Annotated in this window: 63 protein-coding genes (2 of these 63 only partly in view); 1 reads left to right on the top strand and 62 read right to left on the bottom strand. The window is 38.3% G+C overall.

The features are described 5' to 3' along the window. From flhF to M2M59_RS04845, 59 genes are all read right to left on the bottom strand, one after another. Nucleotides 1–611, bottom strand: the 5' portion of a protein-coding gene (flhF, locus tag M2M59_RS05135) for a flagellar biosynthesis GTPase FlhF (protein WP_249775687.1). Its footprint begins 499 nt before the window's first position; the window shows 611 of its 1,110 coding nt (coding positions 1–611); it begins with the start codon at nucleotides 609–611; its stop codon lies off the left edge, out of view. Beyond that, complete coding sequence (flhA, locus tag M2M59_RS05130; protein ID WP_147194129.1) at nucleotides 608–2,641, bottom strand: flagellar biosynthesis protein FlhA; 2,034 nt, start codon at nucleotides 2,639–2,641, stop codon at nucleotides 608–610. Before flhA ends, flhF begins: the two co-directional genes overlap by 4 nt. A gap of 20 nt (nucleotides 2,642–2,661) precedes the next feature. Continuing rightward, entirely contained in the window at nucleotides 2,662–3,747 is a 1,086-nt protein-coding gene (gene flhB, locus M2M59_RS05125) for a flagellar biosynthesis protein FlhB (RefSeq protein ID WP_249775686.1), read from the bottom strand. A 1-nt stretch (nucleotide 3,748) separates the two neighbouring features. Further along, nucleotides 3,749–4,525, bottom strand: coding sequence for a flagellar biosynthetic protein FliR (gene fliR / locus M2M59_RS05120; protein ID WP_249775685.1), 777 nt, complete (start codon nucleotides 4,523–4,525; stop codon nucleotides 3,749–3,751). A 4-nt stretch (nucleotides 4,526–4,529) separates the two neighbouring features. Continuing rightward, the gene (gene fliQ / locus M2M59_RS05115; protein WP_147194133.1) at nucleotides 4,530–4,799 is read right to left on the bottom strand and encodes a flagellar biosynthesis protein FliQ; all 270 of its coding nucleotides are present in this window, start codon (nucleotides 4,797–4,799) and stop codon (nucleotides 4,530–4,532) included. 13 nt (nucleotides 4,800–4,812) lie between these two features. Then, nucleotides 4,813–5,481, bottom strand: coding sequence for a flagellar type III secretion system pore protein FliP (gene fliP / locus M2M59_RS05110; RefSeq protein WP_147194135.1), 669 nt, complete (start codon nucleotides 5,479–5,481; stop codon nucleotides 4,813–4,815). Continuing rightward, nucleotides 5,474–6,112, bottom strand: coding sequence for a flagellar biosynthetic protein FliO (locus M2M59_RS05105; protein WP_184117507.1), 639 nt, complete (start codon nucleotides 6,110–6,112; stop codon nucleotides 5,474–5,476). Before M2M59_RS05105 ends, fliP begins: the two co-directional genes overlap by 8 nt. Before the next feature lie 40 nt (nucleotides 6,113–6,152). Further along, nucleotides 6,153–6,515 carry a response regulator gene (locus M2M59_RS05100; protein ID WP_066785630.1) on the bottom strand — a complete coding sequence of 121 codons (363 nt, stop codon included), beginning with the start codon at nucleotides 6,513–6,515 and terminating at the stop codon, nucleotides 6,153–6,155. Nucleotides 6,516–6,535: 20 nt separating this feature from the next. Next, on the bottom strand, nucleotides 6,536–7,756 hold the full coding sequence (gene fliY, locus M2M59_RS05095; RefSeq protein ID WP_249775684.1) for a flagellar motor switch phosphatase FliY: 1,221 nt from the start codon (nucleotides 7,754–7,756) through the stop codon (nucleotides 6,536–6,538). Beyond that, entirely contained in the window at nucleotides 7,749–8,744 is a 996-nt protein-coding gene (fliM, locus tag M2M59_RS05090; RefSeq protein ID WP_066785624.1) for a flagellar motor switch protein FliM, read from the bottom strand. The genes fliY and fliM overlap by 8 nt, the downstream gene beginning before the upstream one ends. A 70-nt stretch (nucleotides 8,745–8,814) precedes the next feature. Beyond that, nucleotides 8,815–9,243, bottom strand: coding sequence for a flagellar basal body-associated protein FliL (fliL, locus tag M2M59_RS05085; RefSeq protein WP_066785621.1), 429 nt, complete (start codon nucleotides 9,241–9,243; stop codon nucleotides 8,815–8,817). After that, a complete protein-coding gene (locus M2M59_RS05080; protein ID WP_066785618.1) occupies nucleotides 9,230–9,454 on the bottom strand; it encodes a flagellar FlbD family protein in 225 nt (74 codons plus the stop codon). Before M2M59_RS05080 ends, fliL begins: the two co-directional genes overlap by 14 nt. Nucleotides 9,455–9,522: 68 nt before the next feature. Continuing rightward, on the bottom strand, nucleotides 9,523–10,305 hold the full coding sequence (flgG, locus tag M2M59_RS05075; RefSeq protein ID WP_066785615.1) for a flagellar basal body rod protein FlgG: 783 nt from the start codon (nucleotides 10,303–10,305) through the stop codon (nucleotides 9,523–9,525). 76 nt (nucleotides 10,306–10,381) lie between these two features. Further along, complete coding sequence (locus M2M59_RS05070) at nucleotides 10,382–10,765, bottom strand: TIGR02530 family flagellar biosynthesis protein (RefSeq protein ID WP_066785613.1); 384 nt, start codon at nucleotides 10,763–10,765, stop codon at nucleotides 10,382–10,384. A gap of 12 nt (nucleotides 10,766–10,777) precedes the next feature. Further along, nucleotides 10,778–11,461 (bottom strand): flagellar hook assembly protein FlgD, encoded by a 684-nt coding sequence (gene flgD, locus M2M59_RS05065; RefSeq protein ID WP_371923808.1) that lies wholly within the window; start codon nucleotides 11,459–11,461, stop codon nucleotides 10,778–10,780. A gap of 3 nt (nucleotides 11,462–11,464) precedes the next feature. Then, nucleotides 11,465–12,778 carry a flagellar hook-length control protein FliK gene (locus M2M59_RS05060; RefSeq protein ID WP_249775683.1) on the bottom strand — a complete coding sequence of 438 codons (1,314 nt, stop codon included), beginning with the start codon at nucleotides 12,776–12,778 and terminating at the stop codon, nucleotides 11,465–11,467. A 44-nt stretch (nucleotides 12,779–12,822) separates the two neighbouring features. Then, on the bottom strand, nucleotides 12,823–13,437 hold the full coding sequence (locus M2M59_RS05055) for a MotE family protein (RefSeq protein WP_147194148.1): 615 nt from the start codon (nucleotides 13,435–13,437) through the stop codon (nucleotides 12,823–12,825). Nucleotides 13,438–13,441: 4 nt separating this feature from the next. After that, a complete protein-coding gene (gene fliJ / locus M2M59_RS05050; protein ID WP_066785603.1) occupies nucleotides 13,442–13,891 on the bottom strand; it encodes a flagellar export protein FliJ in 450 nt (149 codons plus the stop codon). After that, entirely contained in the window at nucleotides 13,892–15,217 is a 1,326-nt protein-coding gene (gene fliI, locus M2M59_RS05045) for a flagellar protein export ATPase FliI (protein ID WP_147194150.1), read from the bottom strand. 3 nt (nucleotides 15,218–15,220) lie between these two features. Continuing rightward, on the bottom strand, nucleotides 15,221–15,997 hold the full coding sequence (fliH, locus tag M2M59_RS05040) for a flagellar assembly protein FliH (RefSeq protein WP_249775682.1): 777 nt from the start codon (nucleotides 15,995–15,997) through the stop codon (nucleotides 15,221–15,223). Continuing rightward, nucleotides 15,981–16,994 carry a flagellar motor switch protein FliG gene (fliG, locus tag M2M59_RS05035; RefSeq protein WP_066785597.1) on the bottom strand — a complete coding sequence of 338 codons (1,014 nt, stop codon included), beginning with the start codon at nucleotides 16,992–16,994 and terminating at the stop codon, nucleotides 15,981–15,983. The genes fliH and fliG overlap by 17 nt, the downstream gene beginning before the upstream one ends. Nucleotides 16,995–17,009: 15 nt before the next feature. Continuing rightward, the gene (fliF, locus tag M2M59_RS05030) at nucleotides 17,010–18,608 is read right to left on the bottom strand and encodes a flagellar basal-body MS-ring/collar protein FliF (RefSeq protein WP_249775681.1); all 1,599 of its coding nucleotides are present in this window, start codon (nucleotides 18,606–18,608) and stop codon (nucleotides 17,010–17,012) included. Between the two features lie 57 nt (nucleotides 18,609–18,665). Next, nucleotides 18,666–18,971 carry a flagellar hook-basal body complex protein FliE gene (gene fliE / locus M2M59_RS05025; protein ID WP_147194156.1) on the bottom strand — a complete coding sequence of 102 codons (306 nt, stop codon included), beginning with the start codon at nucleotides 18,969–18,971 and terminating at the stop codon, nucleotides 18,666–18,668. A gap of 23 nt (nucleotides 18,972–18,994) precedes the next feature. Beyond that, nucleotides 18,995–19,450: a flagellar basal body rod protein FlgC gene (flgC, locus tag M2M59_RS05020; RefSeq protein ID WP_249775680.1), complete on the bottom strand. Its 456-nt coding sequence runs from the start codon at nucleotides 19,448–19,450 to the stop codon at nucleotides 18,995–18,997. A 2-nt stretch (nucleotides 19,451–19,452) separates the two neighbouring features. Then, nucleotides 19,453–19,845, bottom strand: coding sequence for a flagellar basal body rod protein FlgB (gene flgB, locus M2M59_RS05015; protein ID WP_147194160.1), 393 nt, complete (start codon nucleotides 19,843–19,845; stop codon nucleotides 19,453–19,455). 595 nt (nucleotides 19,846–20,440) lie between these two features. Continuing rightward, on the bottom strand, nucleotides 20,441–21,220 hold the full coding sequence (gene codY, locus M2M59_RS05010) for a GTP-sensing pleiotropic transcriptional regulator CodY (protein ID WP_147194162.1): 780 nt from the start codon (nucleotides 21,218–21,220) through the stop codon (nucleotides 20,441–20,443). A gap of 84 nt (nucleotides 21,221–21,304) precedes the next feature. Next, nucleotides 21,305–22,696: an ATP-dependent protease ATPase subunit HslU gene (gene hslU / locus M2M59_RS05005; RefSeq protein WP_249775679.1), complete on the bottom strand. Its 1,392-nt coding sequence runs from the start codon at nucleotides 22,694–22,696 to the stop codon at nucleotides 21,305–21,307. Next, entirely contained in the window at nucleotides 22,693–23,241 is a 549-nt protein-coding gene (gene hslV, locus M2M59_RS05000; RefSeq protein ID WP_066785582.1) for an ATP-dependent protease subunit HslV, read from the bottom strand. Before hslV ends, hslU begins: the two co-directional genes overlap by 4 nt. 18 nt (nucleotides 23,242–23,259) lie before the next feature. Next, nucleotides 23,260–24,159 carry a tyrosine recombinase XerC gene (gene xerC, locus M2M59_RS04995; RefSeq protein ID WP_066785580.1) on the bottom strand — a complete coding sequence of 300 codons (900 nt, stop codon included), beginning with the start codon at nucleotides 24,157–24,159 and terminating at the stop codon, nucleotides 23,260–23,262. Between the two features lie 256 nt (nucleotides 24,160–24,415). Beyond that, nucleotides 24,416–25,726 carry an FADH(2)-oxidizing methylenetetrahydrofolate--tRNA-(uracil(54)-C(5))-methyltransferase TrmFO gene (gene trmFO, locus M2M59_RS04990; RefSeq protein ID WP_147194167.1) on the bottom strand — a complete coding sequence of 437 codons (1,311 nt, stop codon included), beginning with the start codon at nucleotides 25,724–25,726 and terminating at the stop codon, nucleotides 24,416–24,418. A gap of 30 nt (nucleotides 25,727–25,756) precedes the next feature. After that, nucleotides 25,757–27,832: a type I DNA topoisomerase gene (gene topA, locus M2M59_RS04985; protein ID WP_147194169.1), complete on the bottom strand. Its 2,076-nt coding sequence runs from the start codon at nucleotides 27,830–27,832 to the stop codon at nucleotides 25,757–25,759. A gap of 91 nt (nucleotides 27,833–27,923) precedes the next feature. Next, nucleotides 27,924–28,820, bottom strand: coding sequence for a DNA-processing protein DprA (gene dprA, locus M2M59_RS04980; RefSeq protein ID WP_147194171.1), 897 nt, complete (start codon nucleotides 28,818–28,820; stop codon nucleotides 27,924–27,926). Between the two features lie 68 nt (nucleotides 28,821–28,888). Next, nucleotides 28,889–29,791, bottom strand: a complete 903-nt coding sequence (gene sucD, locus M2M59_RS04975; RefSeq protein WP_066785379.1) for a succinate--CoA ligase subunit alpha — start codon at nucleotides 29,789–29,791, stop codon at nucleotides 28,889–28,891. 16 nt (nucleotides 29,792–29,807) lie between these two features. Beyond that, a complete protein-coding gene (sucC, locus tag M2M59_RS04970; protein ID WP_066785376.1) occupies nucleotides 29,808–30,968 on the bottom strand; it encodes an ADP-forming succinate--CoA ligase subunit beta in 1,161 nt (386 codons plus the stop codon). Between the two features lie 165 nt (nucleotides 30,969–31,133). After that, complete coding sequence (locus M2M59_RS04965; protein WP_249775678.1) at nucleotides 31,134–31,430, bottom strand: EscU/YscU/HrcU family type III secretion system export apparatus switch protein; 297 nt, start codon at nucleotides 31,428–31,430, stop codon at nucleotides 31,134–31,136. Further along, nucleotides 31,427–33,352, bottom strand: coding sequence for a hypothetical protein (locus M2M59_RS04960; protein WP_249775677.1), 1,926 nt, complete (start codon nucleotides 33,350–33,352; stop codon nucleotides 31,427–31,429). Before M2M59_RS04960 ends, M2M59_RS04965 begins: the two co-directional genes overlap by 4 nt. Nucleotides 33,353–33,358: 6 nt before the next feature. Beyond that, nucleotides 33,359–34,132 carry a ribonuclease HII gene (locus M2M59_RS04955; protein ID WP_249775676.1) on the bottom strand — a complete coding sequence of 258 codons (774 nt, stop codon included), beginning with the start codon at nucleotides 34,130–34,132 and terminating at the stop codon, nucleotides 33,359–33,361. Between the two features lie 88 nt (nucleotides 34,133–34,220). Further along, complete coding sequence (gene ylqF, locus M2M59_RS04950) at nucleotides 34,221–35,084, bottom strand: ribosome biogenesis GTPase YlqF (RefSeq protein ID WP_066785368.1); 864 nt, start codon at nucleotides 35,082–35,084, stop codon at nucleotides 34,221–34,223. Nucleotides 35,085–35,096: 12 nt separating this feature from the next. Continuing rightward, entirely contained in the window at nucleotides 35,097–35,666 is a 570-nt protein-coding gene (gene lepB, locus M2M59_RS04945) for a signal peptidase I (RefSeq protein ID WP_066785366.1), read from the bottom strand. A gap of 146 nt (nucleotides 35,667–35,812) precedes the next feature. After that, a complete protein-coding gene (gene rplS, locus M2M59_RS04940) occupies nucleotides 35,813–36,157 on the bottom strand; it encodes a 50S ribosomal protein L19 (RefSeq protein ID WP_066785363.1) in 345 nt (114 codons plus the stop codon). Nucleotides 36,158–36,291: 134 nt separating this feature from the next. Then, a complete protein-coding gene (trmD, locus tag M2M59_RS04935) occupies nucleotides 36,292–37,026 on the bottom strand; it encodes a tRNA (guanosine(37)-N1)-methyltransferase TrmD (protein ID WP_249775976.1) in 735 nt (244 codons plus the stop codon). Then, nucleotides 37,026–37,547: a ribosome maturation factor RimM gene (rimM, locus tag M2M59_RS04930; RefSeq protein WP_066785360.1), complete on the bottom strand. Its 522-nt coding sequence runs from the start codon at nucleotides 37,545–37,547 to the stop codon at nucleotides 37,026–37,028. The genes trmD and rimM overlap by 1 nt, the downstream gene beginning before the upstream one ends. 342 nt (nucleotides 37,548–37,889) lie before the next feature. Continuing rightward, nucleotides 37,890–38,123: a KH domain-containing protein gene (locus M2M59_RS04925; protein ID WP_066785358.1), complete on the bottom strand. Its 234-nt coding sequence runs from the start codon at nucleotides 38,121–38,123 to the stop codon at nucleotides 37,890–37,892. 14 nt (nucleotides 38,124–38,137) lie between these two features. Then, nucleotides 38,138–38,410 carry a 30S ribosomal protein S16 gene (rpsP, locus tag M2M59_RS04920; protein WP_147194176.1) on the bottom strand — a complete coding sequence of 91 codons (273 nt, stop codon included), beginning with the start codon at nucleotides 38,408–38,410 and terminating at the stop codon, nucleotides 38,138–38,140. A 106-nt stretch (nucleotides 38,411–38,516) separates the two neighbouring features. Further along, on the bottom strand, nucleotides 38,517–39,872 hold the full coding sequence (gene ffh, locus M2M59_RS04915; protein ID WP_249775675.1) for a signal recognition particle protein: 1,356 nt from the start codon (nucleotides 39,870–39,872) through the stop codon (nucleotides 38,517–38,519). 12 nt (nucleotides 39,873–39,884) lie between these two features. After that, the gene (locus M2M59_RS04910) at nucleotides 39,885–40,220 is read right to left on the bottom strand and encodes a putative DNA-binding protein (RefSeq protein WP_249775674.1); all 336 of its coding nucleotides are present in this window, start codon (nucleotides 40,218–40,220) and stop codon (nucleotides 39,885–39,887) included. 151 nt (nucleotides 40,221–40,371) lie between these two features. After that, entirely contained in the window at nucleotides 40,372–41,637 is a 1,266-nt protein-coding gene (gene ftsY / locus M2M59_RS04905; RefSeq protein WP_249775673.1) for a signal recognition particle-docking protein FtsY, read from the bottom strand. Nucleotides 41,638–41,655: 18 nt separating this feature from the next. Next, the gene (smc, locus tag M2M59_RS04900) at nucleotides 41,656–45,219 is read right to left on the bottom strand and encodes a chromosome segregation protein SMC (protein WP_249775672.1); all 3,564 of its coding nucleotides are present in this window, start codon (nucleotides 45,217–45,219) and stop codon (nucleotides 41,656–41,658) included. Nucleotides 45,220–45,221: 2 nt separating this feature from the next. Further along, the gene (gene rnc, locus M2M59_RS04895; RefSeq protein ID WP_249775671.1) at nucleotides 45,222–45,983 is read right to left on the bottom strand and encodes a ribonuclease III; all 762 of its coding nucleotides are present in this window, start codon (nucleotides 45,981–45,983) and stop codon (nucleotides 45,222–45,224) included. A gap of 281 nt (nucleotides 45,984–46,264) precedes the next feature. Beyond that, nucleotides 46,265–46,510: an acyl carrier protein gene (locus tag M2M59_RS04890; protein ID WP_304621408.1), complete on the bottom strand. Its 246-nt coding sequence runs from the start codon at nucleotides 46,508–46,510 to the stop codon at nucleotides 46,265–46,267. Between the two features lie 48 nt (nucleotides 46,511–46,558). Beyond that, the gene (fabG, locus tag M2M59_RS04885; RefSeq protein ID WP_249775670.1) at nucleotides 46,559–47,305 is read right to left on the bottom strand and encodes a 3-oxoacyl-[acyl-carrier-protein] reductase; all 747 of its coding nucleotides are present in this window, start codon (nucleotides 47,303–47,305) and stop codon (nucleotides 46,559–46,561) included. A 2-nt stretch (nucleotides 47,306–47,307) separates the two neighbouring features. Then, entirely contained in the window at nucleotides 47,308–48,246 is a 939-nt protein-coding gene (gene fabD, locus M2M59_RS04880; protein WP_147194189.1) for an ACP S-malonyltransferase, read from the bottom strand. 25 nt (nucleotides 48,247–48,271) lie between these two features. Beyond that, nucleotides 48,272–49,258, bottom strand: coding sequence for a phosphate acyltransferase PlsX (plsX, locus tag M2M59_RS04875; RefSeq protein WP_249775669.1), 987 nt, complete (start codon nucleotides 49,256–49,258; stop codon nucleotides 48,272–48,274). After that, nucleotides 49,255–49,830, bottom strand: a complete 576-nt coding sequence (gene fapR, locus M2M59_RS04870; RefSeq protein WP_150283881.1) for a transcription factor FapR — start codon at nucleotides 49,828–49,830, stop codon at nucleotides 49,255–49,257. Before fapR ends, plsX begins: the two co-directional genes overlap by 4 nt. Nucleotides 49,831–49,933: 103 nt before the next feature. Continuing rightward, entirely contained in the window at nucleotides 49,934–51,979 is a 2,046-nt protein-coding gene (gene recG, locus M2M59_RS04865) for an ATP-dependent DNA helicase RecG (protein ID WP_147194195.1), read from the bottom strand. Beyond that, nucleotides 51,972–52,868, bottom strand: coding sequence for an L-serine ammonia-lyase, iron-sulfur-dependent, subunit alpha (gene sdaAA, locus M2M59_RS04860; protein WP_147194197.1), 897 nt, complete (start codon nucleotides 52,866–52,868; stop codon nucleotides 51,972–51,974). Before sdaAA ends, recG begins: the two co-directional genes overlap by 8 nt. Before the next feature lie 12 nt (nucleotides 52,869–52,880). Further along, nucleotides 52,881–53,543 (bottom strand): L-serine ammonia-lyase, iron-sulfur-dependent subunit beta, encoded by a 663-nt coding sequence (gene sdaAB / locus M2M59_RS04855; RefSeq protein ID WP_066785328.1) that lies wholly within the window; start codon nucleotides 53,541–53,543, stop codon nucleotides 52,881–52,883. A gap of 258 nt (nucleotides 53,544–53,801) precedes the next feature. After that, a complete protein-coding gene (locus M2M59_RS04850) occupies nucleotides 53,802–55,466 on the bottom strand; it encodes a DAK2 domain-containing protein (protein ID WP_249775668.1) in 1,665 nt (554 codons plus the stop codon). 19 nt (nucleotides 55,467–55,485) lie between these two features. Further along, a complete protein-coding gene (locus M2M59_RS04845; protein ID WP_066785323.1) occupies nucleotides 55,486–55,848 on the bottom strand; it encodes an Asp23/Gls24 family envelope stress response protein in 363 nt (120 codons plus the stop codon). Between the two features lie 346 nt (nucleotides 55,849–56,194). Here M2M59_RS04845 and rpmB point away from each other — a divergent pair, with 346 nt between their 5' ends. Further along, nucleotides 56,195–56,383 carry a 50S ribosomal protein L28 gene (gene rpmB, locus M2M59_RS04840; RefSeq protein ID WP_066785320.1) on the top strand — a complete coding sequence of 63 codons (189 nt, stop codon included), beginning with the start codon at nucleotides 56,195–56,197 and terminating at the stop codon, nucleotides 56,381–56,383. 30 nt (nucleotides 56,384–56,413) lie between these two features. Here rpmB and spoVM read toward each other — a convergent pair whose 3' ends face one another. The 3 genes in view from spoVM to rpe are tightly spaced (at most 4 nt apart) and all read right to left on the bottom strand, a layout consistent with a single transcriptional unit that may run on beyond the window. Further along, complete coding sequence (spoVM, locus tag M2M59_RS04835) at nucleotides 56,414–56,560, bottom strand: stage V sporulation protein SpoVM (RefSeq protein WP_223823519.1); 147 nt, start codon at nucleotides 56,558–56,560, stop codon at nucleotides 56,414–56,416. Nucleotides 56,561–56,564: 4 nt separating this feature from the next. Next, nucleotides 56,565–57,227 (bottom strand): thiamine diphosphokinase, encoded by a 663-nt coding sequence (locus tag M2M59_RS04830; RefSeq protein ID WP_147194201.1) that lies wholly within the window; start codon nucleotides 57,225–57,227, stop codon nucleotides 56,565–56,567. After that, nucleotides 57,224–57,671 carry the 3' portion of a ribulose-phosphate 3-epimerase gene (rpe, locus tag M2M59_RS04825; protein ID WP_249775667.1) on the bottom strand. Its footprint extends 218 nt past the window's final position, so only the last 448 of its 666 coding nucleotides appear in the window; its start codon lies beyond the right edge, outside the window; its stop codon occupies nucleotides 57,224–57,226. The genes M2M59_RS04830 and rpe overlap by 4 nt, the downstream gene beginning before the upstream one ends.

Genomic DNA, 57,671 nt, shown 5'->3' with positions numbered 1-57,671 from the left:
TTCTGCAAAACAGCAAGTGCTGCCATTTTCGCAATGGTTGTCGTTTTGCCGACGCCAGTCGGACCTAAAACATTGATATATTTTTTGTTATACGAAAGTCCTCCAAATGGGAGCCCTTGTAATAATTTAATAAGCTCTTCTTTAGCTAGCTCTTTATAGTCCTCTTTCGCTAATTTCTCGTTTCCATTTTTCTTCACTTGAAAGAGCTCATCACCTACTGCTGTGATGAGCTCAGGATTTAGCTCTTGCTGTTCTAGTCGTTGAATGATTTCCTCATATTCATCAGGATATTGGTAACTGACCGATTGTCTTTGTATTGTTTTAACTAATGATTTTAAATCTGCCAACTCTTTATTAATTTTCTCTGAGTGTTCATTAGGAAGTACTGCATCTTTCGGCGAATCGTCTATAGCAGGAATAGAAACGCTTGTAGTCTTTCTTACTGGTTCCTTACCCGCGATGACTTCTATACTCTTTTTTTTAAACATTCCTAAGAAGCCCTTTGAATAGACAACTTTCGAACTTACAATGATTGCATCATCACCTAAGTCTTGCTCCACTTTTTTCATTGCAAGAGCCATCGTTGATGCCGTATATTTCTTCATTTTCATTCTACATTCACCACCCCAACGCTTTGAATCTCAATCGATGCTTCTAATTCGTTATATGATAGGATTGGAATTTGTGGAAAATATCTTTCTGTTAGCTGCCTTACATACATGCGTACAGCAGGCGAACAAAGGATAAGAGGTGATTGCTCAAACAAGGCAATACGTTCCACTTCTTTTGCAATGGACTCTAAAATAGCTTGAGAGTCATTTGGATCCATTGCCAGATAATTCCCATGGTCTGTTTGTTGGATACTATCTGCAATCATTTTTTCTACTTTAGCTGAAACAGTCAACACTTTCAGCTCTTGCTCGCCATTTGAATACTGCGTCGTAATCTGTCGTGCTAATGACTGCCTTACATACTCTGTTAATACATCCACATCAGATGTTAACTTGGAGTAGTCAGCCAATGTTTCAAATATAATAGGCAAATTCCGTATAGATACATTTTCCGCCAAAAGCTTCGCTAATACCTTTTGGATCTCGCCAATAGACAGCGGACTTGGCGTTGTTTCTTCAACCAAAATTGGTGCTGTCTCTTGTAAATGGTCTATCAATTGTTTAGTCTCTTGTCTGCCTAATAATTGAGCTGCATTTGCTCGAATCACTTCAGTTAAATGCGTAGAGACAACGCTAGGCGGGTCAACAACTGTATAACCAAGCATCTCAGCCTCTTCCTTCACTTGTTCTGTAATCCATTTAGCTGGTAACCCAAATGACGGTTCTACTGTATCAATTCCTTCAATCGAATCATCATCGCCTGGGCTCATTGCTAGATAATGATCAAGAAGCAACTCTCCATGTGCCATCTCACTGCCTTTTATCTTAATTCGATATTCATTAGGCTGAAGCTGAATATTATCGCGAATTCGGACTACTGGAATGACAATCCCTAATTCAAGGGCCAATTGCCTTCGAATCATAACAACACGATCTAGTAAATCTCCACCTTGCGTTGCATCAACAAGAGGAATCAAGCCATAACCAAACTCAAACTCAATGGGATCAACATTTAATAGATTAACAACATTTTCAGGGCTTTTTAAATTGTCTGTCGTTTCTACTTCTTCGATTTGTTCTAATTCTTCAATATCTTCTTTATGTGCATTTTTCAGTCGATAGGCGATAAATGCAAGGATAGCAGCCACAGGAACGGTATAGATAAATTTAATCGGCGTTACTAGGCCTAAAGTAAAAATAGTACCAGCTGCTATATAAATCAATGTAGGATTTGTAAAGAGCTGTCCAGTAATATCTGTACTTAGATTACCCTCTGATGCTGCTCGAGTAACAACGATACCAGTCGCAGTTGAAATCAATAATGCTGGCACTTGCGAAACTAGACCATCACCAACCGTTAAAGTCGTAAATAAATGGACTGCATCCGAAAATTCCATATCCATTTGTACAATACCGATTACTAATCCGATAATTAAATTGATCATTACAATGATGATTGCTGCAATGGCATCACCTTTTACAAATTTAGTGGCACCATCCATTGATCCATAGAAGTCAGCTTCATTACTCACTTTTTCACGGCGTTCTCTCGCTTCCGTTTCAGAAATTAAACCTGCGTTCAAATCCGCATCAATGGCCATTTGTTTACCAGGCATTGCATCCAATGTAAAACGTGCTGCTACTTCTGATACACGCTCTGAACCTTTTGTAATAACAATAAACTGAATAATAACTAAAATAACAAATACCACTAATCCTACCAGAACATTGCCACGGACAACGAATGTTCCGAAAGTTTCTACCACATTCCCTGCATCTCCACCAGTTAGAATAGCACGTGTAGTGGAAACGTTCAGTCCTAATCGGAATAACGTTAACAATAATAAGAGCGAAGGGAAGATAGAAAATTCTAATGCTTCCTTCATGTTCATAGCTGTTAACAGAACAAGTAATGCAAGTGTTATATTCACAATGATTAAAAAACTTAATAACCATGGCGGCAAAGGGATGATGAGCATCGCTACAATCATAATAACCGCTGCTAATACCGCAATATCGCGAAATTTCATATTATCTCTCCCTCTGGCCCTTAAATTTTTTGCTTAATTCGATATACATACGCTAACACCTCAGCTACGGCCTTAAAAAACTCATCTGGAATATGCTTTCCGATTTCTACTTGATCGTACATTGCACGTGCGAGCGGGCGATTTTCTACCATCACAACATTATTTTCTTTTGCGATTAACTTAATTTTTTGGGCGATCAAATCTGTTCCTTTAGCAATGACTTGCGGGGCATCCATTGTTTGGTCATCATATTTTAATGCGATAGCATAATGTGTCGGGTTAGTAATCACCACATCGGCATGCGGTACTTCTTGCATCATCCTCCTCATAGCCATTTCGCGCTGTCTTTGCTTAATTTTGGACTTAATAAGCGGATCACCTTCTGAATTTTTATATTCATCCTTAATGTCCTGCTTAGACATTTTTAGGTTTTTTTCATAGTCAAATTTCTGATAAAGATAATCAAGTATAGCTATAATTAATAAAACAACAGAAGCAGCAATCCCCATTAGTACAGTCAGTTTTGCTATTGTTCTTAAGGTTGCTCCTGGAGATTTAAAAGAAAGACTTAATACTTCATCAATATTCATCCAGAGAATGGCTGTTGTTACTGAACCAATCAAAGAAATTTTTAAAATAGATTTTAGTAATTCAATTATTGATCTCACGGAAATAATTCTTTTTAAACCTTTAATAGGATCTAACTTTGTTAAGTCAAATTTTAATGGCTCTGTCGTAAAGAGTAGGCCAAATTGCAAAAAGTTTCCTACTACGCCTGCTACAACAGCAATGGCCATAATCGGCAATAAAACATATGCCATTTCGACTACTACATCTTTATAAATCTGTACGGCAACCTCTATTGATAAAGAATCCATAAGCATGTATTTAGAAAAGGTTTGTTTAAAAAAAGAAAGGATTCTATCGCGCATGGATCCAGCACCAACGAGTAGAAATAGAAAAACAGATAGCAGGACAATAGCGCTGGTAACATCTTGGCTCTTTAGGACTTGTCCTTTCTTTCTGGCATCTTGTCTTTTTTTAGGTGTTGCTCTTTCCGTTTTTTCACCTGCAAAAAATTGCAAGTCTAATTGAAGCCATTCCATTCTATCCACCACCTAATAACGCCATAAATTCCCGCATTGCGATAAGCATCATATTAAATAGCCTTTGCATAACCATAACCATTACGCTCATCGTGACAATTAATACAATAAAACTTACCCCTATTTTAATTGGAAAACCAACCACAAATATATTTAATTGTGGAACAGTCCTCGCTGTTATACCTAAGGCAATATCTACAAGGAATAGAGTAGCTACAATTGGAATGGACATTTGAAAAGCAATCCCAAATGCACTTGCGAATGTTTTCATAATAAACACCGGCGTATTATTTCCTCCGAAATCGGGCCACACACTATCCATCGGTATATATTGATAACTATAATAAATTCCGTCTAATATTAAGTGATGTCCATTTGTGCCGATAAGAACTAGGAGTGCAAGTGTATTAAAAAATTGTCCCATCAGAGGTGTTTGTGCACCTGTTTGAGGATCAATGACATTCGCGATTGCAAAACCCATTTGAAAATCGATAAAACCGCCTGCAATTTGAATTGCCGTCATTATTATATAAGCCATTAGACCTATAGAAAGGCCGACAACAGCTTCTTTTAAAATCAGCAATACATAGTCTCCATTAATCTCGAAAGGCTTAATGTCCATGGTGTAATACATCATCCATGAAAGTACTAATGCAATAGCAATTTTTACTTTTGCAGGAATTGTGCGATAAGAATAAAAAGGCACAATCATAAAAAAAGAAGATATCCGAACAAGTATGAGCAATAATACGCTTATTTTAGGTAATAGTTCTTCCATCAAATCACCCTATAAAGCGGCCGAGATTTGCAATAATGTCTTTCGTAAAGGATGTCATTTTTGTAAGCATCCAAGGGCCAAAAAAAATAATGGCCACTAATACAGCGACAATTTTCGGCACAAAAGCTAGCGTTTGTTCTTGTATTTGGGTTGTAGCTTGAAAAATACTAACCAAAAGCCCTGTCACAAGTGCTACAAGCAAAAGTGGTCCAGAGACGAGCAATATGATTTTAATTGATTCTTCTGCTACTTTAATCACCATTTCAGCCGACATATATACTCATCCCCTAAAAACTTTCTAAAAGCGATTTTACTACCAGGTACCAACCATCTACCAAAACGAATAACAATATCTTAAATGGCAATGAAATCATAACTGGCGGTAACATCATCATCCCCATGGACATTAATATACTTGCAACAATCATATCAATAACTAAAAACGGAATGAAAATCATAAAACCCATTTGAAAGGCTGTTTTTAATTCGCTGATGGTGTAAGCAGGCACCATTGTTGTAAGCGGAATATCCTCAATCGTTTTTGGACGTTCTTTCGCACCAGAATACTTTAAGAATAGGTCTAAATCTTTCTGCCTCGTATGCTTGCTCATAAACTCTTTAAATGGTTTGCTAGCTTTCGAGTATGCTTCATCTAATGTAATCTTTTCATCAAATAATGGTTGCAATGCATGTTTATTAACATCTTGAAATGTAGGAGCCATAATGAAAAAAGTTAAAAATAGCGCTAAACCAACAATCACCTGATTTGGTGGCATTTGTTGTGTGGCTAGAGCTGTACGCACAAACGATAAAATAATGACAATCCTAGTAAAGCAGGTCATTAAAATTAAAATGCTTGGTGCTAAAGATAAAACTGTCAGCGTAAGCAATAGCTTCACAGAAGATGAAACATTGGAAGGATCACTATCGGAGAAATAATGGATAAAATCATTCATTTTTTCTACTCTCCTTTTGTTTCCATTCTTCTAGTTGTTGATTGCGATGCTCTTTCATTTCTTGCAACTGTTCTTCTAATTCTCCTTTGAAGTCCAGATTTGCAAGATCCTTTTGATCGTTATTTTTCCGTCCCTTTTTTTTGTTTAAAAGTTCAAGTATATATGGCATTTGTGAGGAACGTTCCTGCCGTTCATTGTATAGTTCTAGGAGACGTTCTTTCTCATTTTGGTCCGTCACTTCTTTCAGCATATTAACATTTTCGCCAACGCCTACAATAAAGAGCGCTTGTCCAACTTTTAAGAGCTGAACAGATTTTTGCTGCCCTAATGAAATGCCACCTAAATTTTGCATAAGTTGATTTTGTTGATATTTACTATTTCGACTGTTCACAAGCTTTAGCACCCCGTAAAGGAGGACTACTACAAAGCCAAGAGCTAGCATCATTTTAATATAATCCCATGCCGACAAACCGACAGCTGTCCCGGAATCATCATCCGAGACAGGCGCCAAAGTATCATCCTTACATGTATCCCGGTTTTTCAAACAATCATCAACTGAATCATGCGATGCTGCATGAACAATAGATACATGTGGCGTAATAAGGTTTGTAATTAAAAATAATGCCGTCAAACATAACATTATTTTTAGAAGTAACTTAGAGCGCATTTACTTAACCTAACGCTTTTTGGATAGCTTCTATTACACGATCTGCTTGGAAAGGCTTAACGATAAAGTCTTTTGCACCCGCTTGAATTGCATCGATTACCATAGCTTGTTGTCCCATAGCTGAACACATGATAATAATAGCACTAGGATCTTTTTGTTTAATTTCTTTCAATGCAGCAATGCCGTCCATTTCAGGCATTGTAATATCCATTGTGACTAAATCGGGTTTTAACTCGGCATACTTTTCGACAGCTTGTGCTCCATCTCCAGCTTCTCCGACAACCTCAAATCCATTCTTCGTTAGGATATCCTTGATCATCATTCGCATAAATGCTGCGTCATCTACAATTAAAATACGTTTTGACATTCTTATTCCCCCGTTTACTTCTATTTCAGATTATTGAGCCGGTCTGCTTTGCTTAAGATATCTGTAATACGCACACCGAAATTCTCGTCAATTACAACTACTTCTCCTTTTGCAATTAGACGACTATTGACTAGGATATCAACTGGTTCACCAGCTAATTTATCCAGCTCTATAATGGAACCGCTAGCTAGTTCTAAAATTTCCTTTACAGAACGTTTCGTACGACCTAATTCAACAGTAACTTGCAATGGTATGTCAAGCAACATATCTAAATTTCTAGCTTCTGATTGTTTCAAATTCGTATTTTCAAAGCTAGCAAATTGTGCTTGCTGTACGTTTGCAGGTTGTCTCTGTTCTCGCGTTTGTATCATATACGGCTCTTCTTGTGTCTGCTGATGATTCATCGGCGGTTGTGTATTTTGTTGTACTGGTCGTTCTTCTTGCTGTGTATTAACTGGTGCAGCAGGAATTTCCTCTTGCTGATGCTGCATCGTTGTTTCGGGAAGTTCTGTCGCCGTTACAGCCGATTCTTCCTGTTCAGGATTCATTAATTGATGGACAAGAGATTTACTAAACTCTAAAGGCAGTAACTGCATAATATTTGAATCTATTAAATTGCCAATTTTTAATCTAAATGAGACTTTTACGAGCAATTCATCTGTTGGAATATTTTCTGTCCCCTCATTGTTAGAGATATTCATGAGGTCAATCATCGGCGGTGAAATATCTACTTTTTTATTAAAGATAGTAGACATTGACGTAGCAGCAGAACCCATCATTTGGTTCATTGCTTCTTGCACTGCACTCAAATGAATCTCTCCTAGATCTTCGGCGGGTGCTTGCCCGTCCCCTCCTAACATCAAATCAGCAATAATTGCTGCATCTGATTGTTTAATGACTAATAAATTCATTCCTATTAAACCAGTAGTATATTCGACCTGAATAGCTACATACGGGTGAGGGAATTCCGCTTCAAGATTCGTGCGGTTAATCATCGTAATAGATGGTGTTGTAATTTCAACTTTCTGGCCCAATAATGATGAAAGGGCAGTAGCTGAGCTACCAAATGAGATGTTTCCAATTTCGCCAAGCGCATCTTGTGACATTGGATCTAAATAGTCTGTCACATTATACGTTTCGGTCGCTGAAGCATCATTATCGACGTTATCATCGTTATTATTAATTGACTCACCTCTCAGTAGGGCTTCAATTTCTTCTTGCGACAACATATCATCACTCATCGTCGTCTCCTCCTTTCAAAGAATCAATAATTTGGACAGCCATTCTTTTCTTAATGGTACCAGGCTGTATTGTAAATTTAGGGATTCCTCCAACACTTAAAGTTAACGGATCGCTAATTTTTTGATCTAACTGCAACACATCACCATATTGAAGTGTGAGAAAATCTTCAATGCTAATATCAGTATCACCTAGCTGAGCTACCACTTCTAATTCAGATTGTTTCACCCTCTTTTCAATAATCGCGGTTTGTTCTGGTGAAACATCTGCTTTATTAGATTGCATCCAGTAGCGGACAGATAGGTTTGGAACAATGGGCTCCAAGACAACATGTGGTATACAAATATTAATCATGCCACTTGTTTCACCTATTATAGAGTTAAAAGAAATGACGACCACCGTTTCATTCGGTGATATCATTTGTAAAAATTGCGGATTAACTTCCAATTCATTTAATATGGGGTCAATGTCTGCTATATTGGCCCATGCTTCTCTTAAATTATCAAAAGAACGCTCAAAAAGGTTTGTCATAATTTTCGTTTCAATCTCAGTGAGGTTATCTACATTACTATGGCTTGAGCCGCTTCCTCCCATTAATCGATCCAACATAGAATATGCGATATTTGGATTGATCTCCATTAAGATATTACCGTCTAACGGAGGTACCTCAAATACATTAATCAACGTCATATTCGGAATGGACCTGATAAATTCTTCGAATGGGATTTGGTCTACGGATGCAACGGTAATTTGTACATATGTTCTAAGCTGAGCAGAAAAGAAAGTGGTAAGCAAACGAGCAAAATTTTCATGTATACGAGTTAAACTGCGAATTTGATCTTTCGAAAAACGAAGTGCACGTTTAAAATCATATACTTTTACCTTTTTCGCTTCCTCTTCCTTCTTAATATCATCTGCCGACATCTCTCCTGTAGACAAAGCTGATAGCAGTGCATCAATTTCAGATTGCGATAACACATCTCCTGCCATTCGATCACCTCCAAACAAATTAAATAAAACTTTTTAAAGTCTATTTCCGGCAAAGTAAATCAAAAAATTTTTATTGAATAATATAAGAAGTTATATATACTTGCTGAACTTCTCCTTCTTGCATTAATTCATTAATTTTTGTTTTTAAAGTACTTTCCAATAATTCTTTGCCTTTCTTACCTTCCAAATCTTCTCTGGACATTTCAGAAAGCTCATCAATAAGGATGCTTTTCACTTGAAAATCACGTTTTGTTAATTCTGCTGCTGCATCTTTATTTGATGTTTGTATTTTTAAAGCAATTTTAACATAATTATCTTCTTTAATATTGGTAGTAATTTCTTCAATATCTACCGATGATGCTACGACATCATCAATACTTTCCACTTTAGGCTCTGCCCCTTTATTTAATTGTGTCACAACGACTACAGCGACAACACCTAACAATGTAATGGAAACAAGGATAATCAACATGATTGTTAGTAGTTTATTCTTCTTCATCTTTCTCACCTCTTAGATGCGGGTTTGATAAAAGTTGAACCGAGCGGTAAAACGCGATTATTTTGCGTTGTACTTCTTCTTTTGATTCTAATACCACATATTTTCGCCCAGTTGTTAACGTGATGGTTGTATCAGGAAACTCTTCGACCGATTCTATGTATAAAGCATTCAATGAAAATGCTTTTTTATTAAGCTTTGTTAAAGAAATCATAGGATATAAGGGCCGGGTGAATAGAGCCGGCCCAGCCCCCTCCTCATTTTAAAATTGTTCTAACTATATTATCGTTTTAAATTCACTAGTTCTTGTAGGATTTCATCAGACGTAGTGATAATACGGGAATTTGCTTGGAAACCACGTTGAGCTACAATCATTTCCGTAAACTCTTCAGATAAATCTACATTGGACATTTCAAGGAAACTAGATTCAACAGTACCTCTTCCTTCTTCGTTCGGATTACCGATTTGAGCTTCACCAGAGTTATTAGACGCTTGGAAGTAGTTACCGCCTACTTTTGTTAATCCAGCAGGGTTCGCAAATCGAGCAATCTGAATTTGACCAGCTTGTACCAGCGTATTATTTTCCATATAAGAGACCGTTCCATCTTTACCTATTGTTATCTGTGTTGCCGTTGTAGGTATTGATACTTCCCCTCCTACTTCCACTTTTTTCCCATCCCCTGTTACTAATGTTCCGTTGCTATCTAAATAAAAGTTACCTGCTCTTGTATAATATTCATTTTCTCCATCTTTCACGACAAAGTAGCCATCGCCTGCAATCGCGACATCTAATGTCCGACCTGTTGTCTGCATAGAGCCTGCATCATGGATTGTATCGATGGTAGCGATTTGAGAGCCAAGTCCTACTTGTTTTGGATTCACACCACCTAAATTATCTCCAGGTGCTGTGGCTCCTTGAGTAGTTTGTGAGATTAAGTCTTTAAAAACAACTCGCCCTTTTTTAAAGCCGTACGTGTTTACATTAGCAATGTTATTGCCGATTACATCTAATTTAGTTTGAAAGTTTTTAAGACCGCTAATTCCTGAATACATAGATCGTAACATAATATGTTTTCTCCCTTCATAGTTGCGTATTGCCTCTGTCATTCGGCAATACATAGGCATCCATTCCTGGTCCTGCCTAGCTTAGCACTATTGCTCCGTTAATATTAGTAAATAATTGATTTTCTGCTTCTTGTAAGTCCATGGCTGTAATGACGGTTGCATTTTTCGCGCTGACGATTAGTGCAGCGTTATTCAGTAAAACAAGTGATTCATTGACTCCCTTGGCTTTAGCTTCCTGTACTTTAGTTGAAATTTTGGCCCACTGCTTTTCATCAATATGAATATTGCGTTCATTGAGCCTATTCGATGCATGCTTACTAATTTTCAGCTGACCATTTGTCTGCTCTGCCAAAAGATCCCCAAAAGATTGGATTGATGTTTGCTTTGTTGTTTGAACATTTCTCGGCGGCAAACCTTTTTGCAACGGATATGGTTGAGGGATAAAGTTGATTTTCGTCATATTTACTCCTCCCTAGGCAGAGATAGAGGTAAACTGATCTTCTTTTATCTCTTTTCCATCAGATAAAACAAAAATGACAGCCCCATTAATTGATTTCTTCACAGATTGTATTTGGCCAGTTTTATCTGTATCACCATTTTCATCTTTATAAGTTACATTTTTTCCTATTAGCATACTAGCTTCAACAAGGGAACTTGAGTAGTTTGGAACAGAACCCGTTGATGAATCACCTACTACTTCAGAAATATTAGCAGGAGTTAATTTTTTACCGTCTGCTAGAGTTAAGAACACAGAATCACCATCATAGGTTATTTTACTGACAACGCCCGTACCCGAATTGATGATAGGCTTGCCATCCTCATCCGTTTTTGACGTTATTTCATGCCAATTAACACTTTTGCCAATAAAACTGTTGTATTGCATAAGCTGCGATTGTTGAGCGATGGTTGACAAAGAATCAATCGATTTGGCGACATTTTGCATCTGTTCTAATGAAGAAAATTGAGCCATTTGCGAGATGAATTCTTTATCATCCATTGGACTTGTCGGGTCTTGATTTTGCAACTGCGTCACAAGAAGCTGCAAAAAAGCATCTTTGTCTAATGAACTATTACCCGTTTGCTTCGTTGAATTTTTTTTATTGGATAAATAGTAATTCGTGTTAACAGACTGATTATTCACCTTAGCATCTTCCAATATTTAAACCTCCATTTCCATTAAGAAATCCTCAAAGCTTGATCTCTCTTCTTTTTCTTCTGGTTGCTGCTGATCGTCATTTGTTTGCTGTTTAAAGGATTGTTGCTGGAATTGTTGTTGGCCCTTTTCATTTCTTGCTGGCTCACTCAAAGCTTGCGCTACATCAATTCGATCTAATTGGATATGCTGATTGACTAGCCCTTGCTTTAATTGCTGTATTTGGCTTTCAAGCATGTCCTTACCAATAGCAGTAGATGCTAGAAAACGAGCTGTCAGTAACCCATCTTTTTGAGAGAGTTCTACCCGAATGGATCCTAAGTTTTCGGGATATAGCTTAATTAACAGTTTGGTACCAGCCATATTTTTTGAAATTTGCATTCGTTCGATTATTGATTGGAATTCCTTCACAAATGTTTCAGCTTGCCCTGCTTTATTATCGGGTAAAGCTATTGAAATTGTATGGTTAGAAGTAATTTCTTTTGTTAACGGCTGTACAGTACTTGCTTGATTATTTGCTGCCGCTTCTAAGTTCGTTTTTATATTCATATCTTGCGTGTTTTGCAATTTAGGCAACGTAAGCTTCGAAGTTTTACTTTGTTCAGCTTGTTGGCCTGCTTTTTCAGCAATAACATTTAGTATTTCTTTTGCTTGATATGTTAAATATTCTTGCTTTACCGTCATATCTGTTTTCTGTGAAACCAATACTACTACTTTCAAAACTTGGAGTAACTCTGATGTTTGCGCCTTTGGCAATTCAGTAGCCTTTCCTCCATTAATAGAAGAAACAATTTTTTGGATAAAAGAATAGGCATTCTGATCAAGTGAAGCTAAGAAGTCCCAAATGTCCTGTGCTTTTGCATCATCTTCTGTTAATTGTTTGATTGTCTTTTGGAACTCTTCTTTTTGAATTCCTAGTGAAGAAAGTATTTTATCTAACGTTAATGGTCCGTTTGTTAGTTCATCTACCTTTACATTTAAGAGCTGACCAAGTTCTTCTAACGTGTTTGTTTGCAAAATTGGCATCAATTCATCTGGTTTTACTTCATTACTTTCAACTTGAGCCTGTGTTTTTGAAAGCTTTAGGCTTGCGCCTAACAATCCTTCTAGACCTTGTTGCAAATTTACACGAAAAGTATTTTTTTCTTCATCTTCTTTAGGTATCTCAACAACATTTGACTCTGTTTTACTTGCAGTCTTTTCTGTCGCTGTGGTCAGTTCATTTAAAAAGCCGGAATTCCTCTCCGCTTGTTGTTGTGGTTTGGTTCCTTCATTTTCTACTTTCACTGGTTGAATTAAATCTAATCGGTCAATATTCAATGTGTTCACCTCCTCTCATCGAAAACATGCGGAACATGCTCGTGCTAATTTTTGGATAAAAGCGAAGTATAGTGAGCAGCCTTATCAGCTGGCATTTTTTCTAAAATGGCTGCGAGTGTATCCGGCTTAAGATTTGTTAAGATTTTTAATGCATCTTTATCTTTCATATTTGTTATAACAGGTGCAGCTGATTTTGGCGCCATTTTTTCGTATGTTGTAACAATATCGCCAAATTCCTTTGTTGTTTCATTTTTATTGTTTTCCGCCTTCTTTAATTGCACTTCTAGACGATGCTTTTCAATCGACATTTTAGAAGTTGTACTATTAGCATCTTCTATTTCACCTTGCATCTTCGCTATTTCAGCTTCTTTTTCTTGGAGCTGTGCTTTTAAATCGGCTATTTGCTTTTCATTTTGTGAATTTCTTTTCGTTAAATTCTCTTCTTTGTCTTGTGAAGAAGAAATAGTCATATTTTTTGCTTTTTCAAACACATTAACTCCGCTAACTTCCGCCACAATCAGGAGCACAGCAGACACAAATAGCAGTGGAATAATGACCCAAAAAAATAACTTTTGGAAAAAACCAGGATTTTTTTCTTCTATTGTTTGTTCATTGCTTTGTTGAGATACACTTCTTTTTTTGGGCTTTTGCTTTGCCATATATTCACCTGATTTCTTTGTTGTAATAAGCTATTGAAGATAGCTCGTCCAACTGAATTAACTCTAGACGATCTTGTTCTTTCATATAACTGCGATAATCTTTTTCTTTCATTTTTTCATATTTTCGATATTCTAAAGATGTTTCTAATAATTTATCTTTATGCCATTCCATTTTTGAACGGGCAAGTACAACTTTCTGTTGGGTCTCAGCAATTGAACGTTCGATACTTTCCAAAAACTTTGTATGATGGCGCATTTCATTAATACTTGCGCCACTTAAAAGTTTTTTTTCATGGTACTCTATTAAATCCTCTTTCTTCTTTAAAAGTGTATATAATTTTGTAGCTATATCTTCAAATGACTTCTGCGCATCTTTAAAGGCAATTTCTGTTTGGTTTTTTTCTTGCTGTTTTACTGTCATTACTTTATCAAAACGATATTGATAAGCTTGCATCTACCTTGCACCGCCATTCGATAGTTTCACTAATTCTCCTACACTGTCTTCCATGCTGATTTTATCCATAAACCCTTGTTTTAAATAAGAGGTAATCAGAGGCTCATTGTAAATCGCTTCGTCGATTTCTCTAGAAGTACCTTTTTTATAAGCGCCAATATTGATTAAGTCTTCTGATTTATCATAAGTAAAATAAAGTTCTCTGATATGTTCTGCAGCTTTTACATGTTCTTTATCTGCAATATGATTCATTAAGCGACTTACACTTTTCAACACATTAATTGCTGGGTATTGTCCTTTATTTGCCAAAGCCCTGTCCAAAACAATGTGACCGTCTAAAATCCCTCGCACCGTATCGGCAATTGGCTCATTCATATCATCACCATCAACTAGCACGGTATAAAACGCTGTAATAGAGCCAAATTCATTAGTTCCTGTCCGTTCAAGCAATTTAGGTAGAATAGCAAAGACAGACGGCGTGTAACCTTTTTGTGCAGGTGGTTCACCTGTAGCTAGTCCTATTTCCCGCTGTGCCATCGCCACTCGTGTAACAGAGTCCATCATGAGCATGACGCTCATCCCCTTATTACGAAAATATTCTGCAATAGCTGTTGCGGTAAATGCGCCTTTGATACGCATCAACGCTGGCTGATCTGATGTTGCAGCAATTACAATTGACCGCTTTAGTCCTTCCGGTCCTAAATCTCGCTCAATAAACTCCCTTACTTCACGACCTCGTTCTCCAATTAATGCAATAACGTTTAGATCCGCTTTTGTATTTCTTGCAATCATACCGAGCAATGTGGACTTACCTACACCAGAACCAGCAAATATGCCCACTCTCTGTCCTTTTCCAACTGTTAGCATCCCATCAATTGCTTTTACGCCTACTTCCAATGTTTCATTGATAGGTGGCCTAGTTAAAGGATTAGGGGGATCTTCTTCCGTTGGAACTGACGACAGCCCCTTCGGCAATTTTGCCCCATCTATTGGACGACCCATGGAATCTAACACCTTGCCAATCAATTCTGGCCCTACTTTTATTTCAAGTGGTGCATTTGTTCCTTCAACTAAACAGCCTATCGAAATTTCACGAAGTGACGTGTATGGCATTAATACTACAATTTCATCTTTAAACCCGACTACTTCAGCAAGAATTTCTTGATGTCCATGTTTCACAGTATTTACATGAATTTTACATACATCACCTATAGAACTTTCAGGTCCTTGTGATTCAATCATTAAGCCAACAACACGTGTAACCCTTCCAAACTTTTTAAAGGTTTGAATTCCAGATATATGTTTCATTAAATCTGCTGCTTTCATGAATCAATCCACACTTTCTAAGATTTCTACAAGTTTAAGTCTCAGCTCGTTTAATTGTTGATCAATGCCTACCATAATTCTTCCGTGATTTGTTTCAATATAAGAATCTGTATTAGCAAGATCCTCATCAACAAATACCATGACAGGAACCCCTACAGGAAACATGGCTTTTAGCTCGTCTATATGTGCAGATACCAATTCGTAATATGCTAAAGATGTATAGATTTTAATTTCTTTCATCTCTCTCGCTTCTTTTAAGCCTCTGCGTACTATATCCATATAACGTTCTTCATTTTCCTCTAGTACAGTTCCTAAAATCTTTTCTGCAGCATTAATTGCGATATTCAAGATAACAGCTTCCTGTTCTTGTAAATATTGCTGTGCATGTGATTTTGCTTGGAGTACAGTATCATTCGCCAATTGAATAGCTTCACTCATATTAGATTCAGCTTTCAAACGGCCTTCTTCAATACCTTGCTGAAAGCCCTCTTCATATGCTTGTTGCTGCAATTCCATCTTTTCTTGTTCCCAGTTTGCTTTTGCATCTTCTATCTCTTGTTGTGCAACTAATCGAAACTGCTCAAACATCTCTCTTTCTCGCTCAATTTCTTGGCGTGCGTTATCCAGGAGACGTTCTCTTTCTTCAAATAGACTTTCAGGAGTAACTTCTATATTCTCTGTGCTTTGATGTGTAAACAAGTCTTTAATTTCAATTGTGCGGAACATTTCTTTAGAGCTTTCAGGATTGTCAAAACGAATAATTTTAGACAATAACGTCATCTCCTCCACCACGTGCGACAATTATTTCTCCTGCATCTTCTAATCGTCTAATCACTGCAACAATTCGGGACTGCGCTTCTTCCACATCTCTTAACCGCACTGGCCCCATAACATCCATTTCCTCTTTAAATGTCTCTGCCATCCGCTGTGACATATTTTTAAAGATAATTTCTTTTACTTCGTCACTTGATACTTTTAATGAAAGAAGCAAATCTTCATTTTCACAATCGCGGATAACACGTTGAATGGAACGATTATCAAGCGTAACAATATCTTCGAATACAAACATGCGCTTTTTAATCTCTTCAGCAAGCTCTGGATCCTGGATTTCTAATGCATCCAAAATGGTTTTTTCGGTTTGACGATCTACACCATTTAAGACTTCTACTACAGCATCTACTCCACCTGTTTCCGTGTAGTCTTGCGTTACAGTTGAAGAAAGCTTCCGCTCAAGTACTGATTCAATCTCACTGATGACTTCCGGTGAGGTAGATTCCATTGTAGCAATACGCTTGGCAATATCTGCTTGAACTTCCTGTGGCAATGATGACAGTATCACTCCCGCTTGCTGTGGTTCTAAATAAGACAGAATTAATGCAATGGTTTGAGGGTGTTCATTTTGGATAAAGTTAAATATTTGAGCCGGATCCGTTCTTCTAGCAAAATCAAATGGTCTTACTTGAAGAGAAGATGTCAATCGATTAATAATCGCTTGTGCTTGGTCATTGCCCAGTGCTTTCTCTAAAACAGTTTTCGCATAGCCTATCCCGCCTTGGGATATATAATCTTGAGCTAACGCAATATTATGAAATTCTTCTATAATCTCTTCTTTTGCTTCTGGTTCCACTTTTTTTACGCTTGAAATTTCAAGTGTCAGCCTCTCAATTTCTTCTTCATTTAAATGTTTATAAACAGCAGCCGAAACCTCTGGTCCTAAGGAAATTAACAGGAGTGCTGCTTTTTGTTTTCCAGTTAAATCTTTATCTTTCTTGTTCACAGCTAATTCCCCCTATTAATCTTCCGTTATCCATGTTCTAAGCAATTTCGCAAATTCCTCCGGCTTGTCTTTCGCCATTCTTTCTAACTGTTTTCGACGTAATGTCGTTTCAGTTTCTTTTTCTTCAGATATATCGTCTACATCAATTTCCTCTTCATAGTAATCGTATTCTTCTTCCTCTTCCATCTGTCTTCTAGAACGTAAAATAAAGAAGACTAAAATGCCGATTGCAGCAAGAAGGATTCCGCCAATGACATAAACCCACCATGGAATTGAATTAGTTTGCGCTGTTGGAACAGTAGCTTTTCCATTCAATTTTTCCACAGCCACAATGACTTTTTCATTGATTTGCTGATTCGTTAATTCTCCCGCTTCATTCTTATCGATTGATGTCCGAACAATTGAAGCTAGCATATTTTTAATGTCGTCCTGCGTTGCGGCTGGCAATGATGTTGGGTCGCCTGCTTTTGGAGGTTCAACCATTACCTGAATTCCGATATCACGTATGCGATATGGGCTTTCTGTAATTTTTCTTTTGATACGATTTACTTCATAGTTGACAGTATCTTCGCTCTTTTCGTAGTCGCCGTTCCCATTGCTTGAAGATTGATAATCAGTAAAGTTATCTGTGTTGGAATCTCCTTCAGGTGTCCCGCCAGCTCCTGCGCCGTCTCCTGTATAAGTCTCGTTAATTTTTTGAGCACTAATTTGGATTCCGGCCATGTTGTCCTTATCAACGGGTTCTACTAAATTTTCTTCTCTGTTTTCCTGAGTAAAGTCGATATCAGTCGTAACGCTGACAGCTGCTTTGCCAGGACCCATCAACTGGCCTAACATGGTTTGGACTTGGCGCCCTAAATCACGTTCAATCTGTTTTTTGATTGCCAATTGTTTTGTCGCACCTGTAGCAGATAAACCATCACCACTATCTGCTGTTTCAGTACCAAGATCGTAGTATTCAAAGTACTGGTTAGTAATCACAATATTCTCAGGCTTTAAATTCGGTATACTTTTTGACGCTAGATTATAAAGTGTTTTAATTTCCGCTTCGGTAAATTGATATCCAGGTTCAGTATTTAATACAATAGATGCACTTGCCTCTTGCTGAGTATCGCTTACAAAAACACCTTTTTCTGGTAAATTAATCATCACTTTAGCATCTTTAACGCCCTTTACTTGCTTCATTAGATTTCCAAGCTCTGTTTGCATGGATGCAAGCTTAAGCATATTAAACTCATTATCTGTCATACCAAAGCCCGCATTTTGGGAGAAGAATGAATAGTCAATTTGCCCTGACTGAGGTAATCCTTGTGATGCCAAATCAACCTTTAAATCATCTACTTGATCTTTTGGCACTTCTATCGCTGTTCCACCATTAGTGACTTGAAATTTTACCCCATCAGAAGTTAATTGTTCTTTGATTTGACCGACTTCAGCAGCAGACAAATCTGAAAATAAAGGGGCATACGTTACTCTTGTAGCAAAGAAAGTAATAATTACAGCTATCATTAGCACAGCTAAAATAGAACCGATAATTGTACCTTTTTGTACTTTTGTTCTACTTTTCCAAAACTGACTGAAGTTAGTCTTAATTTTCGTTAATCTTTCATTCATTTTGATCCTCCGGTTATAGGTAATGTTTTTGTTTTCTCTCTCTAATAAACATTCCTATTAAACTGTCATTCGCATAATCTCTTGATACGCTTCTACTACTTTATTGCGAATTTGGAGGGCGGTGTTTAGTGTGATATTTGCCTTTTGAGCAGTAATCATTACATCATGAAGCTCTACATTTTCTCCATTGACAAGCCGATTCGTCATATTATCAGAAGCTACTTGACTATTATTCACAGCTGAGATTGCATCTTTTAAAACAGCACCAAAGTTTTCTTTCTCATTCGTTGACGTCTTTTCTATTGCTGTTTGAGACATAGCTGGCTGCACTGGCTGTGAAATAGAAACTTGAGAAATTGCCAATCTTTATCATCCTTCCTGGTTGATTATTTTCCTATCTCTAATGCTTTTGAAAGCATAGATTTATTAGCATTAAAAACCGTTACATTTGCTTCATACGAGCGTGTGGCTGAGATTAGATTCACCATTTCTTTTAATGGATCAATATTTGGCGTTTGAACATATCCTTCCTCATTTGCATCTGGGTTGGTTGGATCATATACAAGTTTATAAGGTGTCTTTGTATCTTCATTGATACTAGCTACTTTTACACCATTGCCTACTGTTTGATCAGATCCAACAGCTTTATTAAGGAAGTTAGAAAATGAATTTCCTTTTGGAACTAAAGTAACTGTTTTTCGCGTGTAAGGAACCCATTTGCCATCAACTTGTTTTGCTCTTGTTGTATCTACATTGGCCATATTGGATGAAATAGTATCCATTCTCAAACGCTGCGCAGTTAATGCAGATCCCGTTGTATCCATACTTTGGAATATTGACACGATTAATTGCCTCCCTTAATAACTGTCAGAAGCGAATTTAATTTGCCATTTTCGCGTTCAATTAGTGTATTGTAAAAAATACTATTCTCTGCTAGACTCGCTTGTTCTTTATCCATATCAACACTATTCCCATTATTTCTGTAGCTTAATTGTCTATTGTTCACTACACCTGGAGTTTGGTTTGTAGATTGGAAATCAAAATGTTTTGAGTCAGTCTTATTTGCCTGAATCGAAGAATTCTTCGCATCTTCTAGCATTTTGTGAAAACTTACATCCTTTGCTTTATAATTCGGCGTATCTACATTCGCAATGTTTTGAGCGATTGTTTTCTGTTTTAAACTTGCATATGATAACCCATTCTCAATATTAGAGAGGGTTCCGTCGAAAATACCCAATTCATTCACCTCAATTCGACTTTATTCGTCAAATTCAACTAATTTTCTGATGTTATAATTGTAATAAAGATGTTATAAAGTGTCTATCGAATTTATCATATTTTTAATAGGTTTAACAGACCATTTTTACTGGCAGAAAAATCTTCCCCATACAATAAACTTGATAAATGAAAGGTCTTATTACCTAAATCCTTTTTCACTATTTTAATAGTGTATATCTTTTAATACAGCAATTTTGGCAGAAAATATGTTTAATTGTATATAATTTTATAAATTTGCAAAGTATATATTACTATACCTTTTTTCCTAACGAAGAATATTATAAATGTTTTTCCTTATTTTTTCAATTGTCATATTCTTAATATTGCGAGCAATAAATTTATAAGACTGGTTGATAGCACATATTATACCATTTTAAGTTAATTTGGTGTATTTTTGCGAACTATGTATTTTAATTTGTCACATTCTGATAATCTTTTACGGTGGTTGTATCTTAATAGCGAAGAGAGAGAAGGTGTTTTGAGTATCCGGGAAGTAGTAGGGTAAATAAAAAAGCTGTTTTGTCCCCTGTTAAGGACAAAACAGCAATTTCAACTTATCTCATTTTGATTTCTGCTAAAGCATTTAGGAATTTGTTGTTTAGTACTTTAATATAAGTACCTTTCATACCTAAAGAACGTGACTCAATCACACCAGCTGATTCTAACTTACGCAATGCATTGACAATCACTGAACGTGTTATACCGACACGGTCAGCAATTTTAGAAGCAACTAGTAAACCTTCAGAGCCATCTAGTTCTTCAAAGATATGCTCGATCGCCTCAAGCTCACTGTAAGACAATGAATTGATCGCCATTTGAACAACCGCTTTGCTTCTAGCTTCTTCTTCAATTTCTTCTGCTTTTTCACGTAAGATTTCCATACCTACCACAGTTGCACCGTATTCAGCTAGGATCAAATCGTCGTCTTCAAACTTATCTTCAAGACGTGCTAAAACAAGTGTACCCAAACGTTCGCCGCCACCATTGATTGGCACGATTGTTGTGAGACCGGATTTAAAGATTTCTTGAGCTTCTACTGGGAATGCACTGTGCTCATCCGAGACACCTAGGTTCGAAGCTGTTTCAGAGAAGTCATATAACTTACGTGTATATTCTTCTGGGAATTGACGCTCTTCTAACATTTTTTTGAAACGTTCGTTTTCAATTTGTTGTTTTACACCAATACCCAACAATTTCCCTTTTCGGCTTACTATATATACGTTACTCTCAATAACTTCACCAAGTTCTTCTGCCATCTCTTTGAAGTTTACTTGTCTTCCTGCTGACGCTTGCAGCATAGAGTTAATTTTTCTTGTTTTTTCTAATAAATTCATTACGAATGTTCCTCCTGTAATTTTTACCTCATTTTTGAAATATTCAAAAGGTTTCAAATTTTGTGCAATACATTAGATTATATACTATAAAATAAATTGTGACAAATCTTTATTCTTGACAATTTCATTAAGTTTTTCGTCTACGTAATTTTCTGTAATTTCAATACGGGCCGGTGATATATCCGACGCTTCAAACGAAAGCTCTTCTAACAAACGTTCAAGGATTGTATGCAGACGTCTCGCTCCTATATTGTCTGAATCTTGGTTTATATTAGTGGCAATTTCTGCAATACGATCAATTGCTCCGTCTGTGAATGAAATTTCAATTTCCTCGGTAGCAAGAAGCGCTTCATACTGAAGAATTAACGAATGGTCTGGTTCTTTAAGAACCCGTATAAAATCTTCTTTCGTTAATTTTTCTAGCTCTACGCGAATTGGAAAACGCCCCTGCAATTCAGGTATTAAATCGGAAGGCTTTGACATATGAAAGGCTCCTGCCGCAATAAATAACATGAAATCTGTCCGTACTGGACCATATTTTGTATTCACGGTCGATCCTTCTACAATTGGTAAAATATCGCGTTGTACGCCTTCACGCGATACATTTGCGCTATTTCCTCCATTGCTTTTAGTAGCAACTTTATCAATTTCATCAATAAAGATAATACCTGTTTGTTCTGCCCGGTGGATGGCTTCTACCGCTACCTCATCGCTGTCAATCAATTTATTGGCTTCTTCGATGGTTAAAGCTCGTCTTGCATCTTTTACTTGTAAACGGCGCTTCTTTTTCTTTTGAGGCATTAAACTTGAGAGCATATCTCCCATATTTGTACCACCCATATCAAATCCACCTGGGATCATACCCATCATGCCTGTTTGCTGTTCAGTCACTTCTATCGTAACCCATTCGTTCTCTAATTTGCCGTTTCTTAAATCATCAGCAATTTGAGATCTTTTCAAACGTACTTGAGTATCTTCTTCCGGCTGATCGTCAGAAGCCTCCACTTTTTGGCCAAATAATGCCTCAAATGGGTTCGGGGTATTCTGTTTCTTTTTCATGCTAGGCACAAGTAGTTTAACGATTTGATCATTTGCCAATCTTTCAGCCTGTTCTTTCACTTCTTCTTGTTTTTCTTCTTTTACAAGTCGATTAGAGATTTCGACTAAATCTCTTACCATTGATTCAACGTCTCGTCCAACATAACCCACTTCGGTAAATTTTGTAGCCTCTACTTTTAAAAACGGAGCTTTTACCAAGCGTGCGATTCTTCTTGCGATTTCTGTTTTTCCGACACCTGTTGGTCCGATCATTAAAATATTCTTTGGAATGACTTCATTCTTCATTTCATCCGGCAATAACTGTCTACGATATCTGTTACGAAGCGCAACTGACACTGCTCTTTTGGCTTGTTCTTGACCAACAATATAACGATTCAAATAGTCCAACATTTCTCTTGGCGTTTTTTGTAATGTCATTCGCTTAAGTCCTCCACAATAATATTATGGTTTGTAAATACACAAATATCTGCCGCAATTTCAAGCGATGCTTTTGCAATATCATGTGCAGTTAATGTATCCCCTGCATATTGCTTTAATGCCCTGCCTGCAGATAAAGCATAATTTCCGCCTGAGCCAATCGCTAAAATACCATCATCCGGTTCGATTACTTCACCTGAACCTGATACAAGCAATAATGTTTCGTTATTCATGACAAGGAGCAAAGCTTCAAGCTTTTGCAGCATTTTGTCTCCGCGCCATTGCTTAGCTACTTCAACAGCTGCACGCTGTAGATTGCCGTTGTATTCCATTAACCGACTTTCAAACATTTCAAACAACGTAAAAGCATCAGCAACAGAGCCTGCAAAGCCTGCAAGAACTTTTCCGTTATATAAACGACGCACCTTTTTGGCAGTATGTTTCATTACAACAGAATTTCCTAATGTGACTTGGCCATCGCCTGCCATGGCACTAGCCCCTTTATGTTGTATAGCGAATATTGTGGTTGCATGCAAATCCATCAAAAAACCTCCTTCAAAATTTTACGCTCGTGGATGAGCATTTATATACGTATTTCGTAAATGTTCTTTCGTTACATGCGTATAAACTTGAGTAGAAGATAAACTGGAATGGCCTAAAAGCTCCTGGACCGTTCGGAGATCAGCTCCGTTATTTAATAAATGTGTAGCAAAAGTATGTCTAAGCATATGCGGATGAATCGTTGTATGTAGTTCTGCTTTTGCAATCATCTCATTTAATATATAGCGTATTCCTCTTGAAGTGATTGCCCCTCCGCGCAGATTCACAAACACAAAATTGTGTTTATTCGACTTCATTAGCGCAGAACGCGCTTCTTCAATATATCGTGTTAGTGAATGTCCTGCATATTCACCGAAAGGAACATAGCGCTCTTTTCTACCTTTCCCCATCACTCTAATGATATTTAAGGAAAAGTCAATGTCTTTTATTTGTAGAGAAGTCAACTCGCTCACACGGATACCAGTAGCATAGAGTAGCTCTAGGATAGCCATATTGCGTAGAGATTTCCGATCTTCACCTTCATTGGCTTGGAATAATTGAGAAAGTTCTTCTTCATAAAAAAAGTGAGGGAGCCTTTTTTCCTTTTTGGGGTGATATAGCGCTTGGAATGCTACATCATCAATTTCATATTCTTTATTTAAAAATCTAAAGAAAGAACGGATTGATGATATCTTTCTAGAGACGGTGGTTCTTGCTTTTTTTTCTTCATACAATTTTGTTATATAAAGCCTTGCATGAACGTATTCAACTTGAGTCAATTCTTTTACATCTTCAGTATGAAGAAACGAAAAAAACTCTAGCAAATCTGTTCGATATTCTTGGACTGTTAACGGCGAATAATTCTTTTCAAGCTGTATATATGTCATAAATTGTTCAAGTGCATCATCAAACTGTAGGTTCATTTAAACACTCCAAACTAAAGCTTTCTTTTGTATTCTCCCACTGTCATTGAATTAAATAAAGCAAGAACACTTTTTAACAACTTAGAATATGGAAATTTTCAGTAGATTTATGGCGTTTTTGTGTCCAAAATGGATCTTTTAATAGTATGCCTAAAATTGGAATAGATTAACCTTAAATAAGAAAAAAACAAAAAAATATTGACAAAGCAAAAAGCCCTTAAAAGTATATCAACAATTAAGGACTTTAGCAAACTAATTATAATGTATTTAATTCTTTGAATTGTTTTAGCGCTGCTAGTGCACGTTCCGCATGTTTCTCTCCGCGTTCCTGCTTCGATTTAATCTTTTCTCCTAGTGGAGGGAATAAACCAAAGTTAACATTCATTGGTTGGAAATGCTTAGCATCAGTCTCTGTTATATAACGAGCCATACTACCAAGTGCAGTTTCAGATGGGAATATACACAAGTCCTGTTGCTGTGCTAACCGAGCAGCATTAATACCTGCAATGAGTCCGCTCCCCGCTGATTCTACATATCCTTCTACCCCTGTCATTTGACCTGCAAAGAACAAAGTAGGACGTGCTTTTAATTGATACGTCTTTGCCATCGCTTTAGGAGAATTAATAAATGTATTTCGATGCATAACACCATACCGTACAATTTCCAAGTTTTCTAAGCCTGGAATCATACTAAACACTTCTTTTTGAGCTCCCCATTTTAAATGCGTTTGGAACCCTACCAGGTTATAAAGTGTTCCTGCTGCATCATCTTGGCGAAGTTGGACTACTGCAAAAGGTCTTTTTCCTGTCTTTGGATCTTCTAACCCTACAGGTTTCATTGGACCAAACAGCATAGTTTTAGGTCCACGTTCAGCCATTACTTCAATAGGCATACAACCTTCAAAGTATTTTTCTTTTTCAAATTCATTTAGTGGTGCTTTTTCTGCATCTACTAAAGCTTTTTGGAAAGCATAGAATTCCTCTTCTGTCATAGGACAGTTTAGATATGCTGCTTCCCCTTTATCATAGCGAGATTTCAAATAAACTTTATCCATATTGATGCTCTCTTTTTCAATAATAGGAGCTGCTGCATCATAAAAGTATAAATATTCTTCGCCTGTTAATTCTTTAATTTTATCCGCAAGTGCTGGGGATGTTAATGGTCCAGTTGCGATAACAGTAATCCCCTCAGGAATCTCTGTTACTTCTTCATTCACCACTTCAACAAGCGGATGATTTTTCACCTTTTCCGTTATATAACCAGAAAATTCATGGCGGTCAACAGCTAGTGCACCACCTGCTGGTACTGAGCATTGGTCTGCTGCTTCAATAATAATTGAATCTAGTTGGCGCATTTCTTCTTTAATAACGCCAACAGCATTTGTAAGATTATTTGCACGCAATGAATTGCTGCAAACAAGTTCTGCAAATTTATCCGTGTGGTGGGCTGGTGTTTGTTTCACAGGACGCATTTCAAAAAGACGGACGTTAATACCTCTTTTCGCAATTTGCCATGCTGCTTCACTTCCTGCTAAACCCGCTCCAATAACATTCACAATTGTTGTCATAACTCTCTTTACCTGCTTTCTAATAGTGCATCATTGTGTAGGTTGTTCCTTGTAGTCGCAATTTGTACATTGGACTTGAATACCCTTTTTAATCTTTTTCTCCACCAATAATTCATTACATTTTGGACAAGGGCGATTAATTGGCTTATCCCAAGAGACAAAATCACAATCTGGATAGCGGTTACATCCATAAAAAATCCGCTTTGTTTTACTCTTTCTTTCAACAATCTCGCCCTCTTTACATTTAGGGCATTTGACTCCGATCTCTTTCACAATAGCTTTAGTATTCCGACAATCTGGGAAATTGCTACAAGCCATAAACTTGCCATATCGTCCTAGCTTAAAGACCATTGGCGAGCCGCAAACTTCACAATCTTCGCCAGCAGGTTCATCTTTTATTTCAACTTTTTCCATCGCAATTTCTGCATGCTGTAGATCTTTCTCGAATTTACGGAAAAAGTCATCGATAATTTTTTTCCATTTTACATCGCCATCTTCTATACTGTCTAAATCTTTTTCCATTTGAGCAGTGAATTCAATATTAATGATATCAGGGAAAAATTCTAGTACGAGTGAATGTACTATTTCCCCAAGCTCAGTTGGCACAAAGCGTTTTGCTTCTAACGTTACATATCCCCGCTTTTGAATTGTATCTAATGTAGGGGCGTATGTTGAAGGACGGCCGATCCCTAGTTCTTCTAACGTTTTTACAAGCCTTGCTTCAGAAAAACGTGGAGGAGGCTGCGTAAAATGTTGTTTTGGATTTATTTCTAGACTCTTAACCACGTCTCCCTTTTCAAGCGGCGGCAGTAGTTTGTCTTTTTCTTCTTTCTGGTCGTCTGATCCTTCTATATAAAGCTTCATAAAACCAGGGAATTTCACATTGGAGCCTGAAGCTCTAAAAATAACATCGCCATTTTGCAAATCTGCCGTAACTGTATCTAAAATAGCAGGAGCCATTTGACTTGCTACAAAGCGATCCCAAATCAAACGATACAATCTTAATTGATCTCGTGACAATACTGTTTTAAGTTGATCTGGATGACGCATAGTGCTTGTTGGGCGGATTGCCTCATGCGCATCTTGCGCTTTTTCTGACTTCTTCGCCTGTTGATTGATCGGCGTTGTATATTCATTTCCATAAGTTTGATCAATATATTGGAAGGCTTCTTTTTTAGCCGTCTCTGAGATACGAGTTGAATCTGTTCTCATATATGTAATCAAACCGACTGTACCTTCTTTACCAACATCAATACCTTCATATAATTGTTGTGCTAGCATCATTGTTTTTCTTGCTCTAAAGTTTAGCTTTCGAGCTGCTTCTTGTTGCAGTGATGAGGTAGTGAAAGCAGGTGAAGGATTTCGTTTTCTTTCTCGTTTAACTACTTTAATAATTTCAAAGTCTTCACCATTTAGTTTCGCTAAAATTGCTTCAACTTCTTCTTTATTTTTTAATTTAATTTTTTCTTTGGCATTACCATAAAAGAGTGCATCAAAAGGTTTTTTTCCTTTTTGGAAATTACCTTCGATTGTCCAGTATTCTTCAGGCTGGAAATTTTTAATTTCATTCTCACGATCAATAATAAGCCTTAATGCAACTGATTGTACACGTCCTGCTGATAAACCCTTTTTGACTTTCTTCCATAATAAAGGGCTAATGTTGTAACCTACGAGACGGTCTAGTATTCTGCGTGCTTGTTGCGCATCTACTAAATCAATATCAATTGGTCTAGGATGTTTAAATGATTCTTTTATTGCATCCTTCGTTATTTCATTAAATACTACTCTGCAGTCTGATTCGATATCAATATTTAAAGCTTGCGCTAAGTGCCATGCAATCGCTTCACCCTCACGATCGGGATCGGCTGCTAGATAGATTTTTTTTGCTTTTTTCGCAGCTGATTTTAAATCCTGCAGTACAGGGCCTTTACCGCGAATCGTAATATATCTAGGCTCATAATTATTTTCAGTATCAATACCCATCTGACTGCGTGGAAGATCTCGCACATGACCAATTGATGCTTTTACTTTATATTTTTTTCCTAAGTAACGTTCAATTGTCTTCGCTTTTGCAGGAGATTCCACTATCACTAAATAATCCGACATATAAGTTCCCCCTTAGAGAGGCTGTTTAAGTTTTCAAAAGAAATACCTGTTGCAAAATGTATAACAGAAAATCAAATTTTGCAACCATTTTTCATTTCGAATGTAAAAATTCTTCTAATTCTTCTATTATTTGATAGCCGTTCCATATAGGTTTAGCTCCTTCTGCAATCAGTTTGTGTGGCCCTTTTGAAAGTGGATTTGTAATATCGCCTGGCACAGCAAAAATTGTTTTGCCATTTTCTAATCCATGATCAATTGTGCTTAAAGTACCGCTTTTTTCAGCCGCTTCTGTTACCACTATTCCCGTCGATAAACCGCTAATAATTCGATTACGCATAGGAAAATGCCATTTTTGCGGCTTGACGTATGGTGGATATTCGCTTATAAGCAGCTGATTTATTTCCATTTGCTCAGCAAGTTTTTTATTTTCTTTAGGATATAAATGAAATAATCCATGTCCAAGTACCCCTACTGTTTTTCCAGAAAAACGAATAGTTGTTTCATGTGCCTTGCGGTCAGCACCTTTTGCCAAACCACTGACAATGACAAACTCATGCTCTATTAATGGCGGCACGATGAAGTTTAATACCTTATCTGTATAAGTAGTAGCATTTCTTGCTCCTATAATAGCTATCTTTCGTTTATTCTCTAAAATTGCAGAGTCGCCTTTTGTATAAAGTACTACTGGCGGGTCATATAATGCAAGTAATCTGGTGGGGTATAAGGGATGATTAAAAGGTATGGGGATAATTTTATGTGCTTTGTATGCTTGTAGGAGTGGGGTCTCCAACGTTTTTAAATAATTTTTTTGCAATTTTTGAGCTTTATCGACAGAGATATTTAATAGGATGGCTAATTCAGATGCTTCAGTATGCCCAATTCTCTCTAAATTTGGATCTCTTTGAAGAAGTGATGAAAGCCTGTTTAGGGGAACAGGGAACACATAATGCAATGCTAGTATTCTTTCAGAAAAGGTCAAATGACTCATGACCTTCCTCCCTTCACATTGAAATGAAAAAGTGTAGCACTTTAGAGTGCTACACTACACTATACATATTAATGGGTTTTGCACTTATCGTACAAGCCTTTTTCTTTAATAACACGGATAAATGTTTCGCCGATTACAGCTGGTGTTTCAGCTACTTCAATACCGCACTCTCTCATTGTTTTGATTTTTTCAGCAGCTGTTCCTTTACCGCCAGAAATAATAGCGCCGGCATGGCCCATACGTTTTCCTGGAGGTGCTGTTTGGCCACCGATAAATCCAACTACTGGTTTCGTCATGTTGGCTTTAACCCATTCAGCAGCTTCTTCTTCAGCAGTACCGCCGATTTCACCAATCATGATTACGCCATATGTGTCTGGATCTGCTTCAAACTCTTTTAATACATCGATAAAGTCCGTACCATTGACAGGGTCCCCACCAATACCAACAGCAGTAGATTGACCAATGCCCTCTACTGTTAATTGATGAACAGCTTCATAAGTCAATGTACCAGAACGAGAAACAACGCCTACATGGCCTTTTGTATGAATATAGCCAGGCATGATACCAATTTTACACTCATCCGCTGTGATAACACCTGGGCAGTTTGGTCCGATTAAACGTGTTTTCTTGCCTTCCATATAACGTTTAACTTTAACCATATCAAGTACTGGAATATGTTCAGTGATACAGATAACCATGTCTAATTCGGCATCTACCGCTTCTAGAATAGCATCTGCCGCAAATGGAGCAGGTACATAAATTACAGATACATTTGCACCTGTATTTTCTACTGCATCGCTAACCGTATTAAATACAGGAACCCCTTCAACTGTAGTGCCACCTTTACCAGGAGTTACACCAGCTACGATCTTTGTGCCATACTCAAGCATTTGTTTTGTATGGAAAAGAGCTGTCGAACCTGTAATGCCTTGTACCAATACTTTTGTATCTTTGTTGATGTAAATACTCATCCCGATTCCGCCTTTCTTAACCTACAAGTTCCACAATTTTTTGAGCGCCATCAGCCATTGAATCTGCTGCAACAATATCTAAGCCTGATTCATTTAATAATTTTTTGCCTAGTTCTACGTTTGTACCCTCAAGTCTTACTACTAGAGGTACCTTTAGACCTACTTCTTTGGCTGCAACAATGACACCTTCAGCGATTACGTCACACTTCATAATACCGCCGAAAATATTGACAAAGATCCCTTTAACATTCGGATCTGAAAGGATAATTTTAAATGCCTCTGTTACTTTTTCAGCTGTTGCACCGCCCCCAACATCCAGGAAGTTTGCGGGTCTTCCGCCGTAAAAGCTGATTGTATCCATAGTAGACATAGCAAGTCCTGCCCCATTTACCATACAACCAATATTGCCATCAAGTGTAACATAGTTTAAGTCATACTTTGATGCTTCGATTTCTTTTTGGTCTTCTTCATCAAAATCGCGCAATTCGACAACATCTTTATGGCGATACAATGCATTGTCGTCGAAGTTGAATTTGGCATCAAGTGCCATTACTTCTCCGTCTCCTGTAACAGCAAGCGGGTTAATTTCTAAGATGGAAGCATCTTTATCTGTAAACGCTTTATATAAACCTAACATTAAATTAGCAGTTTTATTGATTAACTTAGTAGGGATATTCATATTAAAAGCAAGGCGTCTAGCTTGGAAGCCTGTTAAACCTACTACTGGATCGATAACTTCTTTAAATATTTTTTCTGGTGTTTCTTCAGCAACTTCCTCGATATCCATACCACCTGCTTCAGATCCCATTAATGTTACGCGAGAAGTCGCACGATCAACTAAAAGACTTACATAGTATTCTTTTTGAATATCTGAACCTGCCTCTATGTATAGGCGTTTTACTTCTTTTCCTTCTGGGCCGGTTTGATGTGTTACAAGTACTTTGCCCAATAATTCTTTTGCGTAAGAGCGAACCTCATCTAAGTTTTTCGCAATCTTTACACCGCCAGCTTTACCGCGGCCGCCTGCATGAATTTGAGCTTTTACTACCGTAACTTTGGAATCTAATTCTTTCGCAATATTTACTGCTTCTTCTGGCGAGAAAGCAACCCGACCAGCAGGAACAGCTACCCCATATTTACGAAGAATCTCTTTCCCTTGATATTCGTGGATATTCATCCTTGTTCCTCCCAACTAAATTCCTTCATGTTCTCAAATACTAGTATTCTGAAATACAAGTTTATTGTATATAAATAAAACTATAATGTCCAGAGATTCTCTATTTTATGACATTTTTTATTTAAAAAATAACAATTTGTGCTACGAAAGAACAAAGAGATTTTATCACATTTTGTCGACTTTTGTCTTTTCATGGAGTTGATCTAACTGGTAAATAAATGCAAATACTTCTGCGACGGCTTGATAAAGTTCCTCTGGTATACTTTCATTGAGATCTAGCTGTCCCAATAATTGAACAAGTGACGGATCTTTTTGTATGGGAATGTGATTGGCTTCTGCCCGCTCTAAAATCTTTTCAGCAATTTGACCCTTCCCTTTTGCAATCACTTTAGGCGCATCTGCTTGGTTGGGATTATAAGTTAAGGCAACCGCTTCCTTACGCACACTTGGCTCTTTTGTCATATTTTGAAATCAACTCCCCTTTGTTCGGCATTTGAAGATTGGAAAAGATTGATGCTATTGCTTTTAGCTGTTTCCGGCTGGTCTTTGAAAATGAGACCGGACAGCTGGTAATCATGACGTGCTAGATTTTCTTTTAACAACGCTTTAAGGGGGGCTGCTAAGTTTTTTAGACCTTCGTTGTCATTGTAGATATTTATAGTTACTATCCTGCTTTGAACCTGCATGTCCACTACTGTTTCTTTTAATGAATGTAATTGCAAATAAAATAGGATGCGTGCAAAATCCGCATCAATCTTTCCATCTGCACCTTTCCGACCGCTCCACTGCAGTGTTGCCTCTGATTGCCTTCCTAAGAAATTAAGTGGTAATTGCATGATTAGCTGTTGCTCTGGCCCTAATTCAGTAGATAAATACTGCATTCCATCAAGCCTTGCTGACACTTGCTTTGCTAAATCTTTAGTTGCGTCAGATACCACTCCATTTTGCAAAAGCCCAATTAGTTGCGGTTTTAGTTGTTCAGCGAATTGGCGAATGTCAGATGAGGCGTCTGCTAATTTTGCTTCGTAACTTAGCCCTAGTCCCTTGAATAATTCCTTAATGGTCGCTTGAATAGCTTTACCGTTTAGATTATTTGCCAATTGATCCTCAGTCTCTTGTAGCATTCCTTTTAAATGTGTTGATTTCGACTCTAACGTATACTTTGTTAAATGGCTGAAAAGTTGTTCGGAATTATCCTCCTGTCCAAGCAATTGAAGCAGCTGGTGCTTAGCTGATGTGCCTTTATCATCTACTTCAAATGGTTTTACTATCGCGTTCTCACTAACAGCCTTTAACAATTGCTCTTGCAATTGAATTATGACAGCTTTAGTTTGGGCTATGTCTTTCGTTGATGTGGATTGTTGTGCCAATTGAATTAGGTTACTTTTTTGTTCTGTAGTAAGTAATGTATTCTTTTCAATGGCTGTTTGAATTTGCCCGATAAGCTGTCCCTTATCTTGGGTAGTCGGCTGCTGTTCTAGCGCCTGAAGCAGTTTCACTATTGTACGCAGCTCTATTGGCTGTTCCGTCTTGTTGTTTATGGGGTCGGAGGTTGCCCCACTGCTAGCCGGTTGTTGAAAAATCTCTTGCTGCCAATTGGACAACCTCGAATTTTGAGGTATTACTCCCACATCCTTCAACGCCTGCAAAATAGCCGCTTTATTTTCTGGCAACGTTTGCTCTGAAGATAAGGCTTCTACCATTTTCCCAAGCAGAATACCCCCTGTTTCCTTTAAAAGAGGATTGTTGATTTGTTCTAGCTGATTCAGTAGTTGATTTTTCATGCCCATGGAGATTGTCTCATCCGTTTTTACGACTTGCTGGAAGTTTTTCAACAGGTCTGCAAATCCATTTTTCATATTTCCTTCCAGGACAGCTTGAAATGTACCTTGTTGAATAGGCAGCTTATGTGCTATAAGCTTTTGGATAATTTGTAAAGCTTCCTTTGTCCCTAGATTATCCGGCAAATTTTTCAATAATTCCTCTGCTTGCAAAAAAAGTTCTTTTGACAGCGGCAAATTATTTTTGAGAAAAAATGAAGCTAGTTCTTTCAGAGAAGTTGTTTGATTTAATCCAAGTGCATTTAATAGCTGATCTGCTTGTTGAGTTAGTGGCATTGCAGATGTCATAGGGTTTGATATTACTTTTAATTGTAAATCTGGTTCAGTACCTGACACTTGAAAATAATGCGCATTGCCTGCCTGCAAAGGAATTTCTAATTTTGCGATTAACTTTTGGCCACCAATTTGAATTTCTGCCATTTGGTTAGGAAAAAGTTGTTTTATCGTACCATGGATTACCTGGCCTTGCTTAAGTGTGAGCGGCTGCTGGTTATTAACCATTGTTTGGCCCAATTGAACTGAGTTCAATGATGGATAATTCACTACACTTCACCCTTTCGTTAAAAGAATAGATTTAATCGGTTCAAATGTCTTTCGATGAATCGGTGTAGGACCATGTTGTTCTAATGCATCTATATGCTGCTTAGTACCATAACCTGCATGCTTTTCAAAGCCATAGAATGGGTACTTATCAGCCATTTCCTCCATGTAATGATCTCTTGCAGTCTTCGCTAATATGGATGCTGCTGCAATTGCCAAACTTTTGGCATCCCCTTTAATAATAGAAGCTTGTTCTATATCAATCGGCAAAGTCATGGCATCTGCCAGTACAAAATCGGGCTTTAACTGCAGCATTTCAACTGAGGACTTCATGGATTGTTTTGTCGCTTCATAAATATTAAGTTCATCAATAATATCAGCTGGTTGAAAGTGGATCGCTGTAGCTAATGCACACTCTTGAATTTTCTCTGCGAATTTCTCCCTGGCCTGCTTAGAAAGTTGCTTAGAATCGTTTAAGCCTATCAATGAGTCGCATTCATCTGGCAATATAACAGCTGCTGTTACTACCGGCCCTGCCAATGGTCCACGACCAGCTTCATCAATGCCTGCAATTAATGCCTGTTTATATGGCCTAAACGACTGGTCAAATGCTATTTTCTTTTGGTGCTCTTTAGCCAGTTCATTTTCTTTCTCTTTTCGTCGATACCATTGCTGCAAGGCTTTTTTGGCTCCTTGCCGTGGATCGTCTTTTAACTCTTCCATCCATTCCTGCCATTCAACAATAGTATCTAATTCTTCTTTAATATTTTTGATTGTTCTCATGTCTTGTTCTCCTAATCGTTATCTTATGTATCGGCTAAATCTATCAAAAATCCAGAAAAAAACCTTTTTTGCCTGTGGGCAAAAAAGGTTATGGTTTTGTTGCAAAATCTTCTACAAAATCGAAAGTCAGTTTACCAAGCTGCTGGCCCCTGATATCACGCACTATCAGCTCTGCTACTTGATCATAATCAATCTCGCCTCCGCTGATTATAACACGGCGTAACTTGCCGATATGATCAAAGGTTTTTACAATTTCATCATCCAATTGTGAAAGTTTATAGCGTTCTTCCATTCTTCCAGGATAATATTGATTTAAAAATTTCAAGCCATAAATCGCTAAGTCATCCATATTGGTAATAGCATCTTTAATCGCTCCAGTGAGCGCTAATTTATAGCCTACCTCTTGATCCTCAAACTTAGGCCAAAGAATCCCGGGAGTATCCAGCAACTCTAGTTCTTTTTCAACCTTAATCCATTGCTGCGATTTTGTAACGCCTGGGGTATTACCTGTTTTTGCAACGTTCTTCTTGGCTAGTCGGTTAATCAGCGTCGATTTTCCAACGTTCGGTATTCCAACTATCATAGCACGAATAGCGCGCGTTTTAAGGCCTTTTGCTCTCATTCTAGCCCATTTATCCGCCAACAGTTCTTGCGCCGCCTTTGTGACCTGTTTGAGCCCTTTACTATCTAATGAATTGATAGCTATTGCTTTTTGGCCCTGTTGTTCAAAAAATGACAGCCACTTTTTTGTTTGTGCTTCATCTGCCATATCTGCCTTGTTTAGAATAAGCAGCCTTGTTTTTTGGTGAATAACTTCGTCAAGCATAGGATTTCTAGAAGACATCGGAAGCCGCGCGTCAATTAATTCAAAAATAATATCAACAAGCTTTAGATTTTCTGTTACCTGCCTGCGCGCTTTGGCCATATGTCCAGGAAACCATTGAATCGTCAATTTGTTCACTCCTTATTTTACTTTGCCCATTTGATCGAGTGGCCAAAAGACAACGTTTGTTTTACCAATAATTTTGCTGATCGGTACAATGCCAATATGCCGGCTATCCTTACTATACCGTCTATTATCACCCATAACGAATACATAACCGTCCGGGATTGTATCACCTTTTGCATTAGGCGTATCCCTTAATGAGAAGTCCTCTGTTAAGGTTCCACCGTCCATGATTTCTTCTTTATATTTCTTTAAATATGGCTCGGCAATCTTTTTGCCATTTATATATAACTGATCATCTTTATACATTAATCGATCTCCAGGTAATCCAATAATACGTTTAATGTAATCTTTTTTCTCAGGAGCATGAAAGACAACAATATCGAAGCGATGAATATCACCAATATGGTAGCCAAACCGGTTGACAATCATACGATCTCCGTTTTCGAGTGTAGGCATCATTGATTCTCCGTCAACAACAATCGGTGTAAATAATAAATAACGGATACCTGCAGCCAGTACAAAGGCAATCACAAGTGCTTTTGTCCATTCCCACAACTCATTTTTTTCTTTTTTCTCTTTTTTCAAAAAGATGCCCCCTTGATATTAATCCAGAATATACATCTAGAGCGGTTTCACAAGCGTGCCCATTATATATCTATTGTACAGGGATTTGCCGTTTGAAGCAAAAAGAAAGAGAGCTAAAATGCAGCTCTCTTTTAACATATTTAAGCTTATCGAATTTCTTTAATACGAGCAGCTTTACCACGTAAATTACGTAGGTAGTACAATTTAGCGCGACGAACTTTACCGCGACGAGTAACTTCTAGTTTAGCGATTTTTGGAGTGTGTAATGGGAATGTACGTTCAACTCCAACGCCATAAGAGATTTTGCGAACTGTGAAAGTTTCGCTGATACCGCCACCACGACGTTTAATTACAACACCTTCGTATACTTGGATACGTTCGCGAGTACCTTCGACTACTTTAACGTCGATTTTTACTGTATCACCAGCACGGAATGCAGGGATGTCAGTACGAAGTTGATCTTTAGTGATTTCTGAAATAATGTTTGACATTGTTTTCTCTCCTTGGACAGATGCTCTTGCAGGTCACTTTGGTTGCTACAGCGGAACACCGTAATTCGGCATTTTCATAAAATGCATCTCAAATATTATCATAAATTTAGATGTATTGCAAGAGATCCTCTCTTTTATGCTTTGCCGTTTTTAAGTTTTTCTAAATATGTTTTTTGTTCTTTGCTTAGTTCAATATCTACTAATAAATCCGGTCTTCTCTCAAAAGTACGTTTTAACGATTGTTCCATACGCCATTGCTCAATTTTCGCATGGTTGCCTGATAAAAGAACATCCGGCACCTTCATTCCGCGAAAATCTGCTGGCCGTGTATAATGAGGATGTTCCAACATACCCGTTGAAAAAGAATCTAAAATGGGCGAATCATCATTGCCGAGCACTCCTGGCAATAAACGCACCACACTATCGATAATCGTCATAGCAGCTAATTCTCCGCCTGTTAGAACAAAGTCGCCTATGGAGAGTTCATCTGTTACTAAATGTTCTCTTATACGTTCATCGTAGCCTTCGTAATGGCCACATAGGAACAGTAAATCTTCTTCTTTGGCCAATTCTTCAGCTTTCTTTTGGGTAAACCGTTCACCCTGAGGGCACATTAAAATGACACGTGGTTTTTTGCCATCCTTCGAAAGCGCCTCAACCGCATTAAAAAGTGGTTCAGGTTTCAATACCATACCTGCACCACCACCATATGGATAATCATCCACCTGCGCATGTTTATTCGCGGCATATTCTCTAAAGTCAGTAACAGACAATCCGACTGCTTCTTTCTCTTGCGCCTTTTTTAGAATAGACGAGCCAAAGACGCCCGTAAACATTTCGGGAAATAATGAGAGTACATGGATGTTCATCATGATAGCAAACCTTCTATCACTTCGATTACAATCTTTCCTTCTTCAATATTTACTTCTTTTATAAATTCATCAACTACAGGGATATAGTGCATTTTGCCATCTTCACCCTTTACTGTCCATACATCATTGGCAGCTGTCTCAAAAATTTCTTTTACTTGGCCAATAGCTTGTCCCTCTTGGTTATAAACCGTGCATCCAATAATCTCATGATAATAAAATTCATTATCTTGCAATTCATCTTCTTCTAATTGCTCTTCATTTACCTTTAAAATGCCGTCTCGGAAAGGTTCTACATCATTAATATTAGGATAGCCTTCAAATGTAAGAAGAATAAAGTTTTTATGCTTGCGGGAGGATGCGACCGTCAATAATAGCGGCTTTGTATCCCCTTTTCTAAATAGCCCTAGTTGTTGGCCAACTGCATATCTTTCTTCTGGAAAGTCAGTTTGGGAGATGACGCGCACTTCTCCGCGTATGCCATGTGTATTAACAATTTTCCCTACGTTATACCATTCCATCTTTTTCACCTCTTTTAATTTATGAGATCTTTACATTCACTCTAGTTTATTATATCCATTTTCTCTATTGCCCCTACAGCAAAATTGGAGACTATTCAAAAATTATCATCAGCTCTTGGAAGTGAGTTTGCTACATGTCCTCAGGAAGTACAATAAGCCCCTCTTCCACTTTTCAATATAGTCTATAAAAACTAATATTCAATGAAAAACCTACTACAGCTTCACTTTTTCAGTGAACTCCAAAACTTTAAGGAAAAAGACAAATACTTATCCTATTTGCTTTAGAAAAAACACGATGTTAAAAATAAAACTAGGAAGGGATTATGCTCCTTCCTAGTTTCATTAATCTAAAATATCGATATAAATTTTCTTGCCGCGATGGTTGCCTGCTGCTGAGTAAACAATTGTACGAACTGCTTTTGCAACACGTCCTTGCTTGCCAATAACCTTTCCCATATCACTAGGGTGGACAGAAAGTTTATATACAATGCGATGATTATTTTCGTCACATGTTATCTTCACTTCGTTTGGATAATCGACTAAAGGTTTTACGATTGTCTCGATCAGCTGCTGCATAAGACCGCCTCCGATTATTTACCGATTTTAGAGTTATGGAATTTTTCCATGATGCCTTGGTCTGAGAACAAGTTACGAACTGTATCAGATGGTTTTGCACCATTTGTTAACCAAGCTAATGCTTTAGTTTCGTCGATTTTAACTTCTGCTGGAGAAGTTAGTGGGTTGTAAGTACCGATTGTTTCGATAGAGCGGCCATCACGTGGTGAACGTGAATCAGCAACTACGATACGGTAGAAAGGAGATTTTTTTGCTCCCATACGTTTTAAACGAATTTTAACTGCCATTTTTAATTGCACCTCCGAATAGTTTCACACAAGATAGTATGATATCAAGCTTTAAATACTTTGTAAAGTGTTTTTTCTTAACACACATTATTTTAACTTATTTTTTTTATTTAAACAAGGAGTCTAGCCCAGGAAGTTTCATTTTTTTCTTTCCTTTTTGAGCCATACCTGTCATTTGCTTCATCATTTTCTTCATATCATCAAACTGCTTAATCAGTCGATTGACTTCTTGTACAGAAGAACCAGATCCTTTAGCAATTCTTTTTCTACGGCTGGCATTGATAATTTCAGGGTTCGTTTTTTCAGCAGGCGTCATAGACAATATAATGGCTTCTATATGGCCAATTTGTTTGTCATCTATCTTTGCGTTTTCTAAGCCCTTAATTTTATTTGCGCCAGGTAGCATTTTTAAAATTTCATCAAGCGGCCCTAATTTTTTCACTTGGCTCATTTGGTCTAAGAAGTCATCTAAAGTAAAGCTTTGAGTTTTGAACTTTTCCTCAAGCTCTCGAGCCTTATCCTCGTCAACTGTAGCCTGAGCTTTTTCAATTAGGGTCATAACGTCGCCCATGCCGAGAATACGAGAAGCCATACGTTCTGGATGAAATTGTTCCAGCGCATCCATTTTTTCGCCCATACCAACAAATTTAATTGGCTTTTCTGTTACAGAACGAATAGAAAGCGCCGCACCACCACGTGTATCGCCATCTAATTTTGTCAATATAACGCCAGTAATGCCTACAGCTTCATTAAAACTTTCCGCTACGTTTACAGCATCTTGCCCTGTCATGGCATCAACTACTAGGAAAACTTCATCTGGTTCCTTTAAGCCACGGATATCTTTTAATTCCTGCATTAGATTTTCATCGATATGCAATCGTCCAGCTGTATCGACCAAGACAACATCATGGTGTTCTTCTTTGGCTTTTTCTAATGCTTGGCGCACTATTTCCACAGGCGAAATATCTGTACCTAAAGCAAAAACAGGCAACGAAAGCTGTTTACCAAGTGTTTGCAATTGCTGAACCGCCGCAGGACGATAAACATCCGCTGCAACTAGCAATGGCTTACGATTGTATTTTTTACGCAATACATTAGCCAATTTACCGGTAGTCGTTGTTTTACCGGCACCTTGTAAACCTACCATCATAATAACAGTAGGCGGCTTAGTCGCGAATTTAATCGGGCTTTGTTCTCCACCCATCAATTCTGTTAGTTCATCTTTTACGATTTTGATTACTTGTTGGCCAGGTGTCAAACTCTTCATTACATCTTGACCTACAGCACGTTCACTAACTTTTTTTATAAACGTTTTAACCACTTTTAAGTTAACATCGGCCTCGATTAAAGCAAAACGAACTTCGCGCATCATTTCTTTTACGTCTTGTTCGTTTACTTTCCCCTTACCTTTAATCTTATTGATCGTTCCTTGGAGCCGCTCCGCTAAACCTTCAAATGCCATAAAAATCGCCTCCTAATCCCATTCTTTAAGCTGTTCAATCAGCGATAATACCTCTTTGCTGTCTGCTTGGATATCTGTCATACTTTTTGAAAGCTTTGTTATTATTTTCTGTCGGTTTTGGAATTTCTCAAACAATTGAAGTTTTTCTTCATATTCTTCAAGCATCGCTTCAGTTCTGCGAATATTATCGTAAACTGCTTGACGTGACACCTCATAAGCTTCTGCTATTTCCCCCAATGAGTGATCATCTAGGTAATAAAGCTGCATATAACTTCTTTGTTTGTCCGTCAACAACGCTTGATAAAAGTCAAAGAGAAAGTTCATGCGTGTTGTTTTTTCAAGTAACATACTGAAACTCCCCTCGATTATACATACTCTACTGTATCTTAATTTCAAAACCTCTATCCGTCAAGTAAAATTACTTGTCTTTTCGACTTTCATTCAAAAAAAACGCAAGAATGCAGCAGTAGGAACATACGACATTCTTGCGTTTCGCTAACTATTCTTTTTCTTCAGCCAGTTGTTCATCTAAAGCATCCGCGAAAAGGCCGTAAACATATCGCTCAGAGTCAAACGGCTGCAAATCATCCATTTGTTCTCCGAGACCGACAAATTTAACGGGAATATGCAATTTATTGCGAATAGCAAGTACAATACCGCCTTTTGCTGTGCCATCTAGCTTTGTTAATACAATACCAGTAACATTTGTCGCTTCTTTAAATATTTGAGCTTGTTGTAAAGCATTTTGTCCTGTTGTAGCATCGAGTGCAAGTAAAACTTCATGAGGCGCTGTCGGAATTTCCCGGGAAATGACACGATGAACCTTTTCCAGCTCATTCATTAAGTTTACTTTATTTTGCAGCCGACCGGCAGTATCGCAAATTAATACATCTGCTTTACGATTTTTCGCTGCACGGATTGCATCATACATAACAGCAGCTGGATCTGATCCTTCTGACTGTTTAATCACTTCAACGCCTACACGGTCTCCCCAAACTTGTAACTGGTCTATAGCACCAGCTCGGAAGGTATCGCCTGCAGCGAGTATAACCGACTTCCCTTCTTGCTTTAAACGGTGAGCAAGTTTGCCAATAGTTGTGGTCTTGCCCACGCCATTCACGCCTACAAATAAAATAACCGTTAACTCATCTTCTTGTATATTTAAGCTTGTGATATCCTCTTCGCCTTGTTCATAAATTTCAACCAGCTTTTCGGAAATCAACGCTTGGATACCATCTGTATTTTTAATATTTTTGCGTTGTACTTCAAAACGCAATTTTTCCGTTAGCTCCATCACGGTCTCCATGCCAACGTCAGCTTGCAATAAAAGGTCTTCAAGCTCTTCAAAAAACTCTTCATCCACATGGCGGTAGCGTGCTACAAGATCATTTACCTTAGAGGTAAATGAATTACGCGTTTTGGCTAAGCCAGATTTGAATTTTTCCGTAATAGAGAAAGCAGAAAAGCCCCATTTTGATTTTGCTTCTTCTTTATTTTCTTCTTCATCGGAGGATACTTCTTGTTCCTCTTCTAATTCTTCTTTTTCTGCTAGCTCTGCTTGCTCGTCTTGTTTTTCTTCGTGCTCATGTTCTTCTGTAGATTGTTCTACCTGTTCTTCCTTCACCGCTTCTTTGACATCTATATCATTTGACGGTGCATCTTCTACTATTCCCGCTTTTTCACCCTGCTCCAGGTCTTCCATTTCAGCAGGATCATTTTTCGGACCGCCTGTGAGTTTTTCTTTCATACGTTTTAGAAAGCTCATATTATTCACTCCTTTGTACTATGTTGGTACGGGTACTTCTTGTTCAAGTTTGACAGAAACTAACTTAGAAACACCGGATTCTTGCATTGTGATACCGTACAATACATCCGCGCCTTCCATTGTACCCTTCCGATGGGTAATGACAATAAACTGTGTTTCTTGGCTATATCGCTTTAGATATTGGCTATAACGATTAACATTAGATTCATCTAATGCAGCTTCTACTTCATCTAGAATACAGAATGGTACTGGCCTTGTTTTTAAAATTGCAAACAGCAGCGCAATAGCTGTTAAAGCTCTTTCTCCCCCAGAAAGCAGGCTAAGTCTTTGAAGCTTTTTCCCTGGTGGCTGGGCAACAATCTCGATGCCTGTTTCTAATAAGTTATCAGGATCTAATAATTCTAAATCAGCATGACCTCCGCCGAATAATTCTCGGAAAACACTTTGGAAATGTGCACGCGTTTCGAAGAAGGTTTCCTTGAAACGACTTGTCATCTCTTCATCCATTTCGCGAATCGCCTCGTGCAGAGTTTCTTTCGCTTCTAATAAATCATTACGTTGATTTGTTAGGAATGTATGGCGTTCCGAAACAGTCGCATATTCCTCAATTGCACTTAAGTTAACTGTCCCAAGTTCTGCAATCGATTGTTTCAACAGTTTGACTTTACGTCGTGCTGCCTCAATATCTGTATCGTGGTCATGTTGCAATAAGGCATCTTCAAATGTTATATCATAATCTGTTTCCATTTGTTGTGCCAAATTTTCATATTCTACATCTAAACGACTTAGTTTTACTTCATAGTTTCGTATACCATCAAGCATACCTTGATGAACACGTTGTAATTCCTTTAAGTCGAGGTCGATTTGCTCTACCTGTTGCTGCATTTGCATGCGCTCTGTTTTAGTACGTTCTACCGTTTGTACAAGAGTCTCTCTTTGTTTTTGTAAACGTTCAATGGTCTCCTGGATTTCTTCCTCGCTTTGGCCATTTAGATCTCCGCCATTTAGCAGCCAATCCATCTCATTCGACGTATATTTCACTTCTTCTTTTGCTTGTTCAACTTGTGATGTAGCTTCCGCAACAGCTGATTTTAGCTGTGTGACTTGTTCGTTAAGGACTGCTAGTTGAGAACGTTTAAGGGCATATTCTTCTTTCAAGGCATCTCGCTTTGTCTCACTTTGCTGTTGTAAAGCATTCAACTCTTCGACTGTACGATTAATTTCCGTCAGTTCTTCTGTTAGTTCTTTTTGACGTTTTGCAAAGCTTTCTAATTGCTGTTCTAGAGTGGTTTTGCGGCCTGTTGCATCTTGCTGTTCGTCTGTGAACATGGAGACTCTTAGTGATAACCGCTTGATAGTAGTATCCATTTCACGCAAGTGAGCACTATATTCAACTTCTTTGGAACGCAATTCCTCACCCTGCAAGCGTAATTCTTCAAGCTGGGTAGACTTTTGTTCAAATTGCTTTTTCCAGTCAGCTACAATTTTTTCTGCTTTTCCAATCGATTGCTCCATTTGGACAAGCTGTTCAGATAGGCCTTCTAATTCTGCTTTTCTGCTAAACAATGAAGCTTGTTGTTTAACGGACCCCCCTGTTAGAGAACCGCCTGTATTTACTACATCACCGTCCAACGTCACAACGCGATAGCGATAATTACAAGCTTTAGCTATTTGTGAAGCGCCCTGTAAATCTCGTGCCACTAGGACGTGGCCTAATAAGCTTTCAGCAATTGTTCTTATGCTTGGATTGTAAGTAGCCAGTTCATCCGCCGTATTAATAAAAGAAGGATGGGTGTTGACAGTCTGCAAAACACTATCTGCTATTTTGCGAGATTTTATGACGTTTTTAGGCAAAAAAGTTGCTCTGCCAGCTTTTTGCTGTTTAAGCCATGAGATGGCTTTTCTTGCATCTCCATCTGTTTCAGTGACAATATGCTGCATAGCAGCACCTAAAGCTGTTTCTAATGCTTTAGCATACTCGCCATCTACGTGAATAAGTTCAGCTACCGCTCCGTGGATACCATTCAATTGATTTTTTTCGCGTGCGACCAATACAGCTTTTACACCTTGATAGAACCCCGAAAAGTCTGCCTCTAGCTCCGCAAGTGTTTCTTTTCTTGCTTTCAGCTGCTGCAGGTGTTGATATCCTTTAAAAAGCATTTCTTGTTGCTTATCATATTGTGCTTTCGCATGGTTGGCATCTTTTTGGCAAGCTTCATATTCTGCTAATTTTCGAGCAACTTCTTTTGTTACTTCATCATGCGATTTGACAGTTCGCTGTTGCTCTTTTTGTAATGTTTGAAGCTCTTCAGCCATCTCAATAGATTGGCTCGAAATCTTCACTTCATTTTGAGCTTGCTCTGCCAATAAATGCGTAATATTTTTAACTTCATTTTTCACAGTGGCTTCTTCATTTAAGCGATCAATATAGGTATTTTTCCATTGTTCAATTTCAGCATGTATCTCGGAAGAAGAGCGATTGAGAAGATCTTCTAACTGCTTTACTGCTCTTTTTAATTCTTGCAGATCCTTTTGACGCTCCGTTAACTGACCTTCACGAGTTACTTTTGCTTGTTCCCAATGAGAAAGCGATGCTTCTGCTTTTTGTAAGGATTGCTTTAACTTTTCCAGTTGAGTATTAGCATTCATTCTTTTTTCTGCTACTAATACTTTTCTTCCTTCGAAACGCTCAGCCTCAGCACTTACTTCCACTAATTGATGTTGTGATTCGTCTAACAAGGAATCGAGATTACTAACCTTTTGACGAAACGCTGTAATAGTTTCTTCTTTTTCAGCAATCTGCTTGGAATAGGCTTGCTCTTGGGCCAAAACATTCTTTCTTTCGCTGACAATCTGTTCAATTGAACGTTTTAACTGCTCCATGTCATGAACTAAAACAGCTAAATCCATATCCTTCATTTCTTCGGACATCTTTAAATAATCTTCTGCGGCAGAAGCTTGTATATGCAGTGGCTCGATCCTTTTATCTAATTCATGCAAAATGTCTAGAACGCGATGCAAATTATCATCTGTTTCAAATAATTTGTGTTCCGCTTTTTTTCGGCGCTGTTTGTATTTCAATACGCCTGCTGCTTCTTCAAAAATAGAACGGCGGTCGTCTGGCCGACTATTGAGAATTTCATCTACTCGTCCTTGAGAGATAATAGAAAAGGCTTCTTTGCCTAAACCAGAATCTAAAAACAAATCCGTAATATCCTTTAATCGACATTGCTGTTTATTTAATAAATATTCACTGTCACCAGAACGATAGACACGACGAGTCACGCTTACCTCATTGTAAGAAATAGGCAAGCGTCCGTCTTCATTGTCTAAAATTAAAGAAACCTCAGCAAAGTTGAGCGGCTTACGTGAATCACTGCCGGCAAAAATAATGTCTTCCATTTTGATGCCACGCAGTGATTTGGCTGACTGCTCGCCTAGCACCCATCGAATAGCGTCTGTTACATTGCTCTTCCCACTACCGTTAGGCCCAACTACTGCTGTTACCCCAGGTACGAAATCTATTCCTACTCGATCAGCAAATGACTTAAAACCAATCACTTCAAGTCGTTTTAAAAACAAAATTAACCCTCCTGATCATTCGCTAACTGGGCTTTAAATGCACGTATAGCATGTTCAGCAGCTTTTTGTTCTGCTTCTTTTTTTGATTTGCCATGACCAACGCCAAGCTCTTTGTCATTCAACAAAACTTTTGACTCAAATGTACGATTATGTGCAGGACCGTTTTCTTTTATAATCTCGTATTGCACAGTACCTGAGTTATTTTGTTGAATTAATTCTTGCAATTGGCTTTTGAAATCCATCACATGTGAAAAAGCACCGAGCTCCACTTTAGGGAACACAACTTTGTCTAAAAATGTTACAACTGTTTCTAATCCTTGATCTAAATATAATGCGCCTACGAAAGCTTCAAAGCAATCTGCTAGCAATGCTGGGCGTTCTCGGCCCCCTGTGATCTCTTCTCCTTTACCCAACAGTACAAATTCGCCAAAATTTAATTCATTGGCAAACATAACAAGAGAAGATTCACAAACTATAGCTGCACGTAATTTCGTCAGCTCACCCTCACTCATTTTTGGGAATTTTAGAAATAAAAATTTAGAAACAGTTATCTCTAGCACGGCGTCTCCTAAAAATTCAAGGCGTTCGTTATCTTCAAACAGCTTTCTACGATGCTCATTTACAAATGATGAATGTGTAAATGCGTTATACAATAAATTCGCATTCTCAAAATGCACGTCTAATTGTTTTTGTAATTGAGCAAATTTTAAACGTGATTGTTCAGAAATTGCTCCATTTTTCTGTGAGAGTCCCTGTATTTTCATTTTTTATCAACCTTCTTATTTTCCATTTCATACACCTCTATTTTACCTTTTTCTTTTCTAATCTGCAAAGTATTATAGGAAAGCTGCGCTGAGTTGATTCTCCACTAGCAATGTTATTCCGGCAGTGATTAGCAATCAGTAGTCCCTCATCTTGTCATAGGTTTCCTTACAAATCAAGGCATGTACTTCGCTGCTGAATAATCCTAGATAAAAATATAACTTCCCCTGCAAGAATACTGCAAGGGAAGTTTCAAGTATAGTATGTGTTTAAAAACTTAAAATTAGCCTAATTTGCTTTCGATAAAGCTTACTGCATCGCCTACAGTGCCGATTTTTTCAGCGTCCTCATCATCAATTTGCATATCAAACTCTTCTTCAAATTCCATTACTAACTCAACTACGTCTAGTGAATCCGCACCTAGATCGTCGCGGAAAGAAGCTTCTGGCTTCACTTCGCTTTCATCAACACCTAGACGGTCAACTACTACTTTAGTTACACGTTCAATTACTGTTGCCAAATTGTTCACCTCCCCTCAATGATTATACAAAAAACATCAAATTATTAATAGTTAAAGTTACATGACCATTCCGCCATCTACATGCAAAGTTTGACCAGTCATATAGCTTGCATCATCGGACGCCAAGAATGCAACCACTTTCGCTACATCTTCTGGATTACCTAGCTTAGCTAACGGAATTTGACCAAGCATTTGTTCTTTAATATCCTCAGGCAATTCTTCTGTCATCTCTGTGTCAATAAAACCGGGCGCTACAGCATTGACATAAATATTACGCGCAGCCAATTCTTTAGCCGAAGTCTTAGTCAGACCTATAACGCCAGCTTTTGCAGCAACATAATTTGCTTGTCCTGCATTGCCGGAAACACCAACGATAGAGGCGATATTGACAATACGACCAGCACGTTGTTTCATCATTTGGCGAGAAACAGCCTTAGTGCAAAGGAAGACGCCTTTTAAATTGGTATTCATTACGGCATCCCAATCGTCTTCTTTCATGCGCATAAGTAAATTGTCGCGCGTAATGCCTGCATTATTAACTAGTATGTCGATTCTGCCAAATGTATCAATGGTTTCTTTCATAAGAGCTGAAACATCGTCACTATTTGCCACATTGGCTTGTACTGCTATAGCTGTACCACCATTTTCTTGGATCTCATTCGCAACTGCTTCTGCTTTCTCTTTGCTACCGCTATAGTTGACAACTACTTTTGCTCCAAGTTTTGCTAGATATAGGGCAATCGAACGTCCAATGCCTCTTGAGGCTCCAGTGACAATTGCAACTTGATCTGTTAAATTAGCCATTTCTACCACTCCTTCGCAGCTTCTACAACTTGCTCTAACGTTGCCAAGTCATATACACAGTATGTTTTCACTTTGCGATCAACCTTTTTAATAAGACCACTTAATACCTTGCCAGGTCCGCATTCAATAAAGACATCTACCCCTGCCTCTAGTAATGTGCGTACAGAATCTTCCCACAGAACAGGACTGTATAGTTGTTCTACTAACAATGATTGAATGTCTTGCTTCTTCGTTACAGGTTGTGCAGTGACATTAGCAATGACAGGGATTTTTGCATCTTGCATTTCGATGCTTGCCAACATTTCTTTCAATTCACCTGATGCCGGGCGCATTAATTCGGAATGGAACGGACCACTCACTACTAACGGAATAGCACGTTTCGCACCTGCTTCTTTTGCTTTCAAAGAAGCTTCTTCCACGCCTTTAGCTGTTCCAGAAATCACGATTTGTCCTGGGCAGTTTAAATTTGCTAACTGCACTAACTCACCATTTCGTGAGACTTCATCTGTTACTTCTTTTAACGCTGACCGATCAAGACCTAAAATGGCCGCCATAGCCCCTTCTCCAGCGGGTACAGCCTCATTCATGTATACGCCGCGTTTATGTACTGCTTGCACACCATCTTTAAATGACATCACATCAGAAGTCACTAAGGCCGCATATTCACCTAAGCTATGGCCTGCTGTATAAGAGGGATGTATGCCTTCTTTTTTCAATAGATCAGCAATCATAACGCCAGTTGTTAATAATGCAGGCTGAGCATGATATGTTAATGTGAGATCTTCTTTTGGGCCTTCTAGCATTAGTTTGGATAGCTCGAAACCTAATAATTGGTCGGCTTGCTTATAATAATTTTCAGACTCGTTGTCTGCAAGGAATTCTTGTCCCATTCCTACAACTTGAGAGCCTTGTCCTGGAAAAACAAAAGCAACTTTCACCATATTTTTCTCCCCTTGTCTTTCATTTTTAATCGTTTGTTGTTATTGTTTCATCAATTGTTTTACTAACGTTATATTCAACCATTTGACGAGCTTGACGTATCGCGCTCGCGAATGCTTGTGCATTAGATGACCCATGAGCTTTTATGACAGGTGCTTTAAGGCCAAATAATGCAGCACCCCCATATTCGGTGTAATCCATTTTGCTCTTTAAGTCTTTTAATTTATCTTTCATTAGCAATGCTGCTACTTTTGTTTTCGCGGAAGCCATAAACGCTTCTTTCAGCATACTAAAGACATTGCCAGCTGTACCTTCAATCGTTTTTAAAACCATATTACCTGTAAATCCATCTGTTACTACTACATCTGCTGCATGATTAAGCAATTCACGCGCTTCTACGTTGCCAATGAAGTTGATTGGTGCTTCTTTTAACAGAGGGAACGCATGCTTAGCCAGATCATTACCTTTTTTATCCTCTGTACCAATGTTCAATAAACCAACTGTTGGATTTTCAATGCCTCTCACTTTTTTGGCATAGATGCTACCCATTATTGCGTACTGTACAAGGTTTTCAGGTTTTGCATCAGCATTGGACCCTAGATCGAGCATATCAAAACCACTACCGTCAAGCGTTGGCAATGTTGTAGATAAAGCAGGACGGTCTATGCCATCAATGCGATGTACAATAAATAATCCCGCAGCCATCAATGCACCGGTGTTACCGGCAGAAATGCAAGCATCTGCTTCCCCATCCGTAACTGCTTGTGCCATTTTAACCATGGAAGCATCTTTTTTGCGGCGTACTGCTCTTACAGGTTCATCCGTACCTTCAATGATGTCTTCACAATGGATTACCTTTAGACGAGGATGTTCCTTTAGATACGGCTGCATCTTCTCTTGATGGCCATATAGTAAAACCTCTAAATCCTGTGACGATTCAAGCGCCTGAAATACGCCTTCTATTATCGCTTTAGGCGCGTGATCTCCGCCCATGCCGTCTACGGCTAACTTCATTTATGTTCACTGCCTTTCGTGCGGTACATTTCAAATTCCCCAGTAAAAACTGTGTTTCCATCAACTGTTGATGTTACTGTCACAAACGTACGTTTTCGTTCTTTGTCATTGCTTGTGACCACAGCTTTTGAAATAACGCGTTGCCCTGCTTTTACCGGCTTTAAAAAATATATATCAGAATGTGCTGTGAGAGCTAAATCATCATCAATCACGGCAACAGCCAATGAATTGGCTTGCGCGAATAAATGATGCCCCCTTGCAATGCGGTTCCGTTGAAATACGTGTTCTTCTCCCACATCAAAAATCGATAGGGCTTTTTCATCTAGTTCAATATCAATGATGTCGCCGACAACTTCATCGATCGGCAGGGACTTTACTTCACTTTCAAAATTGTTTGCTGCGACATCTTTAATCCGTTCGCGCAATTCAGGGATAGACAACTCCATACGATCCAATCTTATTGTTTGAACGCTTACATGAAACTTTGAGGCTAGCTGTTCATCTGTGATGAAAGGGTTGTCTGTTATGGTTTGCTGCAATAATAATTGTCGTTCTTTCTTGGAGTACTTCATATTATTCTTCGTCGCCCCTTAATATTAGCACTTGGTACTAATATCAGTATATAAATATAAAAAAAAGAATGCAAGTGTTGTTTTCACTCCACCTTGCATCCTTTTAATCAATTCTCTCTCCATCTAGCGCTCCAGACACCCGTAGACGCTCTCGCAACGGGCCATATTCATCATCTTGCCAAAAATCAGTAGAATTAATTAGTTGTATTGCATCTTGCCGCGCAGTCTCTAATGCTCTGTAGTCGTGGACTAAATCCGCCATCTTAAATTCTGGCAAACCGCTTTGTTTTTTTCCAAAGAAATCGCCAGGACCACGAAGTTCTAAATCTTTTTCTGCCAATTGGAAGCCATCATTCGTTTCTGTCATTGAATGCATTCGAACTTTTCCTTCCTCACTTTTAGGATCGGCAATTAATACACAATAAGACTGAAAATCACTTCGTCCGACACGCCCCCTCAATTGATGAAGTTGAGCTAAACCAAAGCGCTCTGCATCATAAATCACCATAAAAGTGGCGTTCGGGACATTGACTCCAACCTCTACAACTGTCGTTGACACCAATACATCCAGTTCTCCGTCACTATATGCTCGCATGACAGCATCTTTTTCTTGAGCAGGCAATCTGCCATGCATCAAGCCAACCTTATATTTACCATTAAATAAAGTAATTAATTGTTGATACACATCAACTGCATTTTGAACATCTAGTTTGTCGGACTCTTCAATGAGCGGGCAAATCACGTATGCTTGACGGCCTTGAGAGAGCTCTTGCTCCATTTGTAGGAGGACCTGTCCAAATTGTTCATGTTTTACCCAACTGGTTTCAATCTTTTTCCTACCAGCAGGCATTTCATCGATAATGGATACATCCATCTCTCCAAATGCTGTGATTGAAAGAGTACGAGGAATGGGTGTTGCTGTCATGAAAAGAACGTCAGGATTTTCCCCTTTTTCACGTAATATCCTTCTTTGTTCCACACCAAATCTGTGCTGTTCATCTGTAATGACTAAGCCTAATCGTTTGAACATTACATCTGGCTGGATAAGCGCATGGGTCCCTATTAATATATCAACTTCGCCTTGTTTTAATCTCTGTAATAGCTCTTTCCTTGCTTTTTGCTTGATGGAGCCTGACAAGAGAGCAACTTCTACGCCGAACGGCCTTAGCCATTCATCAAGTGAAGCAGCATGCTGTTCAGCTAAAATTTCTGTGGGCGCCATTAGGGCACCCTGAAAGCCTGCTGTGACAGCAGAATAAAGTGCAATAGCTGAAACGACTGTTTTCCCAGACCCAACATCTCCTTGAAGGAGCCTATTCATACGTTCAGGAATCAACAAATCACGGGAGATTTCGTTCACCACTTTTTTCTGCGCCTGAGTCAGTTCGTAAGGCAGCGATTGGATGAATTGACGTACTTTTTTTAAGTCATAATGGATCTCTATGCCATGTTCTTGTTGCTTTCTTGTTTTTCTGAGTGCTTGAATTTTCATTTGGAAAAGTAGCAGTTCTTCATAAACAAATCTTCGCCTAGCTTGTTTCGCATGAGCAGCATCTTGCGGAAAATGGACACCTTCCAAAGCATCCGGCAAATTTAGCAATTTATACTCCTTACGTATGCTTGCAGGTAATGTTTCCGGAAGATCCGCTTTGGCATCATCCAATGCCTGCCTCATAAATTGTCTGAACTTTTTCTGTGACAGTTTTCCTTTCAAACTATAAACTGGTTCGAAATCCGCTTGATCTGTTTTCGGGCCAAATGTAATGTTGCTCACATTGATGACTTGTCTTCCACGATCCCATTTCCCTGTAACTGTCACAACCATGCCCGGCGACAATTTAGTCCGCAAGTAGTTTTGATTAAAAAATACTAGTTTAATTAGGTGGCGACCCACTAAAGCTTGCAGCTGCATTCTAGACTTATTTTTCCCTAGATAAAGTACAGCTGGTTCGCTTTCAATGCGCCCTTCTACAGTAACGCGCTCATTGTGAGGCGTTTCTGCTATATCTTTTAAGCGAAAATCTTCATGGCGATATGGAAATGTCCAAATGAGATGCTCGACTGTTTCAATGCCCATTGCCTGCAATGCTTCAGCAGAAGCTTTACCCACACCTTTCAGCTCTGTTACAGGGCTGAACAGATTAGCCACGTTCTAAAACAGCTCCACCGAAAATTTTTGCTTGTAGCGCTTTGCCGGTTGGTGTAGCAGCTAAACCGCCTTGCGCAGTTTCTTTTAGTGCAGTAGGCATTGTTTGACCAATACGGTACATGGCACCAATGACTTCATCTGTTGGAATTCGGCTAGTAATGCCCGCTAGAGCCATATCTGCAGCAACCATTGCATTGGCTGCACCCATGGCATTACGCTTCACACATGGTACTTCTACAAGTCCTGCAACAGGGTCACAAACAAGGCCGAGCATATTTTTCAAGGAAATAGCGAAAGCATGCGAACTTTGTGCAGGTGTACCGCCAGCCATTTCAACAATCGCTGCTGCTGCCATCGCTGCAGCTGATCCAACTTCTGCTTGGCAACCGCCCGCTGCACCAGAAATAGAAGCATTATTAGCAACCACAAAACCAAATGCACCTGATGTGAACAAATAGCGTACCATTTGTTCTTTTGTTGGATTTAATTTATTCTTCACAGCAAAAAGCGTACCTGGAACTACGCCTGCAGATCCCGCTGTTGGTGTAGCGCATATTGTCCCCATTGCTGCATTAACTTCATTTGTCGCTACAGCTTTGCTAACAGCATCTAGCAAGATATCCCCTGATAGACCTTTGCCTGATTGAATATAATTTTGCATAAGAACGGCATCCCCACCTGTCAAACCTGTAACAGACTTTACGCCTTTTAAACCCTTCTCAAGTGCTTCTTCCATTACTTTTAAATTATTTTCCATTTGGGCAATAATTTCTTCTCTGCTTCTTTCAGACATTAACATCTCTTGTTCTATCATGATCTCTGAAATAAGCTTATTTTCATTTTCAGCGCGTTCAACTAATTCTCTTACATTATGAAATAAGACTTCCATCTTTTTTTCCTCCTATTTTTTTATGCGTGTCACCTTGGTGATATTTGGTAGAAGTTCGATTTCTTCCATTATAGATTGGTCAATATTTTGATCAATTTCAATGACCATTAACGCCATATTTCCTCTCTCCTTACGAGATACTTCCATATGGCCAATATTAATATCATATTCTGCAAGGCATTTCGCCACATTTGCAATACAGCCTGCACGGTCATTATGCACAACTAAAATAGCAGGCATGCCTCCAGACAATCGAAGCGGGAATCCATTAAGTTCTGTTATCTCAATTGTACCACCACCGATTGAAATACCGACGATTGACATTTCTGTTTCGTCATCTCCTATTACAATCCGGGCTGTATTTGGATGTTCGGTATGATCTGTTTCAGGTATAAATTCAAATTCCAAACCGGCATTCTTTGCGTCTTGGAATGCTGTTTTAATGCGTTCATCGTATGTCTCGTAATCTAGCAATCCACCAATGATCGCTACGTCTGTTCCATGTCCTTTATATGTCTCCGCAAATGAGCCATATAAATGAATCTTTGCCCATTTTGGAAGGCGTCCAAATAAATCTCTTGCAACTCGGCCGATGCGAGCAGCGCCAGCAGTATGAGATGATGATGGTCCAATCATAACAGGACCGATAATATCGAACACAGATGTATATTTCATATATTTCTCCCCAATTTTTATGAATGTTTTATCCAATATTATTACCGGACGATACCTTCCCATCTAAGCTTAAATGAATAGTTGTCCGTAAGATTCCTTGTTCCTACTAATCTCGCATAAAGAGACATATAACCCCTAGTGCGTTAAGTTTAACTTTATCTCAATTTTACACGAATACTAGCGTTTAACCAAACTTTTTTGTTTCACCATAAGAAAAACAGCTAAGCGATCATCTTAGCTGTTCTTCGTCCTATTTTCTTATTCTACTGAGAAGATATAAGGATATAGCGGCTGTTTGCCGTTATGAACTTCTACTTCTACATCAGGATATTTTTCTTCAATGAAATGTACTAATTCGTCTGCTGTTTCTTTTTGAATGTCTTCACCATAAAGCACGGTTACGATTTCAGATTCCTCATCAATCATATCGCTAAGCAGAAGCTCTGATGCTACTTTCAAAGAAGGGGTTGCTTGAATAATGCTGCCTTCATTAATGGCCATAAAATCATCTTTATGAATTTCAATGCCATCAATTGTCGTATCGCGGACAGCAAAAGTAATTTGTCCAGACTTTACATTCGTACTTGCATTTGCCATATGTTTTTTATTTTCTTCAACTGTTTGATCAGGATTGAAAGCAAGAACCGCCGCCAAACCTTGTGGAATTGTCTTAGTCGGCACAACTGCTGCCTCAATGTCTAACAGTTCTGCAGCTTGTTCTGCTGCCATGACAATATTTTTGTTATTCGGCAAGATTAACACTTTTTCAGCGCCAACTTTTTTAACAGCATTTACGATATCTTCTGTAGAAGGGTTCATTGTTTGTCCACCTTCTATGACATAGGATGCTCCAATACTTTCAAGAAGTCTTGCCACACCTTCGCCCATTGCCACTGTAACAATCGCATAAGGATGCTTCTTCACTTCTTTTTCTGCCGCTTTTTTTGTATCTCCTTGTGGATGATCTTCACCAACAATAGCTGTATGTTGTAGACGCATATTATCTACTTTTATTTTGACCAAGCTTCCATATTGATGGCCATAGGAGATTACTTCTCCTGGCGTTTCGGAATGCACATGGATTTTTACGACTTCATCATCTGAAATAACAAGTAATGAATCACCGAATTTGCTCATATCATTTCGGAAAGATTCCTCTTCAAATGGTTTCTTTCCTTCTTCAAACCGCACCATGAACTCTGTGCAATAGCCATATACAATCTCTGAAGTGTCCATGAAATCTTGCGCCTTGTGATGCTCTGCGTTGACTAAATCATCAAGTGATTCCACAACGGTAGCAGTAGGAATTTCCTCACCCTTTAATACCGCTGTAAATCCTTCATAAACAAAAACTAAACCTTGTCCACCACTATCTACTACGCCTACTTCTTTTAGAACAGGTAGCATTTCAGGAGTTTGGGCAAGCGCTTCCTTTGCCGCTGTTAACGTTTCTTCCATCACTACACGAATGTCTTGTTCATGTTCAGCGACTTCTACAGCTTTTTCTGCAGCAACGCGCGCAACAGTCAAAATAGTACCTTCTACAGGTTTCATAACAGCTTTATAAGCTGTGTCAACACCATGCTTTAGCGCTTGTGCAAATTTTATGGAATCCAATGTATCTTCTTTTTCTACTGCTTTTCCAAAACCGCGGAATAATTGAGAAAGTATGACGCCGGAATTACCGCGTGCCCCCATCAATAAACCTTTAGATAAGGCTTGTGCTGTATTACCGATGTTTTCTGTTTTATGAGCAGCCGTTTCTTTGGCGCCAGACGTCATCGATAAATTCATATTTGTTCCTGTATCGCCATCTGGCACAGGAAATACATTTAGCGAATCAACATACTCTGCATTTTGAGATAAATGGCGGGAGCCTGCCTCCACCATTTCCGCAAATTTGATCCCGTCTAATGACTTCATAAGTTTTTAGTTCCTCCTCTTACACGTTCGCCACACGAACACCTTGCACGAAAATATTTACAGAATGAACACTCATTCCCAGTGTTTGATCGAGTGTATATTTTACTTTGGATTGGACTTGATATGCAACCTCAGAAATTTTTGTTCCATAACTGATAATGACATACATGTCTATATGTATATCTTCGCCATCTTGGCGAACGATCACGCCTTTTGCAAAATTTTCTTTGCGAAGTATATCTGTTAAACCATCGCGTATTTGATGTTTACTAGCCATGCCGACAATGCCGTAACATTCAATTGCTGCACCCCCTGCAATCTGTGCAACTACATCATTAGAGATATCAATTCGACCGAATTCATTTTTCAATTCTACTGACATAATAACTCCTCCTGATTTTTCGACTATCTCTTATTGTACTATCAATTCTTTGCAAAGGACAACATTATCTAGACTCTTTGCACATTATACAATAGTTTTTTGCATTTGTACTATAAAACTACATTTAACTATAGACAGATAGAAATGAGCAACAGGTAAAGCGATTTTGTTATTTTCAATATTTTCCACTAGAATGTTTAAATGATTTTAAGTGTAAAGGCTTTTTTCTTGAAAGAGGGTCAAAATCAGTTGCAATGGCGAAAAGTGTGTGTTAAATTATTAAAGTATGTGAAATACCGAAGTGAAATCATAAATTTTTCAACTTCTTTATGAGGAGGGAATTAATATGCCAAAAAAATGTGTGATTACTGGACGTAAAGCAGTATCTGGTAACAATCGTTCTCACGCAATGAACGCTAACAAACGTACTTGGGGAGCTAACCTACAAAAAGTTCGTATCTTAGTAGACGGTAAACCGAAACGTGTATGGGTTTCAGCTCGTGCACTTAAATCAGGTAAAGTTGAACGCGTTTAATTTTAACATTAAAACGCCAAGTTGATTTTCTCAACTTGGCGTTTTTTCTTTCCCTTTTTTCTTTTTCGAGGCTGTTGCTGTTTTTTTAGGCCCTGCCGAATCATTAGATACCATTTGCAAACAAAAACGTGCAAAGTTACTCACTACTTTTGGTAATTGAAATGTGTATACTTTCAACTGGTCACTCCTTATCATCTGTACTTCTTATCATTAAACATATGCCATGTGTGAAAGAAATAGACGCATATTCACCCACTATTTCGTTACTCGTAAAACGAGTCGTCCCTAAATCAATGATTTCATCCGTTGTTTCGTACAGCATGTTTTTCAAAGTAACATTTAAGACATTGCTACCATACGCAAAAAAGGATATATACTTGAAATAGGAATCTGCTACTATCTTATGTTCGCCAGGCTGAAAAAATTGCAAAGAATTCATTTTATTTATAATTTTAAATTCAATAGATGGATGCATTTCTTGTAATCGATAGATCATTCGCATATTTGCCTCAAAATGGTCTAATCTTCCACCTGTTGCTCCAATTAATATAATTTTTTCCGGCTTGTATGCCAAAGCTCTGATAACGGCAAGCTCCGTATCCGTTTCATTTTTCTGCGGTGGATGATGTTCAATGCCTGATACGCGCTCTTGTATCCTAGACCATTCACTCTCTGTAAGCGAATCAAAATCTCCTATAGCCAGGTCTGGCATAATCCCATGATCCATCAATGTTATGGTACCGTGATCGGCTCCAATAAATACCGCATTTTTAAACGAAAGGAGGAAATCGCCTGTAACGATTTCCTCCTTCGGTCCGCCAGCACAAATAACGACAGTTGTCATTTGATCGCTTCTTCTCCTGCTGTTAAAATGCTTTGCAATGCAGCCTTACGGTCTTCTTGTCCGTATATGGCTGAACCAGCAACAAAAATGCTGGCGCCTGCTTGAGCGCAAGGTTTAATCGTTTCTGCATTAATACCGCCGTCAATTTCAATTTCCACATTCAAGTTCTTTTCTTTAATCATACCTGATAATGTTTCAATCTTCGGAACGACAGAATGGATAAACTTTTGTCCGCCAAAACCTGGATTTACTGTCATGAGCAGTACTAAGTCTATGTCTTCTAAGACATGTTGAATGGTTTCAACTGGTGTATGAGGGTTTAATACAACTCCTGGTTTTGCACCAAGTGAACGGATTAGCTGAATCGTGCGATGCAAATGTCTGCATGCTTCCACATGTACAGTAATATAGTCCGCACCTGCTCTTACGAACTCTTCTATATAC

Origin of the sequence: Rummeliibacillus sp. G93, from assembly GCF_023515935.1 — a bacterium.
In the GTDB taxonomy this organism is placed as follows: Bacteria; Bacillota; Bacilli; order Bacillales_A; family Planococcaceae; genus Rummeliibacillus; species Rummeliibacillus stabekisii.
This window is presented reverse-complemented; position numbering and strand designations above follow the sequence as displayed.

Coding starts and splice junctions, on each gene's coding strand:
- fliF (WP_249775681.1), bottom strand. CDS start 18,608: ATGAATGAAAGATTAACGAAAATTAAGACTAACTTCAGTCAGTTTTGG.
- plsX (WP_249775669.1), bottom strand. CDS start 49,258: ATGAAGTTAGCCGTAGACGGCATGGGCGGAGATCACGCGCCTAAAGCG.
- trmFO (WP_147194167.1), bottom strand. CDS start 25,726: ATGACAACAATTGTGAATGTTATTGGAGCGGGTTTAGCAGGAAGTGAA.
- fapR (WP_150283881.1), bottom strand. CDS start 49,830: ATGAAGTACTCCAAGAAAGAACGACAATTATTATTGCAGCAAACCATA.
- M2M59_RS04910 (WP_249775674.1), bottom strand. CDS start 40,220: ATGTTACTTGAAAAAACAACACGCATGAACTTTCTCTTTGACTTTTAT.
- fliJ (WP_066785603.1), bottom strand. CDS start 13,891: ATGCAAGCTTATCAATATCGTTTTGATAAAGTAATGACAGTAAAACAG.
- M2M59_RS05080 (WP_066785618.1), bottom strand. CDS start 9,454: ATGATTTCTTTAACAAAGCTTAATAAAAAAGCATTTTCATTGAATGCT.
- fliL (WP_066785621.1), bottom strand. CDS start 9,243: ATGAAGAAGAATAAACTACTAACAATCATGTTGATTATCCTTGTTTCC.
- ffh (WP_249775675.1), bottom strand. CDS start 39,872: ATGGCATTTGAAGGTTTAGCGGAGCGGCTCCAAGGAACGATCAATAAG.
- M2M59_RS04955 (WP_249775676.1), bottom strand. CDS start 34,132: ATGAGAACAATCAAAAATATTAAAGAAGAATTAGATACTATTGTTGAA.
- rnc (WP_249775671.1), bottom strand. CDS start 45,983: ATGAAAATACAGGGACTCTCACAGAAAAATGGAGCAATTTCTGAACAA.
- sdaAB (WP_066785328.1), bottom strand. CDS start 53,543: ATGAAATATACATCTGTGTTCGATATTATCGGTCCTGTTATGATTGGA.
- sucC (WP_066785376.1), bottom strand. CDS start 30,968: ATGAATATCCACGAATATCAAGGGAAAGAGATTCTTCGTAAATATGGG.
- rpsP (WP_147194176.1), bottom strand. CDS start 38,410: ATGGCAGTTAAAATTCGTTTAAAACGTATGGGAGCAAAAAAATCTCCT.
- trmD (WP_249775976.1), bottom strand. CDS start 37,026: ATGAACATCCATGTACTCTCATTATTTCCCGAAATGTTTACGGGCGTC.
- fliM (WP_066785624.1), bottom strand. CDS start 8,744: ATGGCAGGAGATGTGTTATCGCAATCTGAAATTGATGCACTGCTATCA.
- rplS (WP_066785363.1), bottom strand. CDS start 36,157: ATGTCAAACATTATTTCAGAAATCACTAAAGATCAACTTCGTACTGAC.
- sdaAA (WP_147194197.1), bottom strand. CDS start 52,868: ATGGAAGTCTTATTTCATAATGTAAGAGAATTAGTTGAACGCGCTGAA.
- dprA (WP_147194171.1), bottom strand. CDS start 28,820: ATGAGTCATTTGACCTTTTCTGAAAGAATACTAGCATTGCATTATGTG.
- fabD (WP_147194189.1), bottom strand. CDS start 48,246: ATGGTGAAAGTTGCTTTTGTTTTTCCAGGACAAGGCTCTCAAGTTGTA.
- flhB (WP_249775686.1), bottom strand. CDS start 3,747: ATGGAATGGCTTCAATTAGACTTGCAATTTTTTGCAGGTGAAAAAACG.
- sucD (WP_066785379.1), bottom strand. CDS start 29,791: ATGAGTATTTACATCAACAAAGATACAAAAGTATTGGTACAAGGCATT.
- M2M59_RS05070 (WP_066785613.1), bottom strand. CDS start 10,765: ATGACGAAAATCAACTTTATCCCTCAACCATATCCGTTGCAAAAAGGT.
- M2M59_RS04965 (WP_249775678.1), bottom strand. CDS start 31,430: ATGACAAAAGAGCCAAGTGTGCGTAAGGAAGCGGTTGCCTTAACTTAT.
- M2M59_RS05055 (WP_147194148.1), bottom strand. CDS start 13,437: ATGGCAAAGCAAAAGCCCAAAAAAAGAAGTGTATCTCAACAAAGCAAT.
- M2M59_RS04830 (WP_147194201.1), bottom strand. CDS start 57,227: ATGACAACTGTCGTTATTTGTGCTGGCGGACCGAAGGAGGAAATCGTT.
- fliQ (WP_147194133.1), bottom strand. CDS start 4,799: ATGTCGGCTGAAATGGTGATTAAAGTAGCAGAAGAATCAATTAAAATC.
- flhA (WP_147194129.1), bottom strand. CDS start 2,641: ATGAAATTTCGCGATATTGCGGTATTAGCAGCGGTTATTATGATTGTA.
- rpmB (WP_066785320.1), top strand. CDS start 56,195: ATGCCAAAAAAATGTGTGATTACTGGACGTAAAGCAGTATCTGGTAAC.
- M2M59_RS04850 (WP_249775668.1), bottom strand. CDS start 55,466: ATGAAGTCATTAGACGGGATCAAATTTGCGGAAATGGTGGAGGCAGGC.
- fliR (WP_249775685.1), bottom strand. CDS start 4,525: ATGGAAGAACTATTACCTAAAATAAGCGTATTATTGCTCATACTTGTT.
- hslU (WP_249775679.1), bottom strand. CDS start 22,696: ATGACATTACAAAAAACGCCAAGAGAAATGTTGGACTATTTGAATCGT.
- fliP (WP_147194135.1), bottom strand. CDS start 5,481: ATGAATGATTTTATCCATTATTTCTCCGATAGTGATCCTTCCAATGTT.
- ftsY (WP_249775673.1), bottom strand. CDS start 41,637: ATGAGCTTTCTAAAACGTATGAAAGAAAAACTCACAGGCGGTCCGAAA.
- fliI (WP_147194150.1), bottom strand. CDS start 15,217: ATGAAAGCAGCAGATTTAATGAAACATATATCTGGAATTCAAACCTTT.
- M2M59_RS04925 (WP_066785358.1), bottom strand. CDS start 38,123: ATGCAGCAGCTGATCGAGACAATCGTAAAACCTTTAGTCGATTATCCA.
- fliY (WP_249775684.1), bottom strand. CDS start 7,756: ATGAGTGATGATATGTTGTCGCAAGAAGAAATTGAAGCCCTACTGAGA.
- topA (WP_147194169.1), bottom strand. CDS start 27,832: ATGTCGGATTATTTAGTGATAGTGGAATCTCCTGCAAAAGCGAAGACA.
- fliH (WP_249775682.1), bottom strand. CDS start 15,997: ATGACGTTATTGTCTAAAATTATTCGTTTTGACAATCCTGAAAGCTCT.
- codY (WP_147194162.1), bottom strand. CDS start 21,220: ATGAATTTATTAGAAAAAACAAGAAAAATTAACTCTATGCTGCAAGCG.
- M2M59_RS05100 (WP_066785630.1), bottom strand. CDS start 6,515: ATGTCAAAACGTATTTTAATTGTAGATGACGCAGCATTTATGCGAATG.
- fabG (WP_249775670.1), bottom strand. CDS start 47,305: ATGGCTAATTTAACAGATCAAGTTGCAATTGTCACTGGAGCCTCAAGA.
- rimM (WP_066785360.1), bottom strand. CDS start 37,547: ATGGAATGGTATAACGTAGGGAAAATTGTTAATACACATGGCATACGC.
- xerC (WP_066785580.1), bottom strand. CDS start 24,159: ATGAACCTACAGTTTGATGATGCACTTGAACAATTTATGACATATATA.
- flgG (WP_066785615.1), bottom strand. CDS start 10,305: ATGTTACGATCTATGTATTCAGGAATTAGCGGTCTTAAAAACTTTCAA.
- M2M59_RS04845 (WP_066785323.1), bottom strand. CDS start 55,848: ATGTCAGTAGAATTGAAAAATGAATTCGGTCGAATTGATATCTCTAAT.